Origin of the sequence: Nocardioides solisilvae (genome assembly GCF_003194625.1) — a bacterium.
Lineage (GTDB): Bacteria > Actinomycetota > Actinomycetes > Propionibacteriales > Nocardioidaceae > Nocardioides > Nocardioides solisilvae.
Genome location: NZ_QHKX01000002.1, coordinates 1 through 56,151, shown reverse-complemented (window position 1 = coordinate 56,151; position 56,151 = coordinate 1). Strand labels below are relative to the sequence as shown.

General features: G+C 74.7%; 56 protein-coding genes and 1 riboswitch (1 of these 57 only partly in view). Of the genes, 46 read left to right on the top strand and 10 right to left on the bottom strand.

What is annotated here, in order from left to right:
- The 11 genes from carB to DNK53_RS06235 form a co-directional block, all read left to right on the top strand.
- A protein-coding gene (carB, locus tag DNK53_RS06285; RefSeq protein ID WP_110181483.1) for a carbamoyl-phosphate synthase large subunit crosses the window boundary here: on the top strand, positions 1–3,245 show its 3' portion. Its footprint begins 61 nt before the window's first position; 3,245 of the gene's 3,306 nt are visible here — the last part of the coding sequence; its start codon lies beyond the left edge, outside the window; its stop codon occupies positions 3,243–3,245.
- Positions 3,218–4,312, top strand: coding sequence for a quinone-dependent dihydroorotate dehydrogenase (locus DNK53_RS06280; RefSeq protein WP_239456393.1), 1,095 nt, complete (start codon positions 3,218–3,220; stop codon positions 4,310–4,312). Before carB ends, DNK53_RS06280 begins: the two co-directional genes overlap by 28 nt.
- 4 nt (positions 4,313–4,316) lie before the next feature.
- Positions 4,317–5,192 (top strand): iron-sulfur cluster-binding protein, encoded by an 876-nt coding sequence (locus tag DNK53_RS06275; RefSeq protein ID WP_204163796.1) that lies wholly within the window; start codon positions 4,317–4,319, stop codon positions 5,190–5,192.
- Entirely contained in the window at positions 5,189–6,058 is an 870-nt protein-coding gene (locus DNK53_RS06270) for a tRNA-dihydrouridine synthase (RefSeq protein WP_162599815.1), read from the top strand. Before DNK53_RS06275 ends, DNK53_RS06270 begins: the two co-directional genes overlap by 4 nt.
- The gene (pyrF, locus tag DNK53_RS06265) at positions 6,055–6,882 is read left to right on the top strand and encodes an orotidine-5'-phosphate decarboxylase (RefSeq protein WP_110181481.1); all 828 of its coding nucleotides are present in this window, start codon (positions 6,055–6,057) and stop codon (positions 6,880–6,882) included. The genes DNK53_RS06270 and pyrF overlap by 4 nt, the downstream gene beginning before the upstream one ends.
- 148 nt (positions 6,883–7,030) lie before the next feature.
- Positions 7,031–7,351 carry an integration host factor, actinobacterial type gene (gene mihF, locus DNK53_RS06260; protein WP_110181480.1) on the top strand — a complete coding sequence of 107 codons (321 nt, stop codon included), beginning with the start codon at positions 7,031–7,033 and terminating at the stop codon, positions 7,349–7,351.
- A gap of 2 nt (positions 7,352–7,353) precedes the next feature.
- A complete protein-coding gene (gmk, locus tag DNK53_RS06255) occupies positions 7,354–7,932 on the top strand; it encodes a guanylate kinase (protein WP_204163795.1) in 579 nt (192 codons plus the stop codon).
- A gap of 28 nt (positions 7,933–7,960) precedes the next feature.
- A complete protein-coding gene (rpoZ, locus tag DNK53_RS06250) occupies positions 7,961–8,290 on the top strand; it encodes a DNA-directed RNA polymerase subunit omega (protein ID WP_110181478.1) in 330 nt (109 codons plus the stop codon).
- Positions 8,291–8,302: 12 nt separating this feature from the next.
- The gene (coaBC, locus tag DNK53_RS06245) at positions 8,303–9,553 is read left to right on the top strand and encodes a bifunctional phosphopantothenoylcysteine decarboxylase/phosphopantothenate--cysteine ligase CoaBC (protein ID WP_110181477.1); all 1,251 of its coding nucleotides are present in this window, start codon (positions 8,303–8,305) and stop codon (positions 9,551–9,553) included.
- A 126-nt stretch (positions 9,554–9,679) separates the two neighbouring features.
- Positions 9,680–10,873: a methionine adenosyltransferase gene (gene metK, locus DNK53_RS06240; RefSeq protein WP_110181476.1), complete on the top strand. Its 1,194-nt coding sequence runs from the start codon at positions 9,680–9,682 to the stop codon at positions 10,871–10,873.
- A 60-nt stretch (positions 10,874–10,933) separates the two neighbouring features.
- Complete coding sequence (locus DNK53_RS06235; RefSeq protein WP_204163794.1) at positions 10,934–12,985, top strand: primosomal protein N'; 2,052 nt, start codon at positions 10,934–10,936, stop codon at positions 12,983–12,985.
- A gap of 36 nt (positions 12,986–13,021) precedes the next feature.
- On the opposite strand, the gene DNK53_RS06230 is transcribed toward DNK53_RS06235, so the two are convergent.
- Positions 13,022–13,873, bottom strand: a complete 852-nt coding sequence (locus DNK53_RS06230; protein WP_110181475.1) for an ABC transporter permease — start codon at positions 13,871–13,873, stop codon at positions 13,022–13,024.
- Positions 13,870–14,787 carry an ABC transporter ATP-binding protein gene (locus tag DNK53_RS06225; RefSeq protein ID WP_204163793.1) on the bottom strand — a complete coding sequence of 306 codons (918 nt, stop codon included), beginning with the start codon at positions 14,785–14,787 and terminating at the stop codon, positions 13,870–13,872. The genes DNK53_RS06230 and DNK53_RS06225 overlap by 4 nt, the downstream gene beginning before the upstream one ends.
- A 123-nt stretch (positions 14,788–14,910) precedes the next feature.
- Here DNK53_RS06225 and def point away from each other — a divergent pair, with 123 nt between their 5' ends.
- The 14 genes from def (at position 14,911) to DNK53_RS06155 (ending at position 26,061) form a co-directional block, all read left to right on the top strand.
- The gene (def, locus tag DNK53_RS06220; RefSeq protein WP_110181474.1) at positions 14,911–15,456 is read left to right on the top strand and encodes a peptide deformylase; all 546 of its coding nucleotides are present in this window, start codon (positions 14,911–14,913) and stop codon (positions 15,454–15,456) included.
- Between the two features lies 1 nt (position 15,457).
- Positions 15,458–16,390 (top strand): methionyl-tRNA formyltransferase, encoded by a 933-nt coding sequence (gene fmt, locus DNK53_RS06215; RefSeq protein ID WP_110181473.1) that lies wholly within the window; start codon positions 15,458–15,460, stop codon positions 16,388–16,390.
- A gap of 1 nt (position 16,391) precedes the next feature.
- On the top strand, positions 16,392–16,847 hold the full coding sequence (locus tag DNK53_RS06210) for an MmcQ/YjbR family DNA-binding protein (protein ID WP_110181472.1): 456 nt from the start codon (positions 16,392–16,394) through the stop codon (positions 16,845–16,847).
- Entirely contained in the window at positions 16,840–18,318 is a 1,479-nt protein-coding gene (locus DNK53_RS06205) for an RsmB/NOP family class I SAM-dependent RNA methyltransferase (RefSeq protein WP_110182338.1), read from the top strand. The genes DNK53_RS06210 and DNK53_RS06205 overlap by 8 nt, the downstream gene beginning before the upstream one ends.
- Before the next feature lie 10 nt (positions 18,319–18,328).
- Positions 18,329–19,288: a non-homologous end-joining DNA ligase gene (gene ligD / locus DNK53_RS06200; protein WP_239456392.1), complete on the top strand. Its 960-nt coding sequence runs from the start codon at positions 18,329–18,331 to the stop codon at positions 19,286–19,288.
- A 20-nt stretch (positions 19,289–19,308) separates the two neighbouring features.
- Positions 19,309–19,977, top strand: a complete 669-nt coding sequence (gene rpe / locus DNK53_RS06195; RefSeq protein ID WP_110181470.1) for a ribulose-phosphate 3-epimerase — start codon at positions 19,309–19,311, stop codon at positions 19,975–19,977.
- A gap of 73 nt (positions 19,978–20,050) precedes the next feature.
- Positions 20,051–20,209, top strand: a riboswitch (FMN riboswitch).
- An 83-nt stretch (positions 20,210–20,292) separates the two neighbouring features.
- On the top strand, positions 20,293–21,345 hold the full coding sequence (ribD, locus tag DNK53_RS06190; protein WP_239456391.1) for a bifunctional diaminohydroxyphosphoribosylaminopyrimidine deaminase/5-amino-6-(5-phosphoribosylamino)uracil reductase RibD: 1,053 nt from the start codon (positions 20,293–20,295) through the stop codon (positions 21,343–21,345).
- Positions 21,345–21,977: a riboflavin synthase gene (locus DNK53_RS06185; protein ID WP_110181469.1), complete on the top strand. Its 633-nt coding sequence runs from the start codon at positions 21,345–21,347 to the stop codon at positions 21,975–21,977. The genes ribD and DNK53_RS06185 overlap by 1 nt, the downstream gene beginning before the upstream one ends.
- Positions 21,974–22,708, top strand: coding sequence for a nicotinamide mononucleotide transporter family protein (locus tag DNK53_RS06180; protein WP_420846485.1), 735 nt, complete (start codon positions 21,974–21,976; stop codon positions 22,706–22,708). Before DNK53_RS06185 ends, DNK53_RS06180 begins: the two co-directional genes overlap by 4 nt.
- Positions 22,705–23,937, top strand: a complete 1,233-nt coding sequence (locus DNK53_RS06175) for a bifunctional 3,4-dihydroxy-2-butanone-4-phosphate synthase/GTP cyclohydrolase II (RefSeq protein WP_110181467.1) — start codon at positions 22,705–22,707, stop codon at positions 23,935–23,937. Before DNK53_RS06180 ends, DNK53_RS06175 begins: the two co-directional genes overlap by 4 nt.
- Complete coding sequence (ribH, locus tag DNK53_RS06170; protein ID WP_110181466.1) at positions 23,934–24,446, top strand: 6,7-dimethyl-8-ribityllumazine synthase; 513 nt, start codon at positions 23,934–23,936, stop codon at positions 24,444–24,446. The genes DNK53_RS06175 and ribH overlap by 4 nt, the downstream gene beginning before the upstream one ends.
- A 29-nt stretch (positions 24,447–24,475) precedes the next feature.
- Positions 24,476–24,739, top strand: a complete 264-nt coding sequence (locus DNK53_RS06165; protein ID WP_110181465.1) for a phosphoribosyl-ATP diphosphatase — start codon at positions 24,476–24,478, stop codon at positions 24,737–24,739.
- 13 nt (positions 24,740–24,752) lie between these two features.
- The gene (hisG, locus tag DNK53_RS06160) at positions 24,753–25,619 is read left to right on the top strand and encodes an ATP phosphoribosyltransferase (protein WP_204163792.1); all 867 of its coding nucleotides are present in this window, start codon (positions 24,753–24,755) and stop codon (positions 25,617–25,619) included.
- Positions 25,603–26,061, top strand: a complete 459-nt coding sequence (locus DNK53_RS06155) for a PH domain-containing protein (RefSeq protein WP_110181464.1) — start codon at positions 25,603–25,605, stop codon at positions 26,059–26,061. The genes hisG and DNK53_RS06155 overlap by 17 nt, the downstream gene beginning before the upstream one ends.
- 48 nt (positions 26,062–26,109) lie before the next feature.
- Here DNK53_RS06155 and DNK53_RS06150 read toward each other — a convergent pair whose 3' ends face one another.
- From DNK53_RS06150 to DNK53_RS06125, 6 genes are all read right to left on the bottom strand, one after another.
- On the bottom strand, positions 26,110–27,387 hold the full coding sequence (locus tag DNK53_RS06150) for a DUF1501 domain-containing protein (protein ID WP_110181463.1): 1,278 nt from the start codon (positions 27,385–27,387) through the stop codon (positions 26,110–26,112).
- A 5-nt stretch (positions 27,388–27,392) separates the two neighbouring features.
- On the bottom strand, positions 27,393–28,961 hold the full coding sequence (locus tag DNK53_RS06145; RefSeq protein ID WP_110181462.1) for a DUF1800 domain-containing protein: 1,569 nt from the start codon (positions 28,959–28,961) through the stop codon (positions 27,393–27,395).
- Between the two features lie 138 nt (positions 28,962–29,099).
- Positions 29,100–30,020 carry an aldose 1-epimerase family protein gene (locus DNK53_RS06140; RefSeq protein ID WP_110182335.1) on the bottom strand — a complete coding sequence of 307 codons (921 nt, stop codon included), beginning with the start codon at positions 30,018–30,020 and terminating at the stop codon, positions 29,100–29,102.
- Between the two features lie 10 nt (positions 30,021–30,030).
- A complete protein-coding gene (locus DNK53_RS06135) occupies positions 30,031–30,612 on the bottom strand; it encodes a nucleoside/nucleotide kinase family protein (protein ID WP_239456390.1) in 582 nt (193 codons plus the stop codon).
- Between the two features lie 3 nt (positions 30,613–30,615).
- The gene (locus DNK53_RS06130) at positions 30,616–31,848 is read right to left on the bottom strand and encodes an amino acid deaminase/aldolase (protein WP_110181461.1); all 1,233 of its coding nucleotides are present in this window, start codon (positions 31,846–31,848) and stop codon (positions 30,616–30,618) included.
- Positions 31,848–32,333 carry a cellulose synthase gene (locus tag DNK53_RS06125; protein WP_110181460.1) on the bottom strand — a complete coding sequence of 162 codons (486 nt, stop codon included), beginning with the start codon at positions 32,331–32,333 and terminating at the stop codon, positions 31,848–31,850. The genes DNK53_RS06130 and DNK53_RS06125 overlap by 1 nt, the downstream gene beginning before the upstream one ends.
- Positions 32,334–32,404: 71 nt before the next feature.
- Between DNK53_RS06125 and DNK53_RS06120 the strand changes: the two genes are divergently transcribed.
- From DNK53_RS06120 to DNK53_RS06095, 6 genes are all read left to right on the top strand, one after another.
- Positions 32,405–32,932 carry an SseB family protein gene (locus DNK53_RS06120; RefSeq protein WP_110181459.1) on the top strand — a complete coding sequence of 176 codons (528 nt, stop codon included), beginning with the start codon at positions 32,405–32,407 and terminating at the stop codon, positions 32,930–32,932.
- Between the two features lie 195 nt (positions 32,933–33,127).
- Positions 33,128–33,895: a translation initiation factor IF-3 gene (gene infC, locus DNK53_RS06115; RefSeq protein WP_420846484.1), complete on the top strand. Its 768-nt coding sequence runs from the start codon at positions 33,128–33,130 to the stop codon at positions 33,893–33,895.
- 66 nt (positions 33,896–33,961) lie between these two features.
- Positions 33,962–34,156 carry a 50S ribosomal protein L35 gene (rpmI, locus tag DNK53_RS06110; protein WP_110181458.1) on the top strand — a complete coding sequence of 65 codons (195 nt, stop codon included), beginning with the start codon at positions 33,962–33,964 and terminating at the stop codon, positions 34,154–34,156.
- A 71-nt stretch (positions 34,157–34,227) separates the two neighbouring features.
- Positions 34,228–34,611, top strand: coding sequence for a 50S ribosomal protein L20 (gene rplT, locus DNK53_RS06105; RefSeq protein ID WP_110181457.1), 384 nt, complete (start codon positions 34,228–34,230; stop codon positions 34,609–34,611).
- A gap of 8 nt (positions 34,612–34,619) precedes the next feature.
- Positions 34,620–35,426 carry a TrmH family RNA methyltransferase gene (locus DNK53_RS06100; protein WP_110181456.1) on the top strand — a complete coding sequence of 269 codons (807 nt, stop codon included), beginning with the start codon at positions 34,620–34,622 and terminating at the stop codon, positions 35,424–35,426.
- Complete coding sequence (locus tag DNK53_RS06095) at positions 35,423–35,689, top strand: DUF4031 domain-containing protein (protein ID WP_110181455.1); 267 nt, start codon at positions 35,423–35,425, stop codon at positions 35,687–35,689. Before DNK53_RS06100 ends, DNK53_RS06095 begins: the two co-directional genes overlap by 4 nt.
- Here DNK53_RS06095 and DNK53_RS06090 read toward each other — a convergent pair.
- A complete protein-coding gene (locus DNK53_RS06090; RefSeq protein WP_239456389.1) occupies positions 35,637–36,266 on the bottom strand; it encodes an HD domain-containing protein in 630 nt (209 codons plus the stop codon). The genes DNK53_RS06095 and DNK53_RS06090 overlap by 53 nt on opposite strands.
- Before the next feature lie 30 nt (positions 36,267–36,296).
- Between DNK53_RS06090 and DNK53_RS06085 the strand changes: the two genes are divergently transcribed.
- The 6 genes from DNK53_RS06085 to DNK53_RS06060 all read left to right on the top strand — a co-directional run bounded on the left by DNK53_RS06085 (position 36,297) and on the right by DNK53_RS06060 (position 45,618).
- Positions 36,297–37,328: a sensor histidine kinase gene (locus DNK53_RS06085; protein WP_239456388.1), complete on the top strand. Its 1,032-nt coding sequence runs from the start codon at positions 36,297–36,299 to the stop codon at positions 37,326–37,328.
- 81 nt (positions 37,329–37,409) lie between these two features.
- Positions 37,410–38,126, top strand: coding sequence for a response regulator transcription factor (locus tag DNK53_RS06080; RefSeq protein ID WP_110181454.1), 717 nt, complete (start codon positions 37,410–37,412; stop codon positions 38,124–38,126).
- Entirely contained in the window at positions 38,123–40,756 is a 2,634-nt protein-coding gene (locus DNK53_RS06075) for a DUF4153 domain-containing protein (RefSeq protein WP_110181453.1), read from the top strand. The genes DNK53_RS06080 and DNK53_RS06075 overlap by 4 nt, the downstream gene beginning before the upstream one ends.
- 196 nt (positions 40,757–40,952) lie before the next feature.
- Positions 40,953–42,050, top strand: coding sequence for a phenylalanine--tRNA ligase subunit alpha (gene pheS / locus DNK53_RS06070; RefSeq protein ID WP_110181452.1), 1,098 nt, complete (start codon positions 40,953–40,955; stop codon positions 42,048–42,050).
- A gap of 12 nt (positions 42,051–42,062) precedes the next feature.
- A complete protein-coding gene (pheT, locus tag DNK53_RS06065; protein ID WP_110181451.1) occupies positions 42,063–44,570 on the top strand; it encodes a phenylalanine--tRNA ligase subunit beta in 2,508 nt (835 codons plus the stop codon).
- Positions 44,571–44,736: 166 nt separating this feature from the next.
- Positions 44,737–45,618, top strand: coding sequence for an alpha/beta hydrolase family protein (locus DNK53_RS06060; protein WP_110181450.1), 882 nt, complete (start codon positions 44,737–44,739; stop codon positions 45,616–45,618).
- 21 nt (positions 45,619–45,639) lie between these two features.
- Here DNK53_RS06060 and DNK53_RS06055 read toward each other — a convergent pair whose 3' ends face one another.
- Entirely contained in the window at positions 45,640–46,461 is an 822-nt protein-coding gene (locus tag DNK53_RS06055; protein ID WP_110181449.1) for a maleylpyruvate isomerase family mycothiol-dependent enzyme, read from the bottom strand.
- 50 nt (positions 46,462–46,511) lie between these two features.
- Here DNK53_RS06055 and argC point away from each other — a divergent pair, with 50 nt between their 5' ends.
- Genes argC through DNK53_RS06010 form a run of 9 tightly spaced genes read left to right on the top strand, consistent with a single transcriptional unit; the run spans position 46,512 to position 55,783 of the window.
- Entirely contained in the window at positions 46,512–47,573 is a 1,062-nt protein-coding gene (argC, locus tag DNK53_RS06050) for an N-acetyl-gamma-glutamyl-phosphate reductase (protein ID WP_110182329.1), read from the top strand.
- Positions 47,570–48,721 carry a bifunctional glutamate N-acetyltransferase/amino-acid acetyltransferase ArgJ gene (gene argJ, locus DNK53_RS06045; RefSeq protein WP_110181448.1) on the top strand — a complete coding sequence of 384 codons (1,152 nt, stop codon included), beginning with the start codon at positions 47,570–47,572 and terminating at the stop codon, positions 48,719–48,721. The genes argC and argJ overlap by 4 nt, the downstream gene beginning before the upstream one ends.
- Entirely contained in the window at positions 48,718–49,656 is a 939-nt protein-coding gene (gene argB, locus DNK53_RS06040; RefSeq protein ID WP_110181447.1) for an acetylglutamate kinase, read from the top strand. The genes argJ and argB overlap by 4 nt, the downstream gene beginning before the upstream one ends.
- Positions 49,657–49,685: 29 nt before the next feature.
- Positions 49,686–50,819, top strand: a complete 1,134-nt coding sequence (locus tag DNK53_RS06035; protein ID WP_110182330.1) for an acetylornithine transaminase — start codon at positions 49,686–49,688, stop codon at positions 50,817–50,819.
- Entirely contained in the window at positions 50,816–51,754 is a 939-nt protein-coding gene (gene argF / locus DNK53_RS06030) for an ornithine carbamoyltransferase (protein WP_110181446.1), read from the top strand. Before DNK53_RS06035 ends, argF begins: the two co-directional genes overlap by 4 nt.
- Positions 51,751–52,272, top strand: coding sequence for an arginine repressor (locus DNK53_RS06025; RefSeq protein ID WP_110181445.1), 522 nt, complete (start codon positions 51,751–51,753; stop codon positions 52,270–52,272). The genes argF and DNK53_RS06025 overlap by 4 nt, the downstream gene beginning before the upstream one ends.
- Before the next feature lie 46 nt (positions 52,273–52,318).
- Positions 52,319–53,749 carry an argininosuccinate synthase gene (gene argG / locus DNK53_RS06020; RefSeq protein WP_110181444.1) on the top strand — a complete coding sequence of 477 codons (1,431 nt, stop codon included), beginning with the start codon at positions 52,319–52,321 and terminating at the stop codon, positions 53,747–53,749.
- The gene (argH, locus tag DNK53_RS06015) at positions 53,749–55,176 is read left to right on the top strand and encodes an argininosuccinate lyase (protein ID WP_110181443.1); all 1,428 of its coding nucleotides are present in this window, start codon (positions 53,749–53,751) and stop codon (positions 55,174–55,176) included. The genes argG and argH overlap by 1 nt, the downstream gene beginning before the upstream one ends.
- Entirely contained in the window at positions 55,151–55,783 is a 633-nt protein-coding gene (locus tag DNK53_RS06010) for a DNA-3-methyladenine glycosylase (protein WP_239456387.1), read from the top strand. Before argH ends, DNK53_RS06010 begins: the two co-directional genes overlap by 26 nt.
- Positions 55,784–56,151 lie beyond the last annotated feature (368 nt).

The following is a 56,151-nucleotide window of genomic DNA, read 5'->3' as shown; positions in this document are numbered from 1 at the left end:
GGCAGGCGTGCGAGTTCGACTACTCCGGCACCCAGGCGTGCCGGGTGCTCAAGGAGGAGGGCCTGCGGGTCGTCCTGGTCAACTCCAACCCGGCGACGATCATGACGGACCCCGAGTTCGCCGACGCGACGTACGTCGAGCCGATCACCCCCGAGTTCGTCGAGAAGGTGATCGCCAAGGAGCGGCCCGACGCCCTGCTGGCCACGCTCGGCGGGCAGACGGCCCTCAACTGCGCGATGCAGCTCGACGCCGCGGGGGTGCTGGAGCGCTACGACGTCGAGCTGATCGGCGCGAGCATCGAGGCGATCAACCGCGGCGAGAACCGCGAACAGTTCAAGAAGATCGTCGCCGAGCTCGGCGGCGAGTCGGCGCGCTCCGTCATCTGCCACACGATGGACGAGCTCCTCGCCGGCGCCGACCAGCTCGGCTACCCGGTGGTCGTCCGGCCGTCCTTCACCATGGGCGGCACCGGCTCGGGCTTCGCCTACGACGCCGACGACCTGCGCCGCATCGGCGGGGCCGGCCTGGCCGCGTCCCCGACCACCGAGGTGCTCCTGGAGGAGTCGATCCTCGGCTGGAAGGAGTACGAGCTCGAGGTCATGCGCGACACCGCCGACAACGTGGTGATCGTCTGCTCCATCGAGAACCTCGACCCGATGGGCGTGCACACCGGCGACTCGATCACCGTCGCCCCGGCGATGACGCTGACCGACCGCGAGTACCAGAAGATGCGCGACATGGCGATCGGGATCATCCGGTCGGTCGGGGTCGACACCGGCGGCTGCAACATCCAGTACGCCGTCAACCCGGCCGACGGCCGGCTCATCGTCATCGAGATGAACCCGCGCGTCTCCCGCTCCAGCGCCCTGGCCTCGAAGGCGACCGGCTTCCCGATCGCCAAGATCGCGGCCAAGGTCGCGATCGGCTACACGCTCGACGAGATCCCCAACGACATCACCACCCGCGAGGACGGCCAGAGCACCCCGGCCGCCTTCGAGCCGACCCTCGACTACGTCGTGGTCAAGGTGCCGCGGTTCGCCTTCGAGAAGTTCCCGGGCGCCGACCGCACCCTGACGACCCACATGAAGAGCGTGGGCGAGGCGATGGCGATCGGCCGCAACTTCACCGAGGCGCTGCAGAAGTCGCTGCGCAGCCTGGAGAGCAAGCAGGCGATCTTCGACTTCGCCGAGCCGGTCGGCGACGTCGCCGCCCTGCTCGACACCGCCCGCACCCCGACCGACGGCCGGCTGCGCACGGTGATGGACGCGATCCGCGCCGGCGCCACGCCCGAGCAGGTCTTCGAGTCGACCCGGATCGACCCGTGGTTCGTCGACCAGCTCTTCCTGCTCCGCGAGGTCGCCGACCGCGTGGCCGCCGCCGACGAGCTCGACGAGGCGACGCTGCGGCTCGCCAAGCGGCACGGCTTCAGCGACGCGCAGCTCGCGGCGATCCGCGGGCTGGCGGAGGCCGACGTCCGTGCCCTGCGGCACGACCTGGGGGTGCGGCCGGTCTACAAGACGGTCGACACCTGCGCGGCCGAGTTCGCGGCCAGCACGCCGTACCACTACTCCTCCTACGACGAGGAGACCGAGGTGGCGCCGCGCGAGCGCGAGGCCGTCATCATCCTCGGCTCGGGCCCCAACCGGATCGGGCAGGGCATCGAGTTCGACTACTCCTGCGTGCACGCCTCGCTGGCGCTGGCCGAGGTCGGCTACGAGACGGTGATGGTCAACTGCAACCCCGAGACCGTCTCCACCGACTACGACACCTCCGACCGGCTCTACTTCGAGCCGCTCACCCTCGAGGACGTGCTCGAGATCGTCCACGCCGAGCGGCAGGCCGGTCCGGTCGCCGGGGTGATCTGCCAGCTCGGCGGCCAGACGCCGCTCGGGCTGGCCCAGGGCCTGGCCGACGCCGGGGTCCCGGTGGTCGGCACGGCGCCGGAGGCCATCCACCTGGCCGAGGAGCGGGGCGCCTTCGGCAAGGTCCTGCTCGACGCGGGCCTGCCGGCACCCAAGTTCGGGATGGCCACCTCCTACGAGGACGCCAAGGAGATCGCCGACGAGATCGGCTACCCGGTGCTCGTCCGACCCTCCTACGTGCTCGGCGGCCGCGGGATGGAGATCGTCTACGACGACGCCTCCCTGCGCGGCTACATCGACCGCGCCACCGAGATCAGCCCGGAGCACCCGGTGCTGGTCGACCGGTTCATCGACGACGCGGTCGAGATCGACGTCGACGCGCTCTTCGACGGCGAGGAGCTCTTCCTCGGCGGCGTGATGGAGCACATCGAGGAGGCCGGGATCCACTCCGGCGACTCCTCGTGCGCCCTGCCGCCGATCACCCTGGGCGCCTCCGAGATCGAGCGGATCCGGGCGGCCACCGAGGCCATCGCGCGGGGCGTGGGCGTGCGCGGGCTGCTCAACATCCAGTTCGCGCTGAGCTCCGACGTGCTCTACGTCCTCGAGGCCAACCCGCGGGCCTCGCGCACCGTGCCCTTCGTCTCCAAGGCGACCGGCACCCCGATGGCCAAGGCCGCCGCCCGGGTGATGCTGGGCGAGTCCTTGGCGTCGCTGCGGCAGGCGGGCCTGCTCCCCGCCGAGGGCGACGGCGGCACCCTGCCGGCCGACGCCCCCATCGCCGTCAAGGAGGCGGTGCTCCCGTTCAACCGGTTCCGCACCGTCGAGGGGCGCCACGTCGACACGGTCCTCGGCCCCGAGATGAAGTCCACGGGCGAGGTGATGGGCTTCGACTCCGACTTCGGCAAGGCGTTCGCCAAGTCGCAGACGGCGGCGTACGGCTCGCTGCCGCTGACCGGCAAGGTCTTCGTCTCCGTCGCCAACCGCGACAAGCGCAACATGGTCTTCCCGATCAAGGTGCTGGCCGACCGGGGCTACGAGATCCTCGCGACCCAGGGCACGGCCGAGGTGCTGCGCCGCAACGGGGTGCAGGTCACCACCGTGCGCAAGCACCACGAGGGGGAGGGGCCGGCCGGTGAGCCGACCACCGTCCAGATGATCCACAGCGGCGACATCGACCTCGTGGTCAACACCCCCTACTCGACCGGCACCGAGGGTCGCGCCGACGGCTACGAGATCCGCACCGCCGCCGTGCTCGCCAACATCCCGTGCATCACCACCGTGCAGGGCCTCGGGGCGGCCGTGCAGGGCATCGAGGCGCTGCACCGCGGCGACATCGGGGTGCGCAGCCTGCAGGAGTGGAACGCCGCCGCCGGGCGGTCCTGATGCGCGGGGCGCCGGTCTACGGCACGCTCTTCGACCGGGTCCTGACCCGGGTCGACCCGGAGGCCGCCCACGAGGCGGCGTTCCGGGCGATCCGGGCCGGGCGTCCCGCCACCGCCCGCCTGCTCGGTCGGCTTCCGGCCGGCGTGCGTCCGGTGGAGGCGATGGGGCTGCGCTTCGCGCACCCGCTGGGCCTGGCGGCGGGGTTCGACAAGAACGCCCGCGGCATCGACGCGCTCGCGGCGCTCGGGTTCGGCCACGTGGAGGTCGGCACGGTGACCGGGCGGCCGCAGCCGGGCAACCCCCGGCCGCGCCTCTTCCGCCTCCCCGCCGACCACGCGGTGGTCAACCGGATGGGCTTCAACAACGACGGGGCTGCCGCGGTCGCCGAGCGCCTCGCCCGGCGTGCCGCCGGCCGCGTCCGGCACGAGGGCGGCGGCCCCGAGGTGGTCCTGGGCGTCAACATCGGCAAGACCAAGGTCGTGCCCGAGGAGGAGGCCGTCGACGACTACCGGCTGAGCACCGGGCTGCTGGCGCCGCACGCCGACTACCTCGTCGTCAACGTCTCCTCGCCGAACACCCCCGGGCTCCGGGACCTCCAGGCCGTGGAGAAGCTCGAGCCGCTGCTGCGGGCGGTCCGCCGCCGCGCCGACGAGGTGGTGACGCAGCGCCGGGTCCCGCTGCTGGTCAAGATCGCCCCCGACCTCAGCGACGAGGACGTGCTGGCCGTGGCCGACCTCGCCGTCGCGGTCGGGCTCGACGGCGTGATCGCCACCAACACGACGATCTCGCGCGACGGCCTGGCCTCCGACCCTGCGGTCGTGGAGGCCGCGGGCGCCGGCGGGCTCTCGGGGGCCCCGCTGCACGACCGGGCCCTGGCCGTGACCCGGATGCTGCGCGCCCGGGTCGGGCCGGCGATGACGCTCGTCGGGGTGGGCGGGATCTCGACGCCCGAGCAGGCCCGCGCCCGGCTCGAGGCGGGCGCCACGCTGCTCCAGGCCTACACGGCCTTCGTCTACGGCGGGCCCGCGTGGCCGCGCCGGCTCGTCCGCGGCCTGGCGAAGGGCTGACCGGGTGCCGGTGCACGTGGTCGCCGAGGTGCTGGCCAACCGGCGGGCCGGTGCCCACCGCGTCCTCACCCTTGCCGCCCCGGGGGTGGCCGAGGGGTTCCGGCCCGGGATGTTCGTGGCGGTCACGGTCGGCCCGGCGCAGCTGGCCCGGCGGCCGATGTGGGTCCACCGGGTGCGGGGGAGCGGCACCCACGGGGCGACCCTCGAGGTCGTCGTCGAGCCGCGGGGAACCGGCAGCCGCTGGCTGGGCGACCGGGCCCCCGGGGACCGGCTGCCGCTGACCGGGCCGCTCGGCCGGGCGTTCGCGCTGCCTCGCGAGCCCGTGGCCTGCCTGCTGGTCGGCGAGGGGGTCGCCGCGGCCCCGCTGCTCGCCCTGGCCGAGCGCCTGCGCGAGCGCTCGTGCGCGGTGACGATGGTCGTCGCGGCCGACGACGAGGCCCACCTGCTCGCGACGCTCGAGGCCCGCAGGCTGGCCCGCGCCGTCACCGTGGTCACCGCGGACGGCTCCGTCGGCACCCGCGGCCGCGCCGAGCACGTGGTCGCCGACCTGGTGGCAGGCCCGGTCGCCGGCAGCGCCCCGGCCGTGGTCTACGCCTCCGGCTCCCCGGCCCTGCTGCGGGCGGTCGCCCGCGCGGCCGAGGCCCACGACGTGAGCGCCCAGGTGGCCGTGGCACCCGCGATGCCGTGCGGGACGGGCCTCTGCGGGGCCTGCGAGGTCCCGGTCCAGGACGCCGCGGGCCAGCCGAGCTGGGCGCGCGCGTGCCACGAGGGCCCCGCGCTGCGCGCGGACCGGGTCAACTGGGGCGCCCTCGCCGACCGACGCCCAGGTGGAGGGACCGGGGCGGCCCGGGTGGCCGGGGCGGACGGGGTGGACTGGTGACCGCCCTCCGCCTGCCCAGCCCGGTGGTCGTCGCCGCGGGGTGCGGGGGCAGCGGGCGCGAGCTGGCGCCGTACCTCGACCTCGACGGGCTCCCGCTCGTCTCGCGCAGCCTGACGCTGGACGCCCGCGGTGACGGCCCGGGTCCCCGCCTCGAGGAGGCCCCGAGCGGCCTCGTGCACCTCGCGGGGGCCCGCAACCGCGGCGTGGCCGCCTTCCTCGCCGACGACCTGCCCTGGCTGGTCCGAGCCGGCGCCTGGGTCCACGTCTCGCTGGTGGGCGCCACCCTCGGCGAGTACGCCGAGCTGGCGCGGCGCGTCGGTCGCGCCCCCGGCGTGCGCGGGGTCGAGGTCAACCTCGCGGTGCCCGATCCTCGGGGCAGCGGGCTCTTCGACGCCCGGGAGCCCTTCCACGCCGCCTCCGTGGTGAGCGCCGTGCGCCGCGAGGTGCCGCGCGACCTGCCCGTGCTGGCCAAGCTGCGCCCCGACGTCTCCCGCGTCGTCGAGTCGGCCCGCGCGGTCGCCGACGCGGGCGCGACGGGTGTGGTGGTCGGCGGGCCGGTGCCCGCCGCGCTGGCCGACGGCACCCCCGCGGGCCTGTGCGGGCCCGCCGTCCGCCCGGTGGCGCTGCGCTGCGTGCACGAGGTCTGCCGCGCGCTCCCCGACGTCCCCGTCGTCGGCTCCGGCGGGATCGCGGAGCCGGCCGACGTGCGGGCCTTCCGGGCCGCGGGCGCCGTCGCCGTCCAGGTCGGCACGGCCCTGCTCCACGACCCCACGGTGCTCGACCGGCTCGGTCGCGGCGCCGACCCGCAGCGCCCCGTGCGCCGCCCGGACCACCCGCACACCCCCCACCCCCAGGAGGAACCGTGACCCAGCCCTTCGGCGCCCGACTCCACGACGCTCTCGACCGCCGCGGGCGGCTCTGCGTCGGGATCGACCCGCACGCGTCGCTGCTGGCCGACTGGGGCCTCCCCGACGACGTCGGGGGGCTCGAGCGGTTCGCGCTCGGCGCCGTCGAGGCGGTGGCGCCGGTGGCGTCGGTGGTGAAGCCGCAGAGCGCGTTCTTCGAGCGGTTCGGCAGCCGCGGGGTCGCGGTCCTGGAGCGGGTGCTGGCCACCGCCCGGGAGGCCGGCGCGCTCACCCTCCTCGACGTCAAGCGGGGGGACATCGGGTCCACCAGCCAGGCCTACGCCGACGCCTACCTCGACCCGGCCTCTCTCGTGGCGGCCGACGCCGTCACCGTCAGCCCCTACCTCGGCTTCGGCTCCCTCGCGCCCTTCGTCGACGCGGCCCGGCGGCACGGCGGCGGGCTCTTCGTCCTGGCGCTCACCTCCAACCCCGAGGGTGCCGAGGTGCAGCAGGCCCGGTCCGACGGGCGCACCGTCGCGGGCGTCGTCCTGGACCACCTGCGCGAGCTCAACCGTGGGGCCACGCCGCTGGGCGACCTCGGCGCGGTCGTCGGGGCGACCCTGGGCGCCCCGGAGGAGGACCTCGACGTCAACGGCCCGCTGCTGGCCCCGGGCTACGGCGCCCAGGGCGGCACGGTCGAGGACCTGCGCAGGATCTTCGGCGCGGCCGCCCCGGCGGTGCTGCCGAGCAGCTCCAGGGGGGTGCTGGCCGCCGGCCCGGACCCGCAGCGGCTGCGGGACGCCGTGCAGCGGGGCAACGACGAGGTCGCTGCGCTGGCCCCCTGAGCCGGCCCGGCGCGCGGTGGCGCAGGTCACCGGCGCCCGGACCGCCTGCGATTGCCGCCCGGAGCGACCCGTGACTAGATTGACCGGACTCGCGGCGCACCCGACGACCCGCCCGACGCACCACCCCGACGAAGACGAGGACCGACACGTGGCCCTGCCCCCGCTCACCCCCGAACAGCGCCAGGCGGCGCTCGACAAGGCAGCCGCCTCCCGCCGGGAGCGCGCCGAGGTGAAGAACCGCCTGAAGAACTCCGGCGCCTCGATCCTCGAGGTCATCCGGGAGGGGCAGGAGAACGAGGTCATCGGCAAGATGCGCGTGGTCGACCTCCTCCAGTCGATGCCCGGGGTGGGCAAGGTCCGGGCGCGCCAGATCATGGAGCGCCTCGGGATCGCGGAGAGCCGCCGCGTGCGCGGGCTCGGCACCAAGCAGGTGGCCGCGCTCGAGCGCGAGTTCGCCACCGGGGAGTGAGCGTGCCGGAGCAGCCCGGCCGGTCGCGCCTCGTGGTGCTGGCCGGACCCACCGCCGTCGGCAAGGGCACGGTCGCCGCCGCCGTGCGGGAGCACCACCCGGAGGTCTGGATCTCGGTGTCGGCGACGACGCGGGCCCCTCGCCCCGGCGAGGTGGACGGCGTCCACTACCGCTTCGTCTCCGACGAGGAGTTCGACCGGATGGTCGACTCCTCCCAGCTGCTCGAGTGGGCCACGGTCCACCGGGCGGCCCGCTACGGCACCCCCCGCGGCCCGGTGGAGGAGGCCCTGGCCGCCGGTCGTCCCGCCATGCTGGAGATCGACCTGCAGGGGGCCCGCCAGGTCCGCGAGTCGATGCCCGAGGCGCTCTTCGTCTTCCTCAAGCCGCCGTCGTGGGACGAGCTGGTCCGTCGGCTCGTCGGCCGGGGCACCGAGACCGAGGCCGAGCGGGAGCGGCGCCTGGCGACCGCCCGCGACGAGCTGGCGGCGGAGGAGGAGTTCGACGTCACCATCGTCAACCGTGAAGTTCACGAGGCGGTGGAGGAGTTGGTAACGTTGATGGGGCTCGGTCCCGAGTCCTGATTCCCGACTTCCTTTGTGAGGCCCCCGCGTGTCTGCCCCCCACATCGCCGCCGAGGGCGTGACCAACCCCTCGATCGACGACCTGCTCACCAAGACCGACAGCAAGTACCAGCTGGTGCTCTACAGCGCCAAGCGCGCCCGGCAGATCAACGCCTACTACTCGCAGCTCGGCGAGGGCCTCCTGGAGTACGTCGGCCCGCTGGTCGACACCCACGTCCAGGAGAAGCCCCTCTCCATCGCCCTGCGCGAGATCAACGAGGACCTGCTCACCTGCGAGGACGTGGACCCCGCGGAGCTCGCCGCCGAGGAGGCCGCCCAGGCTGCCGCCCGGGCCGAGGCCGCCGCCACCGCCGAGTGACGACCCCCTGACGTGACGGACACCGTCGACGAGGCCGCCCCGCAGCAGCGGGAGCGGCCCCGTGTCGTCCTCGGGGTCACCGGGGGCATCGCGGCCTACAAGGCCTGCGAGGTCCTGCGCCGCTTCAGCGAGTCGGGCCACGACGTGACCGTCGTGCCGACCGCCGCCGCGCTCGAGTTCGTGGGCGCCCCGACCTGGGCCGCCCTCTCGGGCAAGCCGGTCGCCGCCGACGTGTGGAGCCGGGTGCACGAGGTGCCCCACGTGCGGATCGGGCAGGAGGCCGACCTCGTGGTGGTCGCCCCCGCCACCGCCGACGTGCTGGCGCGTGCGGCCCACGGGATCGCCGACGACCTGCTCACCAACACCCTGCTCACCGCCCGCTGCCCGGTGGTCTTCGCGCCGGCGATGCACACCGAGATGTGGGAGCACCCCGCGACCCGGGCCAACGTCGCCACCCTGCGGTCGCGCGGCGCCGTCGTGCTCGAGCCGGCCGTCGGCCGCCTCACGGGGCGGGACACCGGCAAGGGTCGGCTGCCCGACCCGGTGGAGATCTACGAGGTCGCCCGGCAGGTGCTCGCCAGGCCCGGCGCGGCCGACCTCGCCGGCCGTCGCGTCGTCGTCTCGGCCGGCGGCACCCGCGAGTTCCTCGACCCGGTCCGGTTCCTCGGCAACCGGTCCTCCGGGCTGCAGGGCTACGCGCTGGCGCGCGCCGCCCTCTCCCGCGGGGCCGAGGTGACCGTCGTGGCCGCCAACGTCGCGCTGGCCGACCCGGCGGGCGCGCACGTCGTCCGGGTGACGAGCACGGCCGAGCTGCGCGAGGCGGTGCTGCGCGAGGCCGGCTCGGCCGACGCCGTCGTGATGGCCGCCGCGCCCGCCGACTTCCGCCCCGTGGCGCAGTCCACGGAGAAGATCAAGAAGGCCGCCGACGGCTCCGCGCCGCCGCTGGCCCTGGAGCAGAACCCCGACGTGCTGCGCGAGCTCGCGACCGAGCGCCGCGCGCCGGGCTCGGTCGTGGTGGGCTTCGCCGCCGAGACGGGCGACAGCACCGGCTCGGTGCTGGACCTGGCGCGCGCCAAGCTGGCCCGCAAGGGGTGCGACCTGCTCGTCGTCAACGACGTGGGCGGGGGGGCGGTCTTCGGCAGCGAGGACAACGAGGTCGTGATCCTTGGGGCCGACGGCAGCAGCCGGGCGGTCGCCCGGGCGTCGAAGACGGACGTCGCGCACGCCATCTGGGACGAGGTCGCGCGTCGATTCGCCCACTGAGACGCCTGTCTTGCATGCTGGCTGCCCTCTAGTCTTGCCGCACTGCTCCACCACGTCGGACGGCCCGGGCCTGCCGGTGCCCCCGACCCACAGCGCCACCAACACCTCAAGGGAGAGAGTGACATCGTGTCTGGACGCCTTTTCACGTCCGAGTCGGTGACCGAGGGTCATCCGGACAAGATCGCTGACCAGATCAGCGACACGGTGCTCGACTACCTGCTCGAGCACGACCCCCAGAGCCGCGTGGCCGTGGAGACCCTGCTGACCACGGGCCTCGTCGTGGTCGCGGGCGAGGTCACCACCAAGGCCTACGCCCCGGTGGCGCAGCTCGTCCGGGAGCGGATCCTCGAGATCGGCTACGACAGCTCCGACAAGGGCTTCGACGGCCGCTCCTGCGGGGTCCAGGTGGCGATCGGCGCCCAGTCGCCCGACATCGCCCAGGGCGTCGACGACGCCTACGAGGAGCGCGTCGAGACCTCGAGCGACGAGCTCGACAAGCAGGGCGCCGGCGACCAGGGGCTGATGTTCGGCTACGCCTGCGACGACACTCCCGAGCTGATGCCGCTGCCGATCACCATCGCGCAGCGCCTCGCCGAGCGTCTCTCCGCAGTCCGCAAGGACGGCACGCTGCCGCACCTGCGCCCCGACGGCAAGACCCAGGTCACCATCGAGTACGACGCCGAGAACCGGCCCGTCCGGGTGGACACCGTGGTCCTCTCCACCCAGCACTCGGAGGAGACCGACCTCGCCAAGCTCGAGACCGAGATCCAGCAGCACGTGATCGACCCCGTGCTCGCGTCGTTCGACATCCCCTCCGAGGGCTACCGGATGCTGGTCAACCCCACCGGCCGCTTCGTCATCGGCGGGCCGATGGGCGACGCCGGCCTGACCGGCCGCAAGATCATCATCGACACCTACGGCGGCATGGCCCGCCACGGCGGCGGCGCCTTCTCGGGCAAGGACCCGTCCAAGGTGGACCGCTCCGCGGCGTACGCGATGCGCTGGGTGGCCAAGAACGTCGTGGCTGCCGGCCTGGCCCGCCGCTGCGAGGCCCAGGTGGCCTACGCGATCGGCAAGGCCGCCCCGGTGGGCGTCTTCATCGAGACCTTCGGCACCGGCGTCGTCGACGACGAGAGGATCCAGAAGGCCGTCCTCGAGGTCTTCGACCTGCGCCCCGCCGCGATCATCCGCGACCTGGACCTGCTGAAGCCGAAGTACGCCGCGACCGCCGCGTACGGCCACTTCGGCCGGGAGCTGCCGGGCTTCACCTGGGAGGTCACGGACCGGGCGGACGAGCTGCGCGCCGCCGCCGGTCTCTGACCGTCACCTCCTGGTCCGCCGGTCCCGACGATGTCGGGGCGGACTGGTAGACACCTCCGCATGAGCGAGCACGAGGCCGGGCAGCCGGAGATGCTGCCCGGCCTCCGTGCGTCCGTGGCCGAGGCCCGGGCCCGCACGAGGGACCGGAGCCGCCGCCGGGCCGAGGAGGCCGAGCCCGCCGCGGTCGACCCCGTCGCCCGGGTCCTGGTGGACGTCCCCCTGGCCCACCTGGACCGCCCCTTCGACTACGCGGTCCCCGTCGCGATGGCCGCGACGGCGGTGCCCGGGGCGCGGGTCAAGGTCCGCTTCGCCGGCCAGGACGTCGACGGATTCGTCGTCGAGCGCGCCGCAAGCAGCGACCACCCGGGTCGCCTGGCGCCCCTGCGGCGGGTCGTGAGTCCCGAGCCGGTGCTGAGCCCCGAGGTCGCCGAGCTCACCGCCCGCGTGGCCCACCGGTACGCCGGGGCGCGCGCCGACGTCCTGCGCCTCGCCGTGCCGCCCCGGCACGCGACGGTCGAGGCAGCGACCACCCCCGGTCCGGCGCCGTCGCCCACCCTCGACCTGGGCCGTGCCCAGCGGGCCTGGGCCGGCCAGGGGGACGCCGGCGCGTTCCTGGCCGCACTGGCCGCGGGAGGGTCCCCGCGGGCCGTCTGGCAGGCGGCCCCCGCGACGCCCTGGCCGACCTTGCTGGCCGAGGCGGCTGCCGTGACCCTGGCCTCCGGCCGGGGGGTGCTGCTGTGCGTCCCGGACCACCGGGACGTGAGCCGGCTCTCCGCCGCCCTGGACGCCGTGCTGGGTAAGGACCGCCACGCGGTGCTCACCGCCGACGGCGGGCCGGCGCGCCGCTACGCGGCGTTCCTCTCGGTGTCCCGCGGTGAGCGTCGCGCCGTCGTCGGGACGCGGTCGGCGGCCTTCGCCCCGGTCCACGACCTGGGGCTCGTGGCGGTCTGGGACGACGGCGACGACCTCCACGCGGAGCCGCGCGCCCCCTACCCCCACACCCGCGAGGTGCTCCTCACCCGGGCCGAGCTGAGCGGCGCCGCCGCGCTCGTCGGCGGCTTCGCGCGGACTTGCGAGGCGGAGTACCTGGTGCGCACCGGCTGGGCCCGCCCGCTGGTGGCTGCGCGCGAGGTGGTCCGGGCGGCCGCCCGCACCGACGTGGTGCCGGGCGAGGACCGCGGCGTGCCTGCCCGCATCCCCGGCCCCGCGCAGGCCATGCTCCGCTCCGCCCTGCGGTCCGGGCCGGTGCTGGTGCAGGTGCCGCGGTCGGGCTGGGCCCCCTCGCTGGCCTGCGAGCGGTGCCGCACGCCCGCGCGCTGCGGCGCCTGTCGCGGCCCGCTGGAACTGGGGAGCAGCACCCGGCCGCCGCGCTGCCGGTGGTGCGGCACGCACGACGAGCACTGGTCCTGTCCCGAGTGCGGCCACCGCGGGCTGCGGGCGCCCGTGGTGGGTCGGGACCGCACGGCCGAGGAGCTGGGGCGCAGCCTGCCCGGCGCGACGATCCGCAGCTCGGGGGGAGACCGGGTCCTGGCCGCGGTGGGGGAGCGGCCCGAGGTCGTGGTGGCGACCCCGGGCGCCGAGCCGGTGGCGGCGGCCGGCTACGCCGCCGTCCTCCTGCTCGACACGTGGGTCCCCCTGGGCCGCACCGACCTGCGCACCGACGAGGAGGCGCTCCGCCGCTGGATGGCCGCCGGCGGGCTCGTCCGCCCGGGTGGCCGGGTGATGGCCGTGGGCGACCCCGCCCACCCGGCCCTGCAGGCCCTGGTCCGGTGGGACCCGGCCGGCTTCGCCCACCGCGAGCTGGAGGTCCGCGCCCAGGCCCACCTCCCGCCCGTGGTCCGGCTCGCGACGATCACGGGGGAGCCGGGCGCGGTCGACGACGCGTTGACGCTGCTGGCGCTGCCGGAGGTCGCCGAGGTCCTGGGTCCGGTCCCCGTCCCCGCACCGTCGCGCGGGCCGAGGGCCGAGGGCCCGGACGAGGTGCGTCTCGTCGTGCGGGTGCCGCGCGCCCTCGGGCCCGCGCTCTCCGACGCCCTCGGCGAGCTGCAGCGCATCCGGTCCGCGCGCAAGCTGCAGGCGGTGCGGGTCCAGGTGGACCCCCACGAGCTCTGAGCGTTTGGGCGGTCGGGTGACCACTGCTGCGTCAGGTCACCGGACCCACTGCATGCTGGCCTCGCGCGCGGCCTCCACCTGGGAGCCGGTCTGCCGCCTCGCCATCCGACGCAGGACGACCGGCGTCACGAGCGCCCCGACCACGGCCCAGGCCCCGAGGACGCCCACCGTCTCCAGGACGCGCCAGCTCTCGCCCACCTCGAGGGCCGCCGCGGAGTCCGGCAGGAAGGCCGAGCGCAACCCGAGCGCGACCCAGTAGACCGGGAACGCCTGGGCGAGGACCTGCACCCAGCCCCAGAGCTGTTCGAGCGGGTAGAAGATCCCGGAGATGCCGACGAGGAAGAGGATCGGCAGCATCCCCCAGGTGCCGAGCTTCTGCGGGCTGGGCACCAGGCCGCCCAGCACCAGTCCGAGGGGGAGGGTGGCCACCAGTCCGAGCAGGACCACCCAGGTCACGGTCAGCCAGCCGGTCGGCTCGCTCATCAAACCCTCGAAGAGCAGGAAGCTGGGCACCAGGACGACCAGGAGCTGGGGGAGCAGGCCCAGGACGTGGAAGAGCAGCTGACCGGCGAAGTAGCCCTGGACCCCGTGCGGGACGGCCTTGTGCCGGAGGAGGGTCCCGTCCTCCTTCTCCATCGCGAGCGAGCTGGCCGGCCCGATCACCATGCCGAAGCAGATCAACGCCCCGAGGATGCTCGGCAGCAGGACGGTGGGCGCCGTCAGGTCCGTGCCGTCGACGACCTCGTCCCGCTGGGTCCAGAGGTAGCCCACCGTGAGGACGGCGGTGAAGAGGTAGTAGCCCTGGTCCTGCGGGCTCCGGATGCTCTGCACGAACTCGGTCCAGCCGCGGCGCAGCCCCAGCCGCCAGGCGTGGGTCGCCGCGTTCACCGGGCCACCTCCGTGAAGAGCCGCGCAGCGGCGTCCTGCTGGCCGGACTCGTGCCGCCGTACCAGGGAGAGGTAGGCCTCCTCGAGGCTGGCCCGGCGCACCTCGAGGTCCGCCAGCGCGTCCCCGTGCGTGTCGAGCAGGTCGCGGACGAAGGCGGTCGCGTCGGTGACGGCGGCGGTGCGTCGCTCCGCCCCGACCCGCCACCGGACGGTGGCCTCGCCCTCGACGCGCCGGGCGAGACCGTCGACCGTGTCGTCGGCGGCGATCTGCCCGCCGGCCAGCACGAGCACGCGGGTCGCGAGCTTCTCCGCCTCGGCCAGGTCGTGCGTGGTCAGCAGGATGGTGGTCCCCTCGGCGGCGGCGAGCCGCTGGATCAGGTCGTGGAACTCCCGGCGCGCCTGCGGGTCGAAGCCGGTGGTCGGCTCGTCGAGGAAGAGCAGCTCGGGGCGACCGACGATGGCGGCCGCCACGTCCAGCCGGCGCCGCTGGCCGCCGGAGAGCGTGACGAGCTTGCGGTCGGCGTGCTCGGTGAGCCCCACGGTCTCCAGGAGCAGCGCGGTGTCGTGCGGCCGCGGTCTGCCGGGCTCGGAGTAGGGCTCGAAGAACCGCCCCAGGTGGTCCAGCAGCCGACGCGGGGTCCAGCGCGGGTGGTCGCGCCACGACTGCAGGACGACGCCCGTCCGCGCCCGCCAGTCCTCGGGGGCGGTCGCCGGGTCGTGCCCCAGCACCCCCACCTCGCCGGCCGAGCGGATCCGGAAGCCCTCCAGGATCTCGATCGTGGTGGTCTTGCCGGCCCCGTTGGGGCCCAGCAGGCAGACCACCTCCCCGGCCTCCACGTGGAAGTCGACGCCGGTCAGCACGTCGGTGTCGCCGTAGCGCATCCGGAGGTCGCGGACCTCCACCACTGTCGTCATGTCACCCTCCCCGGTCCAGACCGCGTCAGTCTGGCAGGACCGGCGCCCGACCGCACCGTCGCGGGTGCGCGCCGGACGGGTTCGTAGACTGGGCGGCCACACGACGCGAGGAGCTCAGTTCACGTGGCAGTCCAGCCCATCCGCCTGTTCGGCGACCCGGTCCTCCGGAGACCGGCCATGGAGGTCGACTCCTTCGACAAGGAGATCCGCACCCTCGTCCGGGACCTCACCGACACGATGCTGGCGGCTCCCGGGGCGGGGCTGGCCGCGCCGCAGATCGGGGTGGGCCTCCGGGTCTTCACCTGGCACGTGGAAGGAGAGGTGGGCCACCTCGTCAACCCCACGCTGAGCCTCTCCGACGAGGTGCAGGACGGTCCCGAGGGGTGCCTCTCCCTCCCCGACCTGACCTTCGACTGCCGGCGGGCGCTCCGGGTCGTCGCCGACGGCTTCGACATGCACGGCGAGCCCCTGCGGATCGAGGGCTCCGAGCTGCTGGCGCGGGCCATCCAGCACGAGACGGACCACCTCGACGGCGTGCTCTTCATCGACCGGCTCGACGCCGAGGCCCGCAAGGCCGCCATGCGGGCGATCCGCGAGTCCGAGTGGTTCGGCCTCGAGCAGCCCGTCGTCAAGGTCTCCCCCCACCCCACGAACGGTTTCGGTCTCTGACATGCGCCTCGTCTTCGCCGGCACCCCCGAGGTCGCCGTCCCCGCCCTCGACGCCCTCGTCGCGTCCCGCCACGACGTCGTCGGCGTCGTCACCCGCCCCGACGCCCCCGCGGGCCGCGGTCGCAGGCTGGTCGCCAGCCCGGTCGCGCAGCGCGCCGAGGAGCTCGGGCTGCCGGTGCTCAAGCCCGACCACCCGCGCGACCCCGAGTTCCAGGCGGCGCTGAAGGCCCTGGCGCCGGACTGCTGCCCGGTCGTCGCCTACGGCGCCCTGCTGCCCCAGTCGGCGCTCGACCTGGTGCCGCACGGCTGGGTCAACCTGCACTTCTCGGTGCTGCCGTCCTGGCGCGGCGCCGCCCCGGTCCAGCACGCCCTCTGGGCCGGCGACGAGGTCACCGGCGCGACGACGTTCCGGATCGTCAAGGAGCTGGACGCCGGTCCCACCTTCGGGGTGATGACCGAGCGGATCCGCGAGGACGACACCGCGGGCGACCTCCTGGCCCGCCTGGCCGAGGGCGGGGCCGGGTTGCTGGTCCAGACCCTCGACGGCATCGAGTCGGGCTCCCTGGAGGCCCGTGAGCAGCAGGCCGAGGGCGTCTCCTTCGCCCCCAAGATCACCGTCGAGGACGCCCGGGTCGACTGGACCGAGCCCGCCGTGGCCGTTGACCGCCGCGTCCGCGCCTGCACGCCCGGCCCCGGCGCCTGGAGCACCCACGACGGCGAGCGGCTCAAGCTCGGGCCCGTGCGTCCCGCCCCCGACCAGCCCCGGCTCGCGCCCGGCGAGGTGGAGGTGACCAAGAAGGCGCTCTTCGTCGGCACCGCCACCGACCCGGTGCGGCTGGGTCGCGTCAAGCCCTTCGGCAAGAAGGAGATGGACGCGGCCGACTGGGCGCGGGGGGCCCGGCTGGAGTCCGGGTTCCGGCTGGGCGACGCCTGACATGGCCGGGCGCGGCGAGGAGCAGGACGACGGCTCGCGGCCCGCGCGCCCGGAGGACGTCGAGGCGATCTGCGGCGCACTGCCCGAGACCGAGCTCGGCGTCACCTGGGGCGACGTCCCGACCTGGAAGGTCCCCCGGGGCGAGAAGGGCAGGGGCTTCCTGCTCTACCGCCACCCCCATCCCAGCGCCGTCGACCCGGCGACGGGGGAGGAGTACGACGACCTGCTGGTGGTCGTCGTGGCCGACGAGGGCGAGAAGGCCGCACTCGTCGACGACCCCGGCACGCCCTTCTTCACCATCGACCACTTCCGCCGCACCCACGCGGTGCTGGTCCAGCAGTCCCGCCTGGGCGAGCTCACCCTCGCCGAGCTGCGCGAGGTGCTGACCGAGGCGTGGGCGTGCCGCGCCCCGAAGCGCCTCGTCGCCGACCTCCGGGCAGGTGGGCTCGGTGGCTGACCCGCGGGCCCGTCGGGGGCGTCGTCCGGGCGGACGCCCCCCGCGGCCCCGCCCGGAGGCCGACGCGCCCCGCCGGGCCGCCCTCGACGTGCTCGTCGCGGTCCGCGTGGACGACGCGTACACCAACCTGGTCCTGCCGTCGGTGCTGCGGGCGCACGGCCTCACGGGCCGCGACGCCGCCTTCACCACCGAGCTCGTCTCGGGCACCCTGCGCCGCCGCGGCACGTACGACGCCGTCCTGGCCGCCTGCGTGGACCGGCCGCTGGCGAAGGTCCAGGCGAAGGTCCTGGACGCGCTCCGCCTCGGCACCCACCAGCTGCTCTCGATGCGGGTGCCTGCTCACGCGGCCCTGAGCAGCACCGTCGACCTGGTCCGCTCGACGGTCGGCCCGGGGGCCGCCGGCTTCGCCAACGCGGTGCTCCGCCGGGTCAGCGAGCACGACCTGGCCGGCTGGGTGCGTCGGGTCGCGCCCGACCCGACCACCGACCCCCGGGGCTTCCTCGCCGTCGCGCACTCGCACCCGCGCTGGGTCGTGGACCAGCTGGGCGCGTCGCTGGCCCGGAGCCCGGGCGCGCCCGGCCCCGACGGCGTCGCCGACGTCGACGCCGAGCTGGAGCGGCTGCTCGCGGCCGACAACGACCCGCCCGCCGTGGTCCTCGTGGCACGCCCCGGCCGGTCGGTCCCGGCCGAGCTGCCGGGGGAGCCCACCGGGCTCTCGCCGTTCGGCGTCGTGCTGGCGGGCGGCGACCCCGGCGAGGTCCCCGCGGTCGCCGAGGGGCGCGCCGGCGTGCAGGACGAGGGATCCCAGCTGGTGGCCCTCGCGCTCGCCCGGGCGGTGCTGGCAGCCCCGGCGGACGGGGCGCCGCGGACCGAGCGGTGGCTCGACCTCTGCGCCGGGCCGGGCGGCAAGTCCGCCCTGCTGGCCGCGCTGGCCGGGACGGAGTCCGGCGCGGCCGCCGGCGCGCGGCTGCTCGCGGTCGAGCGGCAGGAGCACCGGGCCCGCCTGGTCCGCCGGGCGCTCGCGGGGGCCGACGCGGCGCTCGGCGTGGTCACCGCCGACGGGACCGTCCCCGCCTGGGACCCCGGCACCTTCGACCGCGTGCTCGTCGACGTGCCCTGCACGGGTCTCGGCGCCCTGCGACGTCGGCCGGAGTCCCGGTGGCGGCGCACGGAGGGCGACCTCGCCGGCCTCCTGCCGCTGCAGCGCGCCCTGCTCGACCGGGCGCTCGACGCGGTCCGGCCCGGCGGCGTGGTGCTCTACTCCACCTGCTCGCCGGTCCTGGCGGAGACCGCGGACGTCGTCGCGGCGGTGCTGTCGGAGCGCGGGGACGTCGACCTCGTCGACCTCGCCCCGGTGCTCCCGGAGGCGCGGGACGCCGCGGGTCCGTTGCCGGGCACGCTCCAGCTGTGGCCGCACCGGCACCGCACCGATGCGATGTTCATGGCCCTGCTGCGCCGGGGCGACGGCTAGCCTGCTGTCCGTGCCGTCCAAGCCTCCCGCCGTCGAGATCGAGGTCGACGACCGCGTGGTGCGGGTGAGCAACCCCGACCGCGTCTACTTCCCCGAGACCGGGGCCACGAAGCTCGACCTGGTCGAGTACTACCTGGCCGTGGGCGACGGGATCGTCAACGCCCTGCGCGAGCGTCCGTGCATGCTGCACCGCTTCCCCAAGGGGCTGGCGGGGGAGAAGGTCCACCAGAAGCGGCTCCCCGCCGGGGCGCCCCCCTGGGTGAAGACGGTCGAGCTGTTCTTCCCGCGCTGGAAGCGGACGGCCGACGAGCTGTGCGTGACCGAGCTCGCCCAGGTGGTCTGGGCGGTGCAGATGTCGACGGTCGAGTTCCACCCGTGGAACAGCCGCCGCGCCGACACCGAGAAGCCCGACGAGTGGCGGATCGACCTCGACCCCGGCCCCGACTCCGACTGGGCGCAGGTGCGGCGGGTCGCCCACGTGGTCCACGAGGTGCTCGACGAGCTGGGGGCGACCGGGTTCCCCAAGACCAGCGGCGGGTCGGGGCTCCACGTCTACGTCCGGATCCCGCCCGAGCACGGCTTCTCCGACGTGCGTCGGGCGGCCCTGGCCTTCGCCCGGGAGGTCGAGCGCCGGGCGCCCGACGACGTCACCACGGCGTGGTGGCGCAAGGACCGCGACCCGGCCGCGCTCTTCGTGGACTACAACCAGAACGCCCGCGACCACACGATCGCGGCGGCGTACTCCGTGCGCGGGGTCCCGGACGCCCGGGTCTCCACCCCGGTGCGCTGGGACGAGGTGGACGACGTGGTGCCGCAGGACTTCACGATCGCCACGGTGCCGGCTCGGTACGCCGAGCTCGGCGACCTGCACGCCGGGATCGACGACGCGGTCTTCGACCTCGCGCCCCTGCTGGAGTGGGCGGAGCGCGACGAGGCCGAGGGAGCCGAGCCCCCGGCCGACCCCGACTGACCCGCACCTACGATGTCGGCGTGGGAATCCAGATCACGCCGAGCATCCTCAACGCCGACCTCGCCGCCCTCGGGGCCGAGGTGTCCCGGATCGGCAGCGCCGACTGGGTGCACGTCGACGTGATGGACAACCACTTCGTGCCGAACCTGACCCTCGGGCTCCCGGTGGTCGAGAGCCTCGCCCGCCACACCGCGATCCCCCTCGACGCCCACCTGATGATCGAGGACCCCGACCGGTGGGCGCCGGCGTACGCCGAGGCCGGCTGCGGCAGCGTCACCTTCCACGCCGAGGCGGCGAAGGCGCCGGTCCGCCTGGCCCGCGAGATCCGGGCCCAGGGCGCGCGGGCCAGCATGGCGCTGAAGCCCGCCACCCCCGTGGAGCCCTACGAGGCGCTGCTGCCCGAGCTCGACATGCTGCTGGTCATGACCGTCGAGCCCGGCTTCGGCGGGCAGAAGTTCCTCGACCTCTGCCTGCCCAAGATCCGGGCGGCCCGCGCGCTGATGCGCAAGCACGGCGTCGAGACCTGGCTCCAGGTCGACGGCGGCGTCAGCCTCGAGACGATCGAGCGGTGCGCCGAGGCGGGCGCCGACGTCTTCGTCGCGGGCTCGGCCGTCTACTCCGCCGACGACCCCGACGCCATGGTCCGTGAGCTGCGGGCGAAGGCCGAGACCGCGGCCGCCTCCGCCTGAGCGTGTCGTCCACCACACCGGATGCGGAGCAGCGGGTGCCGTGTGGCAGAGTGGCCCCCGCAAGCTGAAGAGCTCGCGTGCTCTGGGGGCGGTGAAACTCCGCACCGGCGGTGACCGAGCGAGGCGTCCGCGCCTCGACCGGAAGTCCGCGACCCGGCCACCGCCAGTGGCCGGTTGACCAGGTGGAACTCCTGGACCGACGGTCAAAGTCCGGATGAGAAGACGCACGCAGGTCTCCGACGCCGTCCCCCGCCGTGCGGGTGGCGCCGCCGACGACCACGCCCCCGAGAGTCCGCGACGGACCCGGGAGAGGCGATGACCACCAGCCAGGCGGAGCGCGACGCCATGCGCCGCGCCCTCGCGCTCGCGACGACCCCGGGCGTGCCGCTCGGGCCCAACCCGCGGGTGGGCTGCGTCCTGCTGGACGACGACGGCCGCGTCGTCGCCGAGGGGTTCCACCGCGGGGCCGGCACCCCGCACGCCGAGGCCGACGCCCTGGCCCGGGCCGGCTCGGACGCCCGCGGCACCACCGCGGTGGTCACCCTGGAGCCCTGCCACCACACGGGCCGCACCGGTCCGTGCTCGCAGGCGCTGCTGGCGGCCGGCGTGCGACGGGTGGTCTTCGCCCAGGCCGATCCCAACCCGGTCGCCCGCGGCGGTGGCGAGGCCCTGCGGGAGGCCGGGGTCGAGGTGGCCGAGGGCCTGCTCGCCGCGGAGGCCCGCGCGGTCAACCGCGCGTGGACCTTCGCCCACGAGCACGGCCGCCCCTTCGTCACGTGGAAGTTCGCCACCACCCTGGACGGTCGCAGCGCCGCCGCCGACGGCACCAGCCGCTGGGTCAGCTCGCGCCCCGCCCGGGTCGACACCCACCGCCTCCGGGCGCTCTGCGACACGATCCTGGTGGGCACCAACACGGTCGTCGTCGACGACCCACGGCTCACGGTCCGCGACGCCGACGACCGCGACCTCCCCGTCCAGCTGCTGCGGGCGGTGATGGGCCTGCGCGAGCTCCCCGACGACCGCCGCGTGCTCGACGACGCCGCCGAGACCGTCCTGCTGCGCACCCGCGACCCGCACGAGGCGCTGGCCCTGCTGCGGGCACGGGAGCGGCAGCACGTATTCCTCGAGGGCGGGCCGACCCTGGCGGCGGCGTTCCTGGCCGCCGGGCTGGTCGACGAGGTCGTCGCGTACGTGGCGCCGATGCTGCTGGGCTCCGGCCGCTCCAGCGTCGGCGACCTGGGGATCGCCACGATCGCCGACGCCCACCACCTCGACGTCGTCGACGTGACCGTCCTCGGCGAGGGCGCCGAGACCAACGTGCGCCTCACCATGACCCCCCAGCGACCCGTGCCCCTGCAGGAGGACTGATGTTCACCGGAATCGTGGAGGAGCTCGGCACCGTGCACGCGGTGCTCGACCAGGGCGACGCCCTCCGCCTCACCATCGCTGCCGAGACCGTGCTGGACGACGTCCACCTGGGTGACTCGATCTCGGTCAACGGCTGCTGCCTGACCGTGAGCGACACCGGCTCGTCGGTGCCGGGGGGAGCGGTCGACCTGTGGACCGCCGACCTGATGCAGGAGACCCTCGACCGGACCAGCCTCGCGGGGGTCGCCCCCGGCGACCGGGTCAACCTCGAGCGCGCCGTCACCGCCGACAAGCGCCTGGGCGGCCACATCGTCCAGGGCCACGTCGACGGGGTCGGCGAGGTGCTGGCACGCACCCCCAGCGAGCACTGGGAGGTCGTGGAGGTCTCGATGCCTCCCGAGATGGCGCCGTACCTCGTCGAGAAGGGGTCGATCACGGTGGACGGCGTCAGCCTCACCCTGGTCGACGTGGGCGAGCGCAGCTTCACGGTCAGCCTGATCCCCGAGACCCTGGCCCGCACCACCCTCGGGTTCCGCCGGGTCGGGGACCGGGTCAACCTCGAGACCGACGTCATCGCCAAGCACGTGGCCAAGCTGGTCCGCGCCTACCTGCCGCAGGGCGGGGAGGCATGATGGGCCTGCTCGAATGGCTGGTGCAGGGCACCATCGCCGTCCCCGGCGGCAGCCTGAGCGCCCCCGAGGTCGTGGGCAACGTCTTCGGCCTCGCCTCCGCCCTGCTCGGCATGCGCCGCGTGGTCTGGGCCTGGCCGGTGGGGCTGGTCGGCAACGTCCTCCTCTTCACGGTCTTTGCCAGCGGCTCGCTGAGCGGCGTCGTCGCCGAGCCCCTGTGGGGGCAGGCCGGCCGCCAGGTCTTCTTCGCGGCCGTGAGCCTCTACGGCTGGGTGCGCTGGAACCGCCTGCGTCGCCACGCCCGCGCCGCCGACGGCGGGGCGATCGCCCCGCGCTGGGCCACCTGGGGCGAGCGGGCCCTGCTGGCGCTGGTCGGCGCCGTCGGGTACGCCGTGGCGTACGTCGTCCTGGAGCGGCTGGGCTCGTGGGGCCCCGCGACCGAGGCCTGGATCCTCGCCGGCTCGGTGCTGGCGACCTGGGGGATGGCGCGCGGCTGGGTCGAGTTCTGGCTGGTCTGGCTCCTCGTCGACGTCGTCGGGGTGACCAGCCTCCTGCGGGCCGGCTACCACCCCACGGCCGTCATGTACCTCGTCTACGCCGGCTTCGTCGTCCTCGGCTTCGTCGTGTGGTGGCGCGCCGCCGGCGCCGTCCCGGCCCCCCGCACCCCCCAACCGCCGGCCGAGGCCGGTCCGAGCCACCCCACCCGGGTGGTCCCCGAAGGAGTCAACGCATGAGCATCCGACTGGACCCCGTCGAGCGGGCTGTCGCCGACATCGCCGCCGGGAAGGCGGTGCTGGTCGTCGACGACGAGGACCGCGAGAACGAGGGCGACATCATCTTCGCCGCCAGCAAGGCGACGCCCGAGCTGATGGCGTTCACGATCCGGCACTCCAGCGGGGTGATCTGCGTGCCGATGCCGGCCGCCATGCTCGACCGGCTCGAGATCCCGCTGATGACGCCCCACAACAAGGACAAGCTGCGCACGGCGTACACGATCTCGGTGGACGCCCGGGACGGCGTCAGCACCGGGATCTCGGCGGCCGACCGCGCCCACACCGCGCGGGTGCTCGCCGACTCCGCCACCGAGCCGTGGGAGCTGACCCGGCCCGGCCACGTCTTCCCCCTGCGCTACCGCGAGGGCGGGGTGCTGGTGCGTCGCGGGCACACCGAGGCCGCCGTCGACCTCGCCCGCCTCGCCGGGCTGACCCCGGCCGGCGTGCTGGTCGAGGTCGTGAACGACGACGGGACGATGAAGCGCGGCCCCGAGCTGCGCGAGTTCGCCGACGAGCACGGCCTGGCGATGATCTCCATCGACGACCTGGTCCGCTACCGCCGCCGGCACGAGATGCACGTGGAGCGGGTCGCCGAGACGCGGCTCCCCACCCGGCACGGCGACTTCACCGCGGTGGGCTACCGGATCACCGTCGACGGGTCGGAGCACGTCGCGCTGGTCCGCGGCGACCTGGCCGACCTGGCCGGTGACGAGCCGGTGCTCACCCGCGTGCACTCCGAGTGCCTCACGGGCGACGTCTTCGGCAGCCGGCGCTGCGACTGCGGCCCCCAGCTCGAGGAGGCGCTGGACCGGATCGCCGAGGAGGGCCGCGGCGTCGTGGTCTACCTGCGCGGCCACGAGGGCCGGGGGATCGGGCTGGTCGGCAAGCTGCAGGCCTACGAGCTCCAGGACGGCGGCCGGGACACGGTCGACGCCAACCTCGACCTCGGCCTCCCCGCCGACGCCCGGCACTACGGCGCCGCCACCCAGGTCCTGCGCGACCTGGGCGTGGGTGCCGTCCGGCTGATGACCAACAACCCCGAGAAGACCCGGAGCCTGGAGGACTACGGCATCCGGGTCGCCGAGCGGGTCCCGCTCACCCCCCACCCCAACGACCACAACCTGGCCTACCTGCTGACGAAGCGGGACCGCATGGGCCACCAGCTCCCCGACCTGGAGGAACAGTCATGAGCGGATCCGGAAGCCCCGTCCTCGGCGACGTCGACGCCTCGGGCCTGAGGGTCGCCGTCGTGGCGGCCAGCTGGCACGAGCAGGTGATGGACGGCCTCCTGGCGGGCGCCCGACGGGCGCTCGCCGACGCCGGCGCCGAGGACGCGACCGAGGTCCGGGTGCCGGGCACGTTCGAGCTCCCCGTGGTCGCCGGCGCCCTCGCGGCCGCCGGCCACGACGCGGTGGTGGCCCTGGGCGTGGTGATCCGCGGCGGGACCCCCCACTTCGAGTACGTCTGCTCGGCCGCGACCGACGGGCTCAACCGGGTCGCGCTGGACCACGGGGTCGCCGTCGGCTTCGGGGTGCTCACCTGCGACGACGAGCAGCAGGCGCTGGACCGGGCCGGGCTGCCCGGCTCGTCGGAGGACAAGGGCCACGAGGCGGCCTCGGCCGCGCTCGCCACGGCCCGCCTGCTCCGGGACCTCGCGGCCGGGGCCGGCGACCCCGACCGGGTGGACCGGCGTGGGTGAGCGGCGACCGACCGCCTAGGCTGGGCGCCGTGAAGACGTTCGAAGGTCTGTGGGGCGAGCTCAGCGAGCTCGCCCGGACCCGCCCCGAGGGATCCGGCACGGTGCGAGCCCTGGACGCCGGCGTCCATGCGATCGGGAAGAAGCTGGTCGAGGAGGCCGCCGAGTCCTGGATGGCCGCCGAGCACGAGGGCAAGGAGCGGGCGGCGGAGGAGATCAGCCAACTGCTCTACCACGCGCAGGTCCTCATGCTGGCCAGCGGCATCACCCTCGACGACGTCTACGCTCACTTGTGAGGCCTGGGAACCGATGACCGAAGAGCAGAACGGGACGCTGCTGCGCGTCGCCGTGCCCAACAAGGGCGCGCTGTCGCAGGCCGCCTCCGAGATCCTGCGTGAGGCCGGCTACCGGCAGCGCAGCGACTCCAAGGAGCTCGCTCTCGTCGACCCCGAGAACGGCGTCGAGTTCTTCTACCTGCGACCGCGCGACATCGCGCTCTACGTGGGGGAGGGCACCCTCGACGTCGGGATCACGGGCCGCGACCTGCTGCTCGACTCCGGCGCCCAGGCCGACGAGGTCCTGGGCCTCGGCTTCGGGCGCTCGAAGTTCCACTTCGCCGGGCCGGCCGGGCGGTGCACGAGCCTCGAGGACCTCGAGGGCAAGCGGATCGCCACCTCCTACACGGGCGTGGTCGAGACCTTCCTGGCCGAGCGGGGGATCGGGGCCACCGTGCTGCGCCTCGACGGCGCCGTCGAGACCAGCATCCAGCTCGGCGTGGCCGACGTGATCGCCGACGTGGTCGAGACCGGCTCCACCCTGCGGGCCGCGGGGCTGGCGGTCTTCGGCGAGGTGATCCTGTCCTCCGAGGCGGTGATGATCGGCCGTCGGGGCCCCGCCCCGGCCGGGCTCGAGGTCTTCCGCCGCCGGATCGAGGGCGTGCTGGTGGCCCGCTCCTACGTGATGATGGACTACGACATCCGCAGCGAGCAGGTCTCCGACGCCGTCGCGCTGACCCCCGGGATCGAGGGGCCGACCGTCTCGCCGCTGCACCGTGAGGGATGGGTCGCCGTGCGCGCCATGGTCCCGCGCGAGGGCAGCCAGCGGCTGATGGACGAGCTCTACGACCTGGGTGCCCGCGGCATCCTCCTGACCGACGTCCATGCCTGCCGGCTCTGACGCGTCGCTGCCGCGGACGTGGCGCCCGCTGGGCGTCCGGCTCGCGGCGACCGCCTGCGGCGTGATGCTCGTGGTGATCTGCACGTTCGCGTGGTTCGGGTTCGACGAGTCGATCCGCGAGCGGTTCACGCTCTTCCAGAAGAGCACGATCGCCTTCCTGGGCCTGCTGGCCTTCGCGGTCGGCCACGCGCTGGCGCGCTCCCGGGTGGAGGCGCGGGCCGACGTGCTGCTGGTGGTCAACGGCTACCGGTACCGGCGGCTGGCCTGGCCCCAGGTCGTGGCGGTGCGGATGCCTCCCGGCTCCCCGTGGGCCTCGCTCGACCTCAGCGACGGGACCACCGTGCCGGTGATGGGCATCCAGGGGTCCGACGGGGCCCGGGCCCGCGCCGCCGTGCGCGAGCTGCGCGGGCACGTCGAGCGTCTCGGCGCCCAGCCGGGCTGACCGGTCGCGCCGGTCCGCCGGTCCCGCCCGTCGCCCTCGGGCGCTCGCTCAGCGGCCCAGCATCGCCCCGACCCGCGTGGGGGTGAAGCCCGGGAAGACCGTCGGGATGCTGGCGCCGAACCGGGACGAGACGACCTCCGCGAGCACGCTGCGGTAGTCGGTGGTGACCAGGAGGTCGGAGTCCGCGCCGTCCTGGAGGCCGGGCCAGCTCCCGTGGTAGCCGCCCCGGACACCGGCCCCGAGCAGCAGCATGACGGTGCCGTAGCCGTGGTCCAGCCCGCCGTTGGCGTTCTCCCGGACGCGCCGGCCGAACTCGCTCAGGCAGACGACGGTCACCTGCTCGCCGAGGGTGCCCAGGTCGGCGAAGAAGGCGGCCAGCGCGTCGGCCAGCTGGCCGGCGTTCGTCTTCATCGCCCCGCCCGCGACGGTGCCCACCCCGGTGTGCATGTCCCAGTCGCCGTGGTCGACGGTGACCACCTCGACGCCGACGTCGCTGCGCACGATGCGCGCGACCTCGCTGAGGGCCCGGCCGAGGTCGTGGGCGGGGTAGGTGACGCCGTTCTGGGGAGTCTTCTCCGACGCCTTGACGGGGGCGAACTCGCCCACCGCGGCGAAGGTCGCGCGCATCGACCGGGCCAGGTGTGTCTGCCGGCCGTCCCACAGGGTGTGCAGGGAGCGGACCCGCCCCCCGCCGACGTCCCACTGGTCCGCCCCCGCGATCCCGACGTCCGCGACCGTGCGGGTCGTGAGGTGGGGTGCCGGGCCGTAGAGCGAGGCGGGGGAGCTGCCGCCCAGGTGCATCGCCTGGAGCGGGGTGCCCAGCGACTGTGCACCCACCAGGCGGTTCAGCCAGCCGGTGCGGCTGGTGGCGCCGGGAGCCGCGTCCTCCAGCTCCTCCATGGCGGAGAAGTGCGAGCGGTTGCGGGCAGGCAGCCCGGCGGCGTGGACGGCGGCCACCTTGCCCTGCTGCCAGAGGGGCAGGAGGGGGGCGAGCGCCGGGTGGAGGCCGAAGAACGGGTCGGCCGCCAGCAGCGACTCGGTCGGCACCGCCAGGCGCGGGCGTGCCTGCGCGTAGACGGGATCGCCGTGCGGCACGACGAGGGAGAGGCCGTCGGCCGCCCCCCGGAGAGAGAGGACGACGACGACGCCCCGGGCCCGGCCGCTGGCCGCGACCGCGGCGGGCTGGACGACGGCGGAGCCGAAGGCCGTCGCGACCCCGGCTGCCACGGCGCCGCCGAGGAAGGCGCGGCGCGAGGAGCGGGCGAGGTCGGCGAACTCGGCGCAGCAGGACGTGGTCGCGCCCCGGGGCGCGGGGGAGGAGGCCATGGGGGTCACCTGACGAAGAAGGCGGGGGAGTCGAGGAAGGTGGTCAGCAGCCGGGGCATGGTCCAGCGCACCAGCGGGTGGTCGTGGGTGATCTTCTCGCCCGGGCGCAGGTTGGTCGCCTCGCAGCAGGCCTTGAGCATCTCCCGCGTCGAGGGCTGGTGCAGGAGCTCGCGGGACAGGTGGTCGACCAGCTCGTCGAAGCGCATGCCGGACTTCGGCACCCAGGACCTCGGCGGGCGGTAGCGCACGTCCTTGGTGGGCCACCAGCCCCCGGCCATGGAGTAGTGGGTCCGGAACGAGGCGAGGAGCCGGCTCGTGGAGGACCAGGCGGCGTTGTCCAGCGGCGTGCCGTCGGGGCGGGGCCACGAGAAGGGCATCGCCCCGATCGTCTGCGCCTGCCACAGCATGGCGTTGGCGGCCGAGTCGGGCGCGGTCGGCCGGCCCATCCGCACGCGCAGCGCCCGGTAGGTCGCCACGACGTCCTCGGACGGGTCTCGGACCTTGTCGCCGACCGAGCGCCGGAACTCGCGGGAGTCGACCAGGGCCTCGAGCACCGGCCGGATCTCGGTGTCGTGGGCCAGGTAGACCTTCGCCAGGCGGGAGACGAGCCGGGCCGGCGGGTCGTCGGAGACGAACTTCACCGCGAGCTTGTGGGCGATCCGCCGGGCGGTGTCGGGGTGGTGGGCCAGGTAGCGGAGGTAGCGCCGGGTGACGGCCCGTCCGTCCGGGTCGTGGTTGGGGTCGGAGAACCCCTTGACCCGCACCCGTCCCGTGGCGTGCAGGTCGGGGCGGTAGGACGCCTCCCAGCTGCGCCACATATCGACGTACCACCCGGTGAGGATCCGGGCGGAGTCCTTGACGTCGGCCTCGTCGAAGCCGCCACGGCCCACGGTGTGCAGCTCGAGCAGCTCGCGGCCAAGGTTCTCGTTGGGGCTGGTCGCGGTGGAGCTGGCGTTGTCGAGGTAGATCAGCATCGCCGGGTGGGTGATCGCCGCCAGCAGCAGCTCGTCGAAGCGCCCCAGGGCGTGGCGCCGGATCGTCTCCCCGTAGTCGCGCCGGTAGAGGAACCACTGCTCGCCGTTGGTGGGGACGTTGAGGTGGTTCTCCCAGAACTGGGCCATCGTCTCCTGCACCTGGCGGCGGGAGTGCATGCGGCGGGCCATCACCCAGCGCTGGTAGTCCTCCATCACCAGCCACCCGCCGCGGATGCCGTCGGAGTGGTTCTTCCACAGGGTCAGCGGCCCGTGGTCGAGCATCGGCCACCAGGCGGCGGTCCGGGCGTGGGTGCGGTCGCGGACCCTGGACGGCTGGAGCTGCCAGGCGAACCACGCCCGGGCTCCGCCCTTGCGCCGTACCTCGCGGGCCAGCTCGGGGGTGACCCCGTAGCTGAACCGGCTGACCAGGTGGCGGTCCTGCTTGTCGAGCAGGGGGCGCTGGGCCCACGTGCGGGTCCGGTGGCCAGGGGCCGCCGCGGCCGGGACGACGGCGCCGAGCGTTCCGGCGGTCGCGCCGCCGAGGGCCAGGGTCCCGCCGCGCAGCACCGCGCGCCGGTCCGGGGAGGTCCGAGACTGCATGGACAGGAGACTAGGAGGTCGTCGCCCCCGTGTCCTGCGAACGGCGTCCCGCGAACGGCGCCCGGCGAACGGCGCCCGGCGAACGGCGTCCCGCGCACGGCGCCCCGCGCACGGCGTCCCGCGCACGGCGACGCGGGCTCAGGCCGCGGCGACGAGCCAGGACGCGGCGAAGGCGTCGCCCGGCTCCCCGGCGGGGGCGAGCACCACGAGGTCCTCGCCGGAGCGGAACGCGTCGGGCGGGGCGGTCATCGGCTCCACCGCCAGCGAACGGCGGGCGGTGGCACCGGCGCCGTCGGCGGTGAAGAGCTGGAGCCAAGGGTGGTGCTCGTCGACGCGCAGCCGTACGCCGTCCCCGGTGCGGGGGTCCCGCAACGTCACCGTCGCCCAGCCGTCGGCGTCCCGGGCGAGGTCGGTGTAGGCGTCGTTGAGGGCGGTGCCGCCCACCAGCCGCGGGGCGGTGAAGTCGTACGCCGTCCCGGCCACCTGCTCGCTGCCGACCGGCAGCAGGCGCTCGTCCACGAGGGCGCGGCGGGACGCGGGGAGGTGGAGCTCGAGGTGGTCGACGGGCCCGTCCCCGACCGCCAGGTAGGGGTGGGCCCCGCTGGCGTAGGGGGCGGGCTCGGGGGAGCGGTTGCGGACCGACTGGGTGACGGTGAGCCCGTCGGGGCCGAGCGCGTAGCGCACGTGCAGGTCCAGCCGCCAGGGGTAGCCGGACTGCGCCATCAGCCGGTGGCCGAGCTCCACCGCGTCGCCGGTGTGCGCCAGCGTGGTCCACGGGACCCAGCGCGCGAGCCCGTGGGAGGCGTTGCCGGTGCCCGGGTCGGTGAGGCCCAGCCGGAGGTCGCGGCCGCCGAACCGGTAGGCGCCGTCCCGGATGCGGTTCGGCCACGGCACGAGCAGCTGCCCGCGGCCGCCCGACGACATCTCGTCGGCGCCGAACCCGTCGAGCAGCGCGCGGCCCCGGTGCTCGAGCAGGCGGAGCGCCCCGCCGCCCTCGGTGACCACCGCCCGGTAGCCGTCGGCCTCGAGGGTCAGCTGGTCGCCGCTGGGAGAGCTCATGAGGCGCACCCTAGCCACCGTCCTCCGGACCCGTGAGCAGGCACAGGTCGGCCCGTTCCCGCGTGCCCTCGAGGGCGAAGTGCGCGGCCTCGCGCGCCGCCCACTCGTGCCAGTGCGGGGCGAAGGCCTCACCGTCGCGCGCCAGTCCGCGGGCCAGCCGCAGCGGCAGCGGTGCCTCCACCCACGCCAGCGCGTCGCGGTAGGGGGCCGTCAGGCGGGAGCCCGCGCCCACGCCCTCGACCACGAGCAGCTCGGCGGCCTCGACCGGGACCCGCCCCGAGAACCGGCCCGCGACCCAGTCGTAGTGCCGGTGCGCGGCGGGGCGCCCACCCGCCCGCGGGGCCAGCACGTCGGCCACCAGGTCGGCGACCATGCGGGGCAGCCCCCCGCGCCAACCCGCCAGGAGGTCGTCGAGGTGGACCACGCCCGCCCCGGGGCGGGCGGCGACCAGCGCGGCCGCCAGCGTCGTCTTGCCGGAACCCGACGGCCCGTCGACGCAGACGACCGCGGTGCCCCGCCCTGCCCGACGGGCCGCCGTGAGGCGGAGCAGGCGGTCGACCGCGGTCGGGCCGTCCCGCAGGAGGTCGGGCACGGCTCAGAAGGCCTGGCCGGCGCCGCGGTAGGTCGGGACGGTCTCGACGACCTCGCTGCCGCTCACCAGGTGGACCTCCCGGACGTGCTCGAAGAGCTCGCCCGACTTGGCGTGCCGGAACCACACGAGGTCCCCGATGCCGAGTCCCGCGGCGGGGTGACCCGTGAGCGGGGTCTGCACCTCGCCGGCCCCCTCGAGGGCGGTCAGCTCGAGGCCCGGGGGACACCACGGCACGGGCTGCCGGTCGGGGCCGGGCGGGCCGGAGGCGACCAGCCCGCCCCCGTGGACCGTGACGACGCCCGGGGCCGGCCGGCGCGTCACCGGCACGGCGAAGAAGGCGGCGGGGCGGGGCCGGAACGAGCGGTAGTGGTCGAACAGGCCCGGCACCAGCAGCCCGGAGCCGGCCGCCACCTCCGTGACGTGGGGGTCGGCCGCACTGGTCTCCACCGAGCCGGAGCCCCCGGAGTTCCACAGCTCGAGCGGCCCGTGGGGCGCCAGCGCCCGTGCCACCTCGGCGCGGCGGGCGGCGAGCTGGCGGACCGAGGCGGCCTTCATCCGGCGTACCACCGCGGACCGGGCGCGCTCACCGGGGACGTCGTCGGGGACGCCGGCGACCTGGCCCTCGTAGGTCATCACGCCGACCAGCCGGAAGCCGTCGCGGCGGGTCACCTCGGCGGCCAGCGCCGCGACGCCCGCGCCGTCGTGGAGGGGCGAGCGCTTGGGGCCCACGTGCTGACCCGCCAGCCGCAGCCCGGCGTCGACGTCCAGGACCACCCGGACCTGGACGGCCTTGGAGGCGCGCAGGGCGTCCACCACGTCGAGGTGGGCCACGTCGTCGACCATCAGCGCGACGGCCGCGGCCGCCGAGGGCGAGGCGACGAGCTCGGCCAGCGCGACGCGGTCCACGCTGGGGTAGGCCACGACGACGTCGTCGCACAGGCCCTGCCGGTGCAGCCACAGCGCCTCGGCGACGGTGTAGGCCAGGACGCCGCGGAAGCCGGGACGCGCCAGGGCGCGGGCCACGAGGGCCGGCACCCGCAGCGACTTGGAGGCGACCCGGACGGGGGTGCCGTCCGCGCGGCGCGCCAGGTCCTCGGCGTTCGCGTCGAAGGCGTCGAGGTCGACCACCGCGACGGGCGTCGCGGGCGGGGCGGGGAGCCCGGCCACGGCCTGCTCCAGCCGGCCCCAGAGCCGGTTGCGCTCCACCAGGGCGTCCCGTGTGGGCTCGACCCCCATCAGGTGATCCCCCGCTTGCGCAGCAGCGCCTCGATGTCCGCCAGGTCGTCGTCCACGGGACCGGCCTGTGCGGCGCCGCGGCCGGGGCGTCCCCTCGGCGGGGAGGCAGGCGGAAGCTGGCCGCCCCGCCCACCGGCGCCGAGCGCGGCGTCACCGTCTCCCCGGGGTGCGCGGGGACCGCGGGCCAGCTCGCGGCCCCGCAGGAAGCCCGAGACCAGGAACAGCAGGGCCGACAGCCCGGCCAGCCCGATGCCCGACCACACGACGGGGCTCAGGACCAGGTGGGTGGCCCAGTCGGCCACGGAGCCGGCGATCTCCGTGAACATCTCCAGGGTGCCGGTCAGCCACGCGGCGGCGGGCAGCAGCGTGAACGCCGCGCCCCGGGTGGCGGCCGCGGCCCCACGGTTCTTGGCCGCCCACCACGTCCAGAGCACGCCCACCACGGTCAACGTGAGCGTCAACGCGCCCCAGGTCACCTCGTCCACGCGGCCAGCGTCCCACACGGGGGTGCGCCGCGGGAGCGCCGGCGGTGGGGCGCGTCTAGGCTGGCAGCACCATGGTCGACTCCCCACGCTTCGACGGCGCCCGCATCCTGCAGCCCGGCTTCCCCGGCGACACCGGGTCCGCCGACCCCGCGGTGGCGAGGGCGCTGGCCGACCACCGCGGCGCCGGGGCGGGAGCGGAGACCTTCGCCCTCGCCGTCCGCGCCCTGGCCGGCTCCCGACTGCTCGTCCCCGTGGTCGCCGTGCTGGGCGAGGTCGAGGTGGACGAACGGGGCCTGGCCCACGACAAGTCGAGCGACATGGCCGCCGTCCTCCTCACCGGCGCCGACGGGCGGGTGGCGCTGCTGGCCTTCACCTCGACCGACGCCCTGACGGCCTGGGACCCCGCCGCCCGTCCGGTGCCGGTCGCGGCGGAGGTCGCCGCGCTGAGCGCGGTGCAGGAGGGAGCCGACGCCCTGGTGGTGGACGTGGCCGGCCCCGCGACGTTCGTGCTGGAGGGCCAGGACCTGGAGGCGTTCGGGGCGGGCTGGGAGCTGGCCCGGGTCGGCGACCGCTACGGTTGGCTGCGGCCCGAGGAGTGAGCCCGGGCCCGCGTTTGGCGGGCTGCCGTCCTCTCCGGTAAGATCGCGGAAGTTGACCGACGTGCCCGGATCCACCGGGGGCGTCACCAAGCGGAGGCTTGCAAGACGTCTCCCACCCGCACCGGCCGCACGAGGTCGTCGGGTCCGGTCACGGAGCACCTGCGTGCTCCGGAGTGTCCCCGGGTGTGCTGGGGGATGCGTCTGACTGGCTTCCGCTTGGTACGAGCGGGAGCCATCGTCCATTTCGGGGGCGGTGCCGCGCACACGACCACTGGAGGACTCATCAGCACAGAGCTGCGTATCAACGACCGGATCCGGGTTCCCGAGGTCCGTCTCGTTGGACCCAACGGCGAGACGGTCGGCATCGTGCCGACCGACCAGGCACTGAAGCTTGCCCAGGAGGCGGACCTCGACCTCGTCGAGATCGCCCCGCAGGGCCGCCCGCCCGTCTGCAAGCTCATGGACTACGGGAAGTTCAAGTACGAGAACGCCCAGAAGGCCCGTGAGGCACGACGGAACCAGACGAACGTCATCATCAAGGAGATGAAGCTTCGTCCCAAGATCGACGCGCACGACTACGAGACGAAGAAGGGCCACGTGGTCCGCTTCCTCCGTGCCGGCGACAAGGTCAAGATCACGATCATGTTCCGTGGCCGCGAGCAGCACCGCCCCGAGCTGGGCTTCCGGCTGCTGCAGCGCCTCGCGGAGGACGTCCAGGAGCTGGGCTTCGTCGAGTCGGCGCCCAAGCAGGACGGCCGCAACATGATCATGGTCCTGGGGCCCAACAAGAAGAAGGCCGACGCCAAGGTCGAGCTCCAGGCGGCCAAGGAGAGCAAGGCGGCCGAGAAGGCCGCCGCCGACGCCGAGGAGCGCGCAGCCTTCGCGCCCGAGGCGGGCCGCAAGGTCGCGCAGAAGAAGGAGCGCGGCCGCTCGGAGAACCTCGACCCCGAGATCGAGGCCTGAGCACCACCACGACTTCGGCGACCCGGCCCGGTCGTCGTACGCACCACGAGAAGAGAGAGCATCGACATGCCCAAGAACAAGAGCCACTCCGGTGCCGGCAAGCGCTTCCGCGTGACCGGTTCGGGCAAGATCCTTCGCGAGAAGGCCGGCAAGCGCCACAACCTCGAGAAGAAGGCCTCGAAGGTGACGCGCCGGATGACCGGGACCGTCGAGGTCGCCAAGGCCGACGTTCCGCGTGCCAAGAAGATGCTGGGTCTCTGACCGCTCTTCACCCCCCTCACTTCCCGCCGGTCCACCGACCGGGGGGACGAACAGCAACAAGGAGCTAAGAAATGGCACGCGTCAAGCGGGCAGTCAACGCCCACAAGAAGCGCCGGGTCGTCCTCGAGCGCGCCTCCGGCTACCGCGGGCAGCGGTCGCGCCTCTACCGCAAGGCCAAGGAGCAGGTCACCCACTCCTTGGTCTACAGCTACAACGACCGCCGCAAGAACAAGGGCAACTTCCGCAAGCTGTGGATCCAGCGGATCAACGCGGCCGCCCGCGCCAACGGCATGACCTACAACCGCTTCATCCAGGGCCTGAACCTGGCGGGCATCGAGGTCGACCGCAAGATCCTCGCCGAGCTCGCCGTCAACGACGCGCCGGCCTTCGCCGCCCTCGTCGAGGCTGCCCGGGCCGCCCTCCCCGAGGACGTCAACGCCCCCAAGGCCTCCTGACCCGTCACGTGGTCACCCCCCTGTCCGCGGGCAACGCCCGCGTGAAGGAGGCGAGGAAGCTCAGCCGCCGCTCGGTCCGCTCCGAGCGGCGGCTCTTCCTTGCCGACGGTCCCAAGGCCGTGGAGGGGGCGCTCGGCGTCCCCGGCTGCGTGGTGGAGGTCTTCGCCACGCCGGACGCCGCCGCGCAGTTCGAGGAGCTCCTGGCCCCGGCCGAGCGGGTCACTCTCGTGGAGGACCGGGCGCTCTCCGGGCTCTCCGACTCCGTCACCCCGGCCGGCGTGGTGGCGGTCTGCCGCTTCGTCGACGTCGGGCTGGACGAGGCCCTCGCGTCGGCCGCCGAGCGCGGGGGAGCGCGGCTGGTGACCGTCTGCCACGAGGTGCGCGACCCCGGCAACGCCGGCACCGTCGTCCGCACCAGCGACGCCGCCGGTGCCGACCTGGTCGTGCTCACCGGGCAGTCGGTCGACCCCTACAACCCCAAGACGGTCCGGGCCACCGTCGGGAGCCTGTTCCACCTGCCCGTCGTCGTCGAGCCCGACGTGGACGTCGCGCTGGCCGCGCTGCGCGCCGCCGGCCTCGCCGTGCTCGCGACCGACGGCAGCGCCCGCGAGGACCTCTTCACCACCGACCTCTCCGGCCCCACCGCGTGGCTGCTGGGCAACGAGGCCCACGGTCTGCCCGAGGCGGTCGCCGACGCGGCGGACCGGCGGGTGGCGATCCCGATCCACGGGCGCGCCGAGAGCCTCAACCTCTCGACGGCGGCCGCCGTCTGCCTCTACGCCAGCGCCCGGGCGCAGCGTACGGTCGGTCCGTGATCCTCATCGACCCGCCGGCCGTGCCCCGCTGGGGTCGGCTGTGGTCGCACCTGGCCAGCGACGTCTCGCTGGAGGAGCTGCACGCGTTCGCCCGCTCCCACGGCGTGCCCGCGCGCGGCTTCGACCGGGACCACTACGACGTCCCCGACGAGCACCACCCGCGGCTGGTCGCGGCCGGCGCCGTCCAGGTCACCTCGCGCGAGCTCGTCGTCAGGTTGCGGCGGGCCGGTCTGCGCCGGCCGAAGCCGTCCTCCGCAGGCTGACCAGCTCGTCCTCGAGGTTGCGCCGCGCCGCGGGCTCCCACGCGGCGTGCCCGTGGTCGGTGGCGAAGATCCGCTCCCGTCCGGCCAGCTGCTCGAGCACCGCCAGCCGTCCCGCCGCGAACGTCGGGTCGTCGAGGTGGGCGTACTCCCGCCGCACGCCCGCGGCGTACTCGGCGTAACGGGAGGGCGCGGCCGCGAGGATCGCGAGGTCGGCGTCCGAGAGGGCCGCGCCGGCCGCGTCCCCGGGAGCGGGCCGGTGGTGCTCGGTGACCAGCACCAGCCGCACGACCTCGTCGACGTCGACCCCCGTGCCGGCGAGCGCGTCCGCGGCCCACCGGGCGGAGCGCTCCTCGGCGTCCCGCTCGCCGTCGTAGACCGCGTCGTGGAACCACGCCGCGAGGGCGACGGTGGTCCGGTCGAACGCGTGCTCCTGCGCGAGCTCGTCGAGCCGCTCGAGCACGTCGACGAGGTGGCGCAGGTCGTGGTAGCCGCGGTCCTCCCCGCCCCAGGCGGACTCGAGGGCGAGACGGAGGTCCGGGTGGTCGGGCAGCGGCCACCAGCGCGTCAGGTCGGGCACGGGTCCATTCAACTGGGTACATTCCCTCGCGTGACGGACCCCACGCTCGACCTGCTGCCCGACGGCGTCGTCCTGGCAGGGCCCGACGGCCTCGTCACAACGGTGAACGCCGTCGCCCGCCGGATGCTCGGCGCGGGGGCACGCGCCGGCCGCCCGCTGCCGGAGGCCCTCACGCTGGTCGACCAGGCGGGGCGGGACTGGTGCACCAGCAACACGCCGTACGCCGGGCTGGGCACGCGCACCGGGATCCCGGAGCAGTCGTGGCTGCTGCCCAGCGGGGGCGAGGTCCTGGTCAGCGCCCGCATCCACCGGGGCGCGCCCCACGCGCCGGTAGGGCAGGTGGCCGTCTGCCTGCGCAGCGGTCGCGGCCGCGAGCGGCTCGACCGGGAGCGGTCCGACCTGGTCGCCACGGTGGCGCACGAGCTGCGCTCGCCCCTGACCGGGGTGAAGGGGTTCGTCCAGGCCATGCTCAACCGATGGGACCAGCTCAACGACGACCAGAAGAAGCTCATGCTCACCACGGTCAACGCCGACGCCGACCGGCTGGCCCGGCTGATCGCGGAGCTGCTCGACGTGGCCCGGATCGACACCGGGCGGCTCAGCCTCTACCCCCGCGAGGTGGACGCGAAGGTCCTGGTCGGCCGCGTGGTCGACTCGGTGCAGGCGGCCACCGCGCGCCCCGTCGTGCTGGACGCCCCCGAGGGCGAGGTGGAGGTCTTCGCCGACCCCGACAAGCTCACCCAGGTCGTGACCAACCTCGTCGAGAACGCGGTCCGGCACGGCGAGGGGGAGGTGCGGGTCCACCTGGTCGCACGCGGCGGCCAGCAGTCGGGTGCGGTGCTCACCGTCACCGACGAGGGGGAGGGGATCCCCGAGGAGCTGCGGCGCCGGGTGCTCACGAAGTTCTGGACCTCCGGGGCAGCGGGAGGCTCCGGGCTCGGGATGTACATCGCGCACGGCCTGACCCGCGCGCACGGCGGGCACCTCGTCATCGACGACCGGCCCGGGGGCGGCGCCCGGATCACGGTGGAGTGGCCCGGGGAGGACCTCCGCTCCCACTGACGCGCCCCGACGGCGTTCCTGCACGGAACCTTCACGAGTCGTCACCCCGTCACGCACGCCGCGGCTCCTAGGGTCGGAGCCATGACGGGATCTGACCGCGGGCGCAGGCTCGTGCTGGTGGTCGAGGACGACGCGATGATCAACCAGGCGCTGGCCGAGCGGCTGGTCGCCGAGGGCTACGAGGTGGAGCGCGCCTTCGACGGGCCCGGGGCGGTCGCCCTCGCCGCCGCGCGGCCGCCCGACGTGGTGGTCCTGGACGTGATGCTCCCGGGCTTCGACGGCCACGAGGTGTGCCGGCGGCTGCAGGCGGAGCGGCCGGTGCCGGTGCTGATGCTGACCGCGCGCGACGACGAGGCCGACGTGCTCGTGGGGCTGGGGGTCGGCGCCGACGACTACCTGACCAAGCCGTTCCGGATGCGCGAGGTGGTGGCGAGGGTCTCCGCCCTGCTGCGCCGGGTGCAGCGGGCCGCCGAGCTGGTCGCGGCCGCGCGGGACGACCAGCCGCTCGTCGTCGGGAACCTCGAGGTGGACCCGCGGGCGCGACGCACCAGCGTCGGGGGCCGCGAGGTGCACCTGACGCCCACCGAGTTCGACCTGCTGGTCTGCCTCGCCGCGGAGCCCGGCCGGGTGCTGACGCGGGAGCAGCTGCTGGCCCGGGTCTGGGACTGGGCGGACGCCTCGGGCACCAGGACGGTCGACAGCCACGTCAAGGCGCTGCGGGCCAAGATCGGGCCGGGCCGGATCAGGACGGCGCACGGTGTCGGCTACGCGCTCGAGGTCCCGGAGGGGGAGCGGTGAGCGCGCTGGTGGCGCTCGGCTCGATCCGCACCAAGCTGGGCGTCCTCGTCGGGGCGTCGGTCCTCGTCGCGGCGCTCGTCGGCACCGTCGGTGCGGCCTCCGGCGTGCCCGCGTGGCTGAGCCTGCCGGTCACCGTGGTGCTCGCCCTGGCCGTCACCCAGCTGCTGGCCGCGGGCATGGTCGCCCCCCTGCGCGAGATGACGCTCGCCGCGGAGCGGATGGCGCGCGGTGGCCACGGGGTGCGGGTGCTGACCGACAGCCGGGACGAGGTGGGCCAGCTGGCGGCCGCCTTCAACACGATGGCCGCCGACCTCGCGCACGTCGACGCCGAACGCCGGGACCTCGTCGCGACCGTCTCGCACGAGCTGCGCACGCCCGTCGCCGCCCTGGCCGCCCAGCTGGAGAACCTCGCCGACGGGGTGGTCCCCGCGGACCCCCGGCACCTCGACGAGGCGCTGGGGTCGGCGCAGCGGCTGGGCGACCTGCTGGGCGACCTGCTCGCGCTCTCCCGGCTCGAGGCGGGGGTCGTGGAGCTCGAACCGGTGCCCGTCGCGCTGGCGGCCGAGGTGCTGGAGTGCGCCGCCGAGGTGCGGCGGGCCGGACGTCGTCTCGACGTGCGGCTGGAGGTGCCGGAGTCGATGACGGTGCGGGTGGACCCGCCGCGGCTGCGCCAGCTGCTGGTCAACGTGCTCGACAACGCGGCCCGGCACACGCCCGACGGCGAGACCGTCCGGGTGCTGGCGGGGCCGGGCGGGACAGGTGGCTCCGACGGGCCCGGGTCGTGGTGGCTGGAGGTCCGCGACGCCGGGCCGGGCGTCCCGCCCGCCGACCGGGAGCGGGTCTTCGAGCGGTTCGGCACCGACGCCCAGGGCGGCGGCACGGGGCTGGGCCTCGCGGTGGCCCGCTGGGTGGCCCGGCTGCACGGCGGGACGCTGGGCTTCGCCGAGCCGGAGGCCGGCCGGGGGGCGCGGCTGCGCCTCGAGGTCCCGGTCCGGCCCGCGCCGACGGCCCGGCCCGGCACGCCGGCCGCGCAGCCCGCGGCGAGGACGGGGTCGGCGGTCTCCGCCACGGAGCAGGCCGGCGTCGCGACCGATCCCGGGGTCGACGGGGTCCCGGTCGGCCCGTCCACGCTCGACCAGCTCTTCGGGGCGTCCTGGCCGGAGCGGGCTCCGGCCCCGGACCTGCGGCTCGTCGGCGCGGCGCTCGCGGTCGGGCTCCTGGCCGGCGCGACCATGGCCTTCGCCGGACCCGGTCTCTCCTGGGCCCTGGTGCTGCTGCTGGCCGGCGCCTGCGCGTGGGCGGCCTCGAGCCGGCGTACCCGTCCCTGGACGCTCGGCTGCGCCGCGCTGGCCGGGGCGCTGGTCACCTCCACGGGGGTCCGGGCCAACGACGGGCTCGCCGTCCTCGCCGTCCTGGTCGCGGCCGGCGTCTTCCTCTCCGGCGCCACGGGGGCGCACACCTTCCGCGGCATGCTCCTCTCCGGCGTCGCCTGGCCCGCGGCGGGCCTCCGGGGCCTGCCCTGGCTCGGCCGGACGCTGCGTCTGGTGGGTGCCGGCGGGCGGGGTCCGGCGGTGGTCCGCACGGCGCTGCTCGCCGCCGCGGGCGTGACGGTCTTCGCCCTGCTCTTCGCCTCGGCGGACCTGACGTTCGCGCGCTGGGTGGACTCCCTCGTCCCCGACGCGGACCTCGACGAGGCGGTGGCCAGGGGGTTCGTCACCCTCGCCGTCCTGGGGATGACGCTCGCCGCCTCCTACCTCGCCCGCAACCCCGCTCGCGTCGACCCCCGGGCCTCCGGGCCGGTGCCGGCCCGCTCGCGCTGGGAGTGGCTGGTCCCGCTGGTCGCCGTGGACGCCGTCTTCCTGGTCTTCGTCGCGGCGCAGGCCCGCGTGGTCCTGGGGGGCGACGACTACGTGCAGCGGACCGCAGGCCTCGGGTACGCCGACTACGCCCGCGAGGGGTTCGGCCAGCTGGTGGTCGCCACGGCGCTCACCCTCGTGGTGCTCTGGGCGGCGGGGCGCCGGGTCGGGCCGGGGACGGGGGACCGGGTGCGGTTCCGGGTCGCCGCCGGGCTGCTCGGGTTCCTGACGCTCGTGGTGGTGGCGGCCGCCCTGGCCCGGATGGCCGTCTACCAGGACGCCTACGGCTTCACCACGGCGCGGCTGGTGGTGAACGTCCTCGAGGGGTGGCTCGGGTTCGTCGTGCTGTCCGTCCTGGTCCTGGGGCTCCTCGGCCGGGCCGCCTGGGCGCCCCGGCTCGCGCTCCTGACGGGCGCCGGCGCCCTGCTGGGGCTGCTGGCGGTCAACCCCGACGCCTGGGTCGCGGCGCGCAACATCGACCTCTACGAGCGCACCGGCCACCTCGACGCGGCGTACCTGGCGGAGCTCTCCGACGACGCCGTCCCGGTGGTGGTGGACCGACTGCCGCGGGACGTCGCGCGCTGCGTGATGGACCTGCGCCGGGGCGGCGAGGACGAGCCCGGGTGGCAGGACTGGACCTGGGGCACCGAGCACGCCGAGCGTGCCCTGCGTGCGGCCGGGCTGCCGACGACCGCCCCCGCGGGCGGGGCCGCGCCGGCCGCGCCGGGCTGTCGCGCGCTGCTCCCGCCCGCGGGTCCGGGGGTGACGGGGTGACGGGGTGACCTCGTCGACGTAGGCTGGGTCCGTGCCAGCCAGCCGTCGATTTACCGGCCCCGGACCCGTCGCGGGTCCGGAGGCCGTGCGCGCCTGAGCGCCACGTCGTCCGCTCGCGCGCCGGGTCCGGGGAGCAGCCCCGTCCAGACCCACCCCTAGACTCTGCGGCGTCCCGACCGCCGCTGGAAAGGGAGCCATGTCCGGCCCCAACACCGACTACGACCCCGTCGAGGTGACCCCGCTCAAGGCCGAGGAGGTCGAGGCGATGCGCGAGGCGGCCCTCGCCGCCGTCGCCGCCGCGGCCGACCTCGACGCCCTCAAGCAGGTCCGCCTCGAGCACGCGGGCGACCGCTCGCCGCTCGCGCTGGCCAACCGCGAGATCGGGGCGCTCCCGCCGCAGGCGCGCAAGGAGGCCGGCCAGCGGGTCGGACAGGCGCGCGGCGCCGTCGCGCGGGCGCTCGCCGAGCGGCAGGAGGTGCTCGAGGCCGAGCACGAGGAGGGGATGCTCGTCACCGAGACGGTCGACGTCACCCTGCCGACCGACCGGCGCCGCCGCGGCTCGCGACACCCGCTCACGCTGCAGTCCGAGCTGATCGCCGACATCTTCACCGCGATGGGGTGGGAGATCGCCGAGGGCCCGCTGGTGGAGGCGGAGTGGCTCAACTTCGACGCGCTCAACCTGGGCCCCGACCACCCGGCCCGCACGATGCAGGACACCTTCTGGACCGAGCCGGCGGAGAACCACGTCGTGCTGCGCACCCAGACCTCGCCCGTGCAGGCGCGGACGATGCTCACGCGCACGCCGCCGATCTACGTCGCCTGCCCGGGGCGGGTCTTCCGCACCGACGAGTACGACGCCACGCACAGCCCGATGTTCCACCAGGTCGAGGGGCTCGTCGTCGACGAGGGCATCTCGATGGCCCACCTCAAGGGGGCACTGGACCACTTCGCCGCCCGGATGTTCGGCGAGGGCGTCGGTACGCGGTTCCGGCCCTCGTACTTCCCCTTCACCGAGCCGTCGGCCGAGGTCGACCTGCGCTGCTTCGTCTGCCTGGGAGTGCGCCCGGAGGAGTGCCGGACCTGCCGCGGCGAGGGCTGGATCGAGTGGGGCGGCTGCGGGGTGGTCAACCCCCGGGTCCTCGTGGCCTGCGGCGTCGACCCCGAGGTCTACTCCGGCTTCGCGTTCGGGATGGGTATCGACCGGTCCTTCATGTTCCGCCACGAGCTGGAGGACCTGCGCCCGCTCTTCGAGGGCGACGTGCGGTTCAGCTCCGCCTTCGGCACCGAGATCTGAGGAGAGAAGACGATGAAGGCCCCCCTCTCCTGGATCAAGGAGTACGTCGACGTCCCCGCCGACGTCACCACCGAGGAGCTCACCCGGCGGCTCACGCTGACCGGGCTCAAGCTCGAGGCGGTCGAGAGCCCCGGCGCGCAGATCAGCGGTCCCCTGGTGGTGGGTCGCGTGCTCACGATGGAGCCCGAGCCGCAGAAGAACGGCAAGACCATCAACTGGTGCACCGTCGACGTCGGCGATGCCAACGGCACGGGCGAGCCCCAGGGGATCGTCTGCGGCGCCCACAACTTCGCGCCGGGCGACCTGGTCGTGGTGATCCTGCCCGGCGGCGTCCTCCCCGGGAACTTCGAGATCTCCGCCCGCAAGACCTACGGCCACCTCTCCGCCGGGATGATCTGCTCGGCCCGGGAGCTGGGGCTGGGCGAGGACCACGACGGGATCATCGTGCTGCCCGCCGACGCCGGCGAGCCCGGGCAGGACGCGCGCGGCGTGCTGGGGCTCGACGAGGAGGTCATCGAGCTCGAGGTCAACCCCGACCGCGCCTACGCCCTGTCGCTGCGCGGCATCGCCCGCGAGGTGGCGGTCTCGGTCGAGGGAGCCACCGGCTTCCGCGACCCCGCGCTGCGCGACACCCCGCCGGCCAACGACGCGGGCCACCCGGTCGTCGTCGAGGACCCGACCGGGTGCCCGGTCTTCGTGGCTCGCAAGGTCACCGGGTTCGACCCCTCCGCCCCGACGCCGTCGTTCATCGCCGACCGGATCGCCGCGGCGGGCATGCGGTCGATCTCGCTGGCCGTCGACGTCACCAACTACGTGATGCTCGAGACCGGTCGGCCGATCCACGGCTACGACGCCGACAAGCTGCGCGGGCCGCTCGTCGTCCGGCGGGCCGCCGCCGGCGAGCGGATGGTCACCCTGGACGGCACCCAGCGCGTCCTCTCCCCGGAGGACCTGGTCGTCACCGACGACTCGGGGATCATCGGCCTGGGCGGGGTGATGGGCGGGGAGACCACCGAGATGTCCGCCACCACCACCTCGATCCTCGTCGAGGCGGCGCACTGGGACGCCGTCTCGATGTTCCGCACCGGCAAGCGGCACCGCATCACCTCCGAGGCGGGCAAGCGCAACGAGCGGGGCGTCGACCCGACCATCTGCGAGGCGGCGGCCGACCGGGTCGTCGAGCTCCTGGTCGCCCACGGCGGTGGAGCGGCCGACCCCGGCGTCACCGTCGTCGGCACGCCGCCGCCGATGCCCACCCTGACCGTCGCCGGCGACCGGGCCGCGAGGGTCTCGGGGATGGAGATCTCCGAGCAGACCGCGGCCGAGATGCTGCGCGCCGTCGGCTGCGAGGTCTCGGGCGAGGGCACCGGCACGCTCTCCGTGGTGCCGCCGCCGTGGCGACCCGACCTCACCGACCCCCAGGACACGACCGAGGAGGTCGTCCGCCTCGTCGGCTACGACAAGGTGCCCTCGGTGGTCCCCGTGCCCCCGGCGGGGCGCGGGCTGACCCGCGTGCAGCAGCTGCGGCGCCGGTTCTCCCGCACCGCGGCGGCCGAGGGCTACACCGAGGTCGTCACCTTCCCGTTCGTGGGCGACGCCGACCTCGACGCCCTCGGGATCCCCGGCGACGACCCGCGACGCACCCTGCTCCGGCTGGAGAACCCGCTGAGCGCCGAGGCGCCGTGCATGACGACGACGCTGCTCCCGGGGCTGCTGCGGGCGGCCGCCCGCAACGTCGGGCTCGGCGCGGCGTCGTTCGGCCTCTTCGAGACCGCGACGGTCACGCTGCCGACGGGCGGGGTGGCGCCGATCCTCCCGGTCGACCGCCGTCCCACCGAGGACGAGCTGCGCAGCCTCGAGGAGGCGCTGCCGCGCCAGCCGCTCCGCCTCGGCCTCGTGGCGGTCGGCGAGGCCGACGCCTCCGGCTGGTGGGGGCAGGGCCGGCCCGTCTCCTGGGCCGACGCCGTGGACGCGGCGCGGGCCGTCGCCGACTCGGTCGGCCTCGAGCTCGCCGCGCGTGCGACCGAGCGGGCGCCCTGGCACCCCGGCCGCTGCGCGGAGCTCGTCCTGGCGGCCGTCGAGGCCGGCGACGACGGCACGGTCGTCGGGCACGCGGGCGAGCTGCACCCGAAGGTCTGCGCCACCCTCGGCCTGCCGCGTGGCAGCGTCGCGGCCGAGCTCGACCTCGACGTGCTGGTCGAGCACGCGGTCCACCTGCGTCCGGCCCCGGCGTTCTCCGGCTACCCGGTCGCGAAGGAGGACGTCGCGCTGGTCGTCGACGCCGGCGTGCCCGCCGCGAGCGTCGAGGCGGCGTTGCGCGAGGGTGCTGGCGAGCTGCTCGAGTCCGTGCGGCTCTTCGACGTCTACACGGGGGAGCAGGTCGGGGAGGGGCGCAAGTCCCTGGCCTACGCCCTGCGGTTCCGGGCGTCCGACCGCACCCTCAAGGAGGGTGAGGCGGCCGCCGCCCGCGAGGCGGCGGTGGCCCGCGCGGCCGAGCTGACGGGCGCCGCCCAGCGCTGACGCGCGTCCCTCCCGGGCCGGGACCGGGCGCCGCGCACCGCGGCGCTGCACCCGGCCCGGGAGGACTGGGCGCTGCGCCCATGGCGGGGGGACGGGCCCGTTCCTAGCGTGACGGGTGTCACATCCACCCGGGGCGCACCGTCGCCCCTGTTTCTCGGGAGATCCCATGAGACAGCGCAAGCGCTTCGTCGGACCTGTCCTCTCGCTCCTCCTCGGTCTCTCCGTCCTCGTCGGGCCCTCCGGCCCGGCGGTCGCGGCGAGCCCCTACGAGCGCGGCCCGGACCCGACGCAGTCCTCGATCGAGGCCCGCCGTGGTCCCTTCGCCGTCGCCTCGACCTCCGTCTCCGACCTCTCCACCCCGGGGTTCGGCTCGGCGACGATCACCTACCCCACGTCGACCAGCCAGGGCACCTACGGCGTGGTGGCGGTCTCGCCCGGCTACACCGCCTCGGAGTCGACCATCGCCTGGCTCGGGCCGCGGATCGCCTCCCAGGGATTCGTGGTCATCACCTTCAACACCCAGACACGCTACGACCAGCCGGGCCAGCGGGGCGACCAGCTGCTCGCGGCCCTCGACTACGTCGTCCAGCGCAGCAGCTCCACCGTGCGCCAGCGGGTCGACGCCGACCGGCTCGCGGTGATCGGCCACTCGATGGGTGGCGGCGGGACGCTGGAGGCGGCCAAGGACCGCCCGTCGCTGCGGGCCACCATCGGCCTCACTCCGTGGAACCTCGACAAGACGTGGCCCGAGATCCGCACGCCAAGCCTGGTGATCGGGGCGGAGAACGACAGCGTCGCGCCCGTCTCCTCGCACTCGATCCCGTTCTACCAGTCGATCCCGAGCAGCACGGCCAAGGCCTACCTGGAGCTCAACAACGCCAGCCACTTCGCCCCCAACACGGAGAACACGCCGATCGCGGCGAGCACCATCAGCTGGCTGAAGCTCTACGTCGACGGGGACACGCGCTACCGGCAGTTCCTCTGCCCGGGTCCCACGCCGTCCGCGTTCGGGGACGTCTCGGACTACCGGAACGCCTGCCTGCTCTGAGGGTGCCGGCCCGGGCGGTCCTCAGGTGATCGGCTGGGACAGCACGCCACGCAGCAGGGCCAGCACCCCCGGGTCGCCGGCGACGTGGACCACGTCGTCGGCGGCCCGGTGCCACAGCCACCGGTCCAGGTCGCCGGCCGTGCCCTCGACGACGGCGTCGGGCTCGGTCCCCGGGTCGGGCACCACGGCGAGGTCGTCCTCGTCGTGCGTGGTGCCGGACGGGTCGGTGCCGGCGAACCGGACGAGGTTGACCCACACCTGGGTGTCCGTGTCGGTGCAGTCGACGCGGACGTGCTGGTCGGTGGGGGTGCGGCGCCCCCAGGGCGGGCAGCCGCCGTACATCACCGTGAGCACCTCGTCGACGCCGTCGGCGGCCAGCAGCGGGTCCAGCGCCGTGGTGGCACCGGCCGCGAGCTCGGCGTCGACCCGGTGGACGAGCGCCTCGTGCGCCTGGCGGCGCAGCACGAAGCCGACCGTGTGGTCCTCCGCCCACGTCCAGGCCTCCTCCTCGGGGTCGGCCGACGCCAGCTGCTCGTGCAGCGCCCCGGAGGCGGAGTCGAAGAAGGCGAGCAGCCCGCCCCGCGTGGTGGGTCGCTGCGGCTCGTCGAGTCCGTCGGGGGAGGCCGGCCTCGTCCGCAGGACCTCCGACCAGAACCACTGCACCTCGCCGAGGTGCCAGAGCAGGTCGTCCGCATCCCAGGCGGGACAGCTGGGTACCCGGGTGGCGCCGGGCACCCCCTCGAGCACGTCGCGGAAGCGCGCCGACTCGGTGCGCAGGTGCCGCAGGTAGGCGTCAGGTCCGAGCCGTCCGGGGCCGGCAGGTGCCGCGAGGGGGTCGTCCATCACCCCACGGTAGGGGGTGGACCCGCCCTCCGTGCCGGAGATGCATGAGCATGCAGTCTCTGGTATACATATGCATCGTGAGCACCAAGACCAGAGTCGCCGTCGCCGGAGCGAGCGGGTACGCCGGGGGTGAGGCGCTGCGCCTCCTGCTCGGCCACCCCGACGTGGAGATCGGCGCCCTGACGGGCGGGTCCAACGCGGGCCAGCCCCTGGGCGTCCTGGCCCCGCACCTCGTGCCGCTCGCCGACCGGGTGCTGGAGGAGACGACGCCGGAGGTCCTCTCCGGCCACGACGTCGTGGTCCTCGGCCTCCCGCACGGCAAGTCGGCCGAGATCGCCGCGGCGCTCGGCGACGACATCGTCGTCATCGACTGCGGCGCCGACTTCCGGCTCACCGACGCGGGAGCCTGGGAGCAGTTCTACGGATCCCCCCACGCCGGCTCCTGGCCCTACGGCCTGCCCGAGCTGCCGGGCCAGCGCGAGCTGCTGACCGGGGCCAGGCGGGTCGCCGTCCCCGGGTGCTACCCGACCGTCTCGACCCTCACCGTCCTCCCCGCGTTCGTCGCCGGGCTCGTGGAGCCCGACGTGACCGTGGTCGCCGCGAGCGGGACCTCGGGCGCGGGCAAGGCGGCCAAGCCACACCTCCTGGGCAGCGAGGTGATGGGCAACGCGTCGGCGTACGGCGTCGGTGGCACCCACCGGCACACGCCCGAGATCGTCCAGAACCTCGGCGGCGTGACGGGCGCTCCGGTCCGGGTCTCGTTCACGCCGCTGCTCGTGCCGATGCCCCGCGGCATCCTCGCGACGGTCTCGGCGCCGCTCGCCCGCGACGTGAGCGCGGAGGAGGCGTACGACGCCTACGCGGCCTTCTGCGCCGACGAGCCGTTCCTTCACCTGCTCCCGGCGGGGCAGTGGCCCCAGACCAAGTCGGTGGTGGGCTCCAACGTCGTGCACCTGCAGGTCACCGTGGACGCCGGGGCCCGACGACTCGTGGCGGTCGGCGCGGTGGACAACCTCACCAAGGGCACCGCGGGGGCCGCCGTCCAATGCCTCAACCTCGCCCTCGGGCTCGAGGAGACCACCGGACTTCCCACGACAGGACTCGCACCATGACCACCACCCACCCCGCCGGCTTCGTCGCCGCCGGCGTCACCGCAGGCCTCAAGGCCAGCGGCGGCAAGGACCTCGCCCTCGTCGTCAACCAGGGCCCCACCTTCGACTCCGCCACCGTCTTCACCAGCAACCGGTGCAAGGCCAACCCGGTGCTGTGGAGCCAGGAGGTCGTCAAGGACGGCGTCGTGCGCGCCGTCGTCCTCAACTCCGGTGGCGCCAACTGCTACACCGGCCCCGAGGGCTTCCAGACCACCCACGCGGTCGCCGAGCGGGTGGCCGAGCGGATCGGGGTCGGCGCAGTCGACGTCGTGGTCTGCTCGACCGGGCTGATCGGCCTGGTCAACCCCCGCGAGCAGCTGCTCGAGGGCGTCGACGCCGCCGCGGAGGCGCTCGACGCGGCCGGTGGCGAGGCGGCCGCCGAGGCCATCATGACGACCGACACCGTGAGCAAGACCGTCGTCGTCGAGGGACCGGGCTGGTCCATCGGTGGGATGGCCAAGGGCGCCGGGATGCTCGCACCCCAGCTCGCCACCATGCTGGTCGTGCTCACCACCGACGCCGTCGTGCCCGCGGCCGACCTCGACGCGGCCCTCCGGGCCGCGACCCGGGTCTCCTTCGACCGGCTCGACTCCGACGGCTGCATGTCGACCAACGACACCGTGACGATCATGGCGAGCGGCGCGTCGGGGATCACGCCCACGCCGGAGGACTTCGCCGAGGCGCTCTCCCGGGCCTGCACCGACCTGGCGATGCAGCTGCTCAAGGACGCCGAGGGCGCCGACCACGAGATCGCCATCACCGTGCTGCACGCCGCGAGCGAGGACGACGCCGTCGAGGTCGGCCGGAGCATCGCCCGGAGCAACCTCTTCAAGGCCGCCGTCTTCGGCCGCGACCCCAACTGGGGCCGGGTCCTGGCCAGCATCGGCACCACGCAGGCCGCCTTCGACCCCGCCGACCTGGACGTCGCCATGAACGGCGTCTGGGTCTGCCGCGGCTCCGTGCCGGCCGAGGACCCGACCAAGGTGGACCTGTCGGGCCGGGAGGTGACGGTGACCGTCGACCTCAAGGCCGGCGACCACCGGGCCACCGTCTGGACCAACGACCTCACCCACGCCTACGTCCACGAGAACAGCGCCTACAGCTCATGACCGAGACCCGCAGGAACGCCCCCGACCCCGCCAAGGCCGCCACCCTCGCGGAGGCGCTGCCGTGGCTGAAGCGCTACCACGGCCGCACGATCGTGGTGAAGTACGGCGGCAACGCCATGACCGACGACTCCCTCAAGGTCGCCTTCGCCGAGGACATCGCCTTCCTGCGCTTCGCCGGCTTCAAGCCGGTCGTGGTGCACGGCGGCGGTCCCCAGATCTCCTCCATGCTCGACCGGCTCGGCATCGAGTCGGAGTTCCGCGGCGGGCTGCGGGTGACCACGCCGGAGGCCATGGACGTGGTGCGGATGGTGCTGGTCGGGCAGGTCCAGCGCGAGCTGGTCGGGCTGATCAACCAGCACGGTCCGCTCGCGGTCGGGCTGTCGGGCGAGGACGCCGGCCTGTTCACCGCCGAGCCGACCAACACCGTCGTCGACGGCGAGGAGGTCGACCTCGGCCTGGTGGGCGAGGTCGCGTCGGTGCGGCCCGAGGCCGTGCAGGACCTCGTGGAGGCCGGGCGGATCCCCGTCATCTCCTCGGTCGCCCCCGACCTCGACGGCCAGGTGCACAACGTCAACGCCGACACCGCCGCGGCCGCGCTGGCCGTGGCCCTGGGGGCCGAGAAGCTGCTGGTGCTCACCGACGTGGAGGGGCTCTACCGCGACTGGCCCGACAGCGACGACGTGATCCAGGAGATCGGCCCCGAGGCGCTCGCCGCGCTGATGCCGTCCCTGGCCAGCGGGATGGTCCCCAAGATGAAGGCGTGCCTGGTGGCGGTCGAGAACGGCGTGCACCGCGCCACCGTGGTCGACGGTCGCCAGCCGCACGCCGTGCTGCTGGAGATCTTCACCGACGAGGGGGTCGGCACCCAGGTGCTCCCGGGCGTCGAGACCAAGCTCCGCAAGGCCTACTCGAGCGCAGGGGAGAAGAAGTCGTGACCTGGCAGGACCGTTACAGCGCCTCGCTGATGAACACGTTCGGCACGCCCGGACTCGAGCTGGCGCGGGGCGAGGGCGCGCGGGTGTGGGACGTCGACGGCAACGCCTACCTCGACCTCTTCGGCGGCATCGCCGTGAACTCGCTCGGCCACGCCCACCCGGCGGTGGTCGAGGCGGTCACCGGGCAGCTGCGGACCCTCGGCCACGTCTCCAACCTCTTCGCCAGCGAGCCCCAGCTGCGGCTCGCCGAGCGGCTCGCCGAGCTGCTGGGCCACGGCACGAAGGTCTTCTTCTCCAACTCGGGAGCGGAGGCCAACGAGGCGGCGTTCAAGCTGAGCCGGCTCACCGGCCGGACCCACGTGGTCGCCGCCGAGGGCGGCTTCCACGGGCGCACGATGGGCTCGCTCGCGCTGACCTCCAAGGAGGCCTACCGGGCCCCCTTCGAGCCGCTCCCGGGCGACGTCACGTTCGTCCCGTACGGCGACTCCGAGGCGCTGGCGGCCGCCGTCACCGACCGCACGGCCGCGGTGGTCCTCGAGCCCCTGCAGGGCGAGGCCGGCGTCCGGGTGCCGCCGTCGGGCTACCTCGCCGACGCCCGGCGGATCACCGCCGAGCGCGGGGCGCTGCTCTGGCTGGACGAGGTCCAGACCGGGATCGGCCGGACGGGGGAGTGGTTCGCCCACCAGGCCGTCCCCGGGCTGGTGCCCGACGTCGTCACCCTGGCCAAGGGACTCGGCGGCGGCCTCCCGATCGGCGCCACCCTGGCGACCGGCGCGGCGGCCGACCTCTTCGCCCCCGGCAACCACGGGACGACCTTCGGCGGCAACCCGGTGGCGTGCGCGGCGGCGCTGGCCGTGCTCGACACCCTCGCCGGCAGCGGCCTGCTCGACCAGGTCCGCCGGGTCGGGAAGCGCCTCGCCGACGAGCTGGCCGCCCCCGACGAGGTCGTGGAGGTGCGCGGCGCCGGGCTGATGCTCGCCGCCGAGCTGGCCGGCGACCACGCCCCCGCCGTGGTGGCCGCGGCCCGCGAGGCCGGCTTCCTGCTGAACGCCACGGGGCCCTCGACGCTCCGCTTCGTCCCGCCGCTGGTGCTGACCGAGGAGCAGGTGGCCGAGCTCGCCGGGGCCTGGCCCGAGCTGGTCCGGGCGGGGGCCGCCGGGTGACCGCCGACGGGGTCCGGCACCTGCTGGCCGACGACGACCTGACCCCCGCGGAGCAGGCCGAGGTGCTCGACCTGGCCGCCGCGCTCAAGGCCGAGCCCTTCTCCCGTCGTCCGCTCGAGGGCCCGCGGACCGTCGCGATGGTCTTCGACAAGCCGACGCTGCGCACCCAGACGTCGTTCTCGGCCGGCATCGCCGAGCTGGGCGGCTTCCCGATGGTCGTCGACGGCGCGCTGGCCGGGATCGGTGAGCGGGAGTCCGTCGCCGACGTCGCGCGGGTGCTGGGCCGCCAGGCGGCGGCCGTCGTGTGGCGGACCGGCCCGCAGGAGCGGCTCGAGGAGATGGCGCGCCACGCGGGCGTCCCCGTCGTCAACGCGCTCACCGACGACTACCACCCCTGCCAGCTGCTGGCCGACCTGCTCACCGTGCGCGAGCACACCGGGTCGCTCGCGGGCCGGAGCGTCGCCTTCGTCGGCGACGGGGCCTGCAACATGGGTCACTCCTGGCTGCTGGCGGGCGCCATGGCGGGGATGCACGTCCGCGTCGGGGCCCCGGTCGGCTACCAGCCCGCCGACGACGTGGTGGCGCGCGCCGGCGCCCTCGCGTCCGGCACCGGCGGTTCCGCGACCGTCGTGGCCGACGTCGGCGAGGCCGTCGACGGCGTCGACGTCGTCGTCACCGACACGTGGGTCTCGATGGGCTTCGAGGAGCAGTCGGCCGACCGCACGGCGGCCCTGGCGCCGTACGCGGTGACCGAGGACCTGGTGGCGCTGGCGGACGCCGACGCGATCGTCATGCACTGCCTCCCGGCCTACCGCGGCCGCGAGATCAGCGCGGAGGTGCTCGACGGCCCCCGCAGCGTGGTCTGGGACGAGGCGGAGAACCGTCGGCACGCCCAGAAGGCCGTGCTGGCCTGGCTCCTGGAGCGCAGCCCGTGACCGAGAACGCCAGCACCCCCACCACCAAGAACGCCCGGCACCGGCGGATCATCGACCTCGTGACCCACTACGAGGTCCGCTCCCAGGGCGAGCTGGCCGAGCTGCTCGCGGGCGAGGGCCTGCACGTCACCCAGGCGACCCTGTCGCGCGACCTCGTCGAGCTCGACGCGGTCAAGGTGCGTTCCGCCGGCGGTGCCCTCGTCTACGCCGTCCCGGCCGAGGGCGGCCACCGGGCCGCCCAGCCGCCGGAGACGACGGCGGCCTCGCAGCAGCGCCTCGCGCGGCTCTGCGCCGAGCTGCTCGTGAGCGCCGAGGCGACCGCCAACATGGTGGTGCTGCGCACCCCGCCGGGGGCGGCCCAGTTCCTGGCCTCGGCCTTCGACCGGGCCGAGCTGGGCGACGTGCTCGGCACGATCGCGGGCGACGACACGCTGCTGGTGATCGGGCGCCGGCCCGACGGCGGCGAGGAGCTCGCCCGACGATTCCTGGCGCTGGCGAGCAGCTCGTCCGCGCCCTGACCCCACCCCCAGACCCGATCTCCCCGCAACAAGACAAGGAACACCCGTGAGCAAGGTCCTGACCTCCCTCCCCGTCGGCGAGCGCGTCGGCATCGCCTTCTCCGGCGGCCTCGACACCTCGGTCGCGGTCGCCTGGATGCGCGACAAGGGCGCCGTCCCGTGCACGTACACCGCCGACATCGGCCAGTACGACGAGCCCGACATCTCCGGCGTCCCGGACCGCGCCCGGCAGTACGGCGCCGAGATCGCCCGCGCGGTCGACTGCAAGACCCCGCTGGTCGAGGAGGGCCTGGCCGCCCTGGCCTGCGGTGCGTTCCACATCCGCTCCGGCGGCCGCGCCTACTTCAACACCACGCCGCTGGGCCGCGCCGTCACCGGCACGATGCTGGTGCGCGCGATGCACGAGGACGGCGTCGAGATCTGGGGCGACGGGTCGACCTTCAAGGGCAACGACATCGAGCGCTTCTACCGCTACGGCCTGCTCGCCAACCCCTCCCTGCGCATCTACAAGCCCTGGCTCGACCCCGACTTCGTGACCGAGCTCGGCGGCCGCGCCGAGATGAGCCAGTGGCTGACCGAGCACGGGCTGCCCTACCGCGACAGCCAGGAGAAGGCGTACTCCACCGACGCCAACATCTGGGGCGCGACCCACGAGGCCAAGACGCTGGAGCACCTCGACGTCTCCCTCGAGACCGTGGAACCCATCATGGGCGTGAAGTTCTGGGACCCGTCGGTCTCCATCGAGGCCGAGGACGTCACCGTCGCCTTCCGGGCGGGGCGTCCGGTCGCGATCAACGGCGTCGACTTCGACGACCCCGTCGCGCTGGTCCACGAGGCCAACCGGATCGGTGGACGCCACGGCCTGGGCATGTCCGACCAGATCGAGAACCGCATCATCGAGGCCAAGTCGCGCGGCATCTACGAGGCGCCGGGCATGGCGCTGCTCTGGATCGCCTACGAGCGCCTCCTCAACGCGATCCACAACGAGGACACGATCGCCAGCTACCACGCCGAGGGGCGTCGCCTGGGCCGGCTCCTCTACGAGGGCCGGTGGCTCGACCCGCAGGCGCTGATGCTGCGCGAGTCGATCCAGCGCTGGATCGCCTCGCTCGTCACCGGTGAGGTAGTGGTCCGGCTGCGCCGGGGCGAGGACTACACGATCCTGCGCACCGAGGGAACCGGGTTCTCCTACCACCCCGACAAGCTGTCGATGGAGCGCACCGACAACGCCGCCTTCGGTCCGCACGACCGCATCGGCCAGCTGACGATGCGCAACCTCGACATCGCCGACACCCGCGACAAGCTCGAGCTCTACGCGCAGCAGCCCGTCGACGAGGGCCAGGTGCTGGTGGAGAACGGCATCCTGCTGGGCGCGCTGCCCCAGGGCGGTCGGGACGTCATCATCGAGGAGGGCGCCCCGCACGACCCGGAGGAAGACGCCCTGGTCCGCGCCGACGGCGAGTTCGGGACCGACTGATGGCGGAGCACGAGTCCTCGACCCGGGAGGGCAAGCTCTGGGGGGCACGGTTCGCCGGGGGACCGTCGCCCGAGCTCGAGGCCCTGTCGCGCTCGACGCACTTCGACTGGCGCCTGACTCCCTACGACCTGGCCGGCTCGCGGGCGCACGCCAACGCCCTGCACGCGGCGGGCCTGCTGACCGACGGGGACCACGCCACCCTCCTGGCCGGGCTCGAGCGGCTGGGGGAGCGGTACACCGCCGGCACGCTGCTGCCGGACCCCTCCGACGAGGACGTGCACGGCGCCCTGGAGCGCCTGCTGCTGGAGGAGGTGGGCGCGGAGGTCGGCGGGCGGCTGCGCGCGGGGCGGAGCCGCAACGACCAGATCGCCACGCTCTTCAAGGCGTTCCTGCGCGACCACGCCCGGGTGGTCGCGGGGCAGGTGCTGGACCTCGTCGACGTGCTCGCCGAGCAGGCCCGCGCCCACCTCGACGTGATCATGCCGGGGCGGACGCACCTGCAGCACGCCCAGCCGGTGCTGCTCTCGCACCACCTGCTCGCGCACGCGTGGCCGCTGCTGCGCGACGTGGACCGGCTGCTCGACTGGGACGCCCGGGTCGCGGCGGACTCGCCGTACGGCTCCGGCGCGCTGGCGGGCTCCACGCTCGGCCTGGACCCCGAGGCGGTGGCCGCCGAGCTGGGGTTCACCGGTTCCAGCGCCAACTCGATCGACGGCACGGCGGCGCGGGACTTCGTGGCCGAGTTCGCCTTCGTCTCCGCGATGGTCGGGGTCGACGTGAGCCGCCTGGCCGAGGAGGTCATCCTGTGGTCGACGCGGGAGTTCGACTTCGTCGTCCTCCACGACTCGTGGTCCACCGGGTCGAGCATCATGCCCCAGAAGAAGAACCCCGACATCGCCGAGCTCGCGCGCGGCAAGGCGGGCCGCCTGGTCGGCAACCTCTCCGGCCTGCTGGCGACGTTGAAGGCACTCCCGCTGGCCTACAACCGCGACCTGCAGGAGGACAAGGAGCCGGTCCTCGACTCCGTGGACACGCTCGAGGTCCTGCTCCCGGCCTTCACCGGGATGGTCGCCACCCTCACCTTCAACACCGCGCGGATGGCCGAGCTGGCGCCGCAGGGCTTCTCGCTCGCGACCGACGTCGCGGAGTGGCTCGTGCGGGAGGGGACGCCGTTCCGCGTGGCGCACGAGGTCGCCGGCGCCTGCGTGCGTCGCTGCGAGGAGCTCGGGATCGAGCTGCACGAGCTGAGCGACGAGCAGTTCGCGGAGATCTCGCCGGCCCTCGGCCCCGCGGTGCGCGAGGTGCTGACGGCCGAGGGCTCGGTCGCCGCCCGCACCGGTCGTGGCGGCACCGCTCCGGTCCGGGTCCGCGAGCAGCTCGACGAGCTCGCAGAGCGTGCGCGTGGCGTCCGCGCCCGGCTGGGCTGACACGCTCGAGGTCCTGGGGGGCGGCGCGCTGGCGGCCGCCCCCCGGCTCCTCGGGGCGACCCTCACGGTCAGGGGGGTGACGGTGCGGATCACCGAGGTCGAGGCCTACGAGGGCGCTCGCGACCCGGGCTCGCACGCGTTCCGGGGCCCGACGCCCCGCAACCGGACCATGTTCGGCCCTGCCGGCCGGCTGTACTGCTACCGGATCTACGGCATGCACACCTGCGCCAACGTCGTCTGCGGTCCGGAGGGCACCTCGTCCGCGCTCCTGCTGCGCGCCGGCGAGGTGGTGGCGGGGGAGGAGCACGCTCGCGCCCGGCGCGAGGCCGTCGCGCGGACCCCGTCGGCTCCGTTGCCCGCGTGGGCGCTGGCGCGGGGGCCCGCGAACCTGGTGCGGGCGCTCGCTCTGGAGGCCGGGGACGACGGGTTCGACCTGCGCGGCCACCTCGAGCTGGGGCCCGCCGTCGCCGAGGACCGGGTCGTGACCGGGCCCCGGGTCGGCCTGCGGGGAGGGGCGGACCTGCCCTGGCGGTACTGGATCGAGGACGATCCGACCGTCTCCGCCTACCGACCGGCCGCTCCGCTGAGGGCGCGCCGCACCCCCTGACAGGCCGCTGACCTGCGGAAACGTCGGGAGGTACCCCCCGAGTTGGCGCGATCCGCAGGAGTAGTGCTAATGTTTCACCTGTCGCCGCGAGAGGCGCCCCGCCACTGGCCTTCTTGGCCGAAGCAGGGGAGACCATCGCATGGCGGCCGCCCGGTTCCACCCCGTCTTGACGGAGCGGAACCAGCCAACTAACGTTGGACAGGTTGTCCCGGTACAAGGTTCGAGAGAACTGCGGTCGGGTGCGTCTGATACTTGAGAACTCAACAGTGTGTCATAGTCGACGAATTAGTTTGTTATGCCCCGTCAACATGATGTGGTTTGTCGTGTTGGTGGTTTCTTTGGTTGACAATAATTTCTGACGATTGATC

What these genes read in the sequence shown, in the direction of transcription:
- DNK53_RS06235 (WP_204163794.1), top strand. Translation starts at nt 10,934, where the DNA reads ATGAGCGAGCACGAGGCCGGGCAGCCGGAGATGCTGCCCGGCCTCCGT.
- DNK53_RS06225 (WP_204163793.1), bottom strand. Translation starts at nt 14,787, where the DNA reads ATGACGACAGTGGTGGAGGTCCGCGACCTCCGGATGCGCTACGGCGAC.
- fmt (WP_110181473.1), top strand. Translation starts at nt 15,458, where the DNA reads ATGCGCCTCGTCTTCGCCGGCACCCCCGAGGTCGCCGTCCCCGCCCTC.
- DNK53_RS06210 (WP_110181472.1), top strand. Translation starts at nt 16,392, where the DNA reads ATGGCCGGGCGCGGCGAGGAGCAGGACGACGGCTCGCGGCCCGCGCGC.
- ribD (WP_239456391.1), top strand. Translation starts at nt 20,293, where the DNA reads ATGACCACCAGCCAGGCGGAGCGCGACGCCATGCGCCGCGCCCTCGCG.
- DNK53_RS06185 (WP_110181469.1), top strand. Translation starts at nt 21,345, where the DNA reads ATGTTCACCGGAATCGTGGAGGAGCTCGGCACCGTGCACGCGGTGCTC.
- DNK53_RS06180 (WP_420846485.1), top strand. Translation starts at nt 21,974, where the DNA reads ATGATGGGCCTGCTCGAATGGCTGGTGCAGGGCACCATCGCCGTCCCC.
- DNK53_RS06175 (WP_110181467.1), top strand. Translation starts at nt 22,705, where the DNA reads ATGAGCATCCGACTGGACCCCGTCGAGCGGGCTGTCGCCGACATCGCC.
- ribH (WP_110181466.1), top strand. Translation starts at nt 23,934, where the DNA reads ATGAGCGGATCCGGAAGCCCCGTCCTCGGCGACGTCGACGCCTCGGGC.
- hisG (WP_204163792.1), top strand. Translation starts at nt 24,753, where the DNA reads ATGACCGAAGAGCAGAACGGGACGCTGCTGCGCGTCGCCGTGCCCAAC.
- DNK53_RS06155 (WP_110181464.1), top strand. Translation starts at nt 25,603, where the DNA reads ATGCCTGCCGGCTCTGACGCGTCGCTGCCGCGGACGTGGCGCCCGCTG.
- DNK53_RS06150 (WP_110181463.1), bottom strand. Translation starts at nt 27,387, where the DNA reads ATGGCCTCCTCCCCCGCGCCCCGGGGCGCGACCACGTCCTGCTGCGCC.
- DNK53_RS06145 (WP_110181462.1), bottom strand. Translation starts at nt 28,961, where the DNA reads ATGCAGTCTCGGACCTCCCCGGACCGGCGCGCGGTGCTGCGCGGCGGG.
- DNK53_RS06140 (WP_110182335.1), bottom strand. Translation starts at nt 30,020, where the DNA reads ATGAGCTCTCCCAGCGGCGACCAGCTGACCCTCGAGGCCGACGGCTAC.
- DNK53_RS06130 (WP_110181461.1), bottom strand. Translation starts at nt 31,848, where the DNA reads ATGGGGGTCGAGCCCACACGGGACGCCCTGGTGGAGCGCAACCGGCTC.
- DNK53_RS06120 (WP_110181459.1), top strand. Translation starts at nt 32,405, where the DNA reads ATGGTCGACTCCCCACGCTTCGACGGCGCCCGCATCCTGCAGCCCGGC.
- infC (WP_420846484.1), top strand. Translation starts at nt 33,128, where the DNA reads ATGCGTCTGACTGGCTTCCGCTTGGTACGAGCGGGAGCCATCGTCCAT.
- rpmI (WP_110181458.1), top strand. Translation starts at nt 33,962, where the DNA reads ATGCCCAAGAACAAGAGCCACTCCGGTGCCGGCAAGCGCTTCCGCGTG.
- rplT (WP_110181457.1), top strand. Translation starts at nt 34,228, where the DNA reads ATGGCACGCGTCAAGCGGGCAGTCAACGCCCACAAGAAGCGCCGGGTC.
- DNK53_RS06080 (WP_110181454.1), top strand. Translation starts at nt 37,410, where the DNA reads ATGACGGGATCTGACCGCGGGCGCAGGCTCGTGCTGGTGGTCGAGGAC.
- pheS (WP_110181452.1), top strand. Translation starts at nt 40,953, where the DNA reads ATGTCCGGCCCCAACACCGACTACGACCCCGTCGAGGTGACCCCGCTC.
- pheT (WP_110181451.1), top strand. Translation starts at nt 42,063, where the DNA reads ATGAAGGCCCCCCTCTCCTGGATCAAGGAGTACGTCGACGTCCCCGCC.
- DNK53_RS06060 (WP_110181450.1), top strand. Translation starts at nt 44,737, where the DNA reads ATGAGACAGCGCAAGCGCTTCGTCGGACCTGTCCTCTCGCTCCTCCTC.
- DNK53_RS06055 (WP_110181449.1), bottom strand. Translation starts at nt 46,461, where the DNA reads ATGGACGACCCCCTCGCGGCACCTGCCGGCCCCGGACGGCTCGGACCT.
- argC (WP_110182329.1), top strand. Translation starts at nt 46,512, where the DNA reads ATGCAGTCTCTGGTATACATATGCATCGTGAGCACCAAGACCAGAGTC.
- argJ (WP_110181448.1), top strand. Translation starts at nt 47,570, where the DNA reads ATGACCACCACCCACCCCGCCGGCTTCGTCGCCGCCGGCGTCACCGCA.
- argB (WP_110181447.1), top strand. Translation starts at nt 48,718, where the DNA reads ATGACCGAGACCCGCAGGAACGCCCCCGACCCCGCCAAGGCCGCCACC.
- DNK53_RS06035 (WP_110182330.1), top strand. Translation starts at nt 49,686, where the DNA reads ATGAACACGTTCGGCACGCCCGGACTCGAGCTGGCGCGGGGCGAGGGC.
- argH (WP_110181443.1), top strand. Translation starts at nt 53,749, where the DNA reads ATGGCGGAGCACGAGTCCTCGACCCGGGAGGGCAAGCTCTGGGGGGCA.